We start from the raw sequence: 55,751 nt of genomic DNA on the forward strand, positions 1-55,751 counted from the left end.
CCACCGATTGTCGCGCATCGCACGCGACCGGCCCGCCAGATGGTGCAACGCGATGGCGCCGGCGGTGGCGACGTTGAGGGAATCGAAGCCCGGCGCCATCGCGATCCGCAGGGTCCGCGCCCTGGCCATGACCTCGGGCGCCAGGCCCGGCCCCTCCGTGCCGAGCAGGAGCAGGGCGCGCGGAACGTGGTCGAGGCGGTCGAGGTCGGTGCGTCCCCGCGGCGTCATGGCCAGCGGTACGAGGTGGTGCCGCTCGGCGAGGTCGAGGAGGGCATGTCCATCGGCCACGCGCGCCGAGGGCACGATCAGGGCGGCGCCCGCCGAGACCCGGATCGCCTTGCGGTAGAGCGGATCGCAGGTGGCGGCGTCGCGCAGGACCGCGTCGACGCCGAAGGCGGCGGCGTTGCGGAAGATCGCGCCGACGTTGTCGTGGTTGGTGAGCCCGAGGAGGCCGACGACGAGGGCCCCGGCCGGGGCAGGAGGGATCGATGCCTCGGGGTCGGGCGCCGGGCCGGCCACCCCCACCGCGAGCACGCCGCGGTGGATCGGAAAGCCGGCGATGGCGCTCATGACCGCGCGCGAGGCGACGTAGACCGGCGGAGGGGCGGGCAGGGCCGCGATCGCCCCCGTCAGGCCCTCGACCCGCTCGGGCAGCAGCAGGATCGAGTCGAGGGAAAAGCGGGACCGCGCCGACAGGGCGATGCGCAGGGTGACCTCGCCCTCGACGACGAAGCGCCCGGCCCGTCCGATCAGGTCGCGCTCGCGCATCGCGCCGTAGGCGGCGATGCGCGGATCGGCGGGGTCGTCGATGGCAACGACGTCGGGCACGCCCGCGTCACGCCTCCGGGGCGCGTCCCCCCATCCGGATCGCCAGCGGGTCGGCCTCCGCCTTGGTCGGCACCTTCACCAGGGCCTCGCCGTCGAGGACGACCTCGCCGGCGACGGAACAGGTGCACTTGAGGCGGGCGCGGCGGCGCTCGGGCACCAGCTCGGCCACCTCGACCTTCACCTCGACGGTGTCGCCGATGCGCACCGGCGCGCGAAAGTTCAGGGTCTGGGAGATGTAGATGGCCCCCGGACCGGGCAGGCGGGTGCCGAGCACCGCCGAGATCAGCCCGGCGGTGTAGAGGCCGTGGGCGATGCGGGTGCCGAAGGGGGTGCGCGCCGCGAAATGCTCGGAGAGGTGGATGGGGTTGCGGTCGCCGGTGATCTCGGCGAAGCCCACCACGTCGGACGAGGCGATGACCTTGAGCAGCGTCTCGGACATGCCGAGTTCGAGATCCTCGAAATAGAGGACGCGCAGTTCGGGCATCATCGTCGGGGTCTCCGTGTCGCGGTCGCCCGATACGGGCAGGGGCTCGTCGCAGGCGAGGGCTTGGTGCAGGCGAGGGCTTGGTGCCGCAGGGGCCGTCCATCGCCCTTCACACAGGCGAACACTCAAATCCAGCCCGCCGCCACCTGAAAATGCGCCCTCGACACGCGCGTGGCGGATGCGCCATGAGGCCGGGCCTTCGGAGTATCGGCCAACCCCATGCCTCGCCAGACTACCCCCGACCCGGCCCTGCGCCCGGTGGTCGCCCGCGTCGCCGGGCTCAACCTCGCCTATTTCGGCATCGAGATCGTCGTCGCCCTCGCGATCGGCTCGGTGGCCCTCATCGCCGACAGCCTCGACTTCCTGGAGGACGCGGCGATCAACCTGCTGATCTTCGCCGGCATCGGCTGGAGCCTGCGCAACCGGGCCCGCCTCGGGATGGCGCTGGCCGCCATCCTGATGCTACCGGCGATCGCCACCGCCTACGCCGCCTGGCAGAAGTTCGCGACGATGGCGCCCCCCGACCCGATCCCGCTGACGCTCACCGGACTCGGGGCGCTCGCCGTGAACCTCACCTGTGCCGCCATGCTCAGCGCCCACCGCGACGGCGGCGGCAGCCTGACGCGGGCCGCCTTCCTCTCGGCCCGCAACGACGCCTTCGCCAACCTCGCCATCATCGCGGCGGGGCTCGCCACGGCGATGACGCTCTCGCCCTGGCCCGACCTCGTGGCGGCGGCGGGCATCGCCGTCCTCAACGCCGATTCGGCCGGCGACATCGTCCGTGCCGCCCGCGCCGAATGGCGGGCCGCGCGGGCGGGCGAGGAGACGACCCGATGAGCCTGCGCCTGTTCCCGATCTCGGACCTCCACCTCGAACGGCGGCGGCCGGACCTGATTCCGCCGCCGAGCCGGCCGTTCGACGTCCTCGTCTGCGCCGGGGACATGCACGAGGGCCGGCCCGAGCGGGGGCTGGCCGCGCTGCTAGCTCTGGCCGGCGAGCGCCCGATCGTGCTGGTACCGGGCAACCACGAGCGTTACGCCCCCACCGGCGACGGCCGCACCGCCCCCGAACTCATGGCGGCGCTGGGCGCGGAGGTCGCCCGAATCAACGGGGGCGGAGGAATGCCCCGCATCCACCTCCTCCAGGACGCCGAGGCGGTCGTGATCGCGGGCGTGCGCTTCGTGGGCACTACCCTGTGGAGCGACTGGTCGCTCGCCGGCCGCTGGCTCGACCCGGCCGATCCCGAGCACCCCGGCGACCCCGTCGCCTATGCGGCCGCACGGATGACCGACCCGGTCACCGGCTCGCGCGAGTTCCGCGGCGCGATCCGCAACGGCGACGGCTCGGTGTGGTCGCCGGGCGACGCGATGGCGGCCCATGCCCGCGAGCGCGCGACCCTCATGGCCGCCCTGGCCCGGGCTCACGACGGCCCGACCGTGGTCGTCACCCACCACCCCGCCGGCACCATGGCGGCCGACGCGTTCCGCGACGCGCCGGGCGTGCCCTGGTGGCTGCCGGCCTTCTACGCCAGCCGCGTCCTCGACGACCTGCCCGATTCCGACCGGCCGGACCTGTGGATCTCGGGTCATTTCCACGCGGGCCACGACATCCGGGTCGGGCGGACCCGGTGGGTGGCGAACCCGGTGGAGGGGGGGACATATTCGGCGGAACGGGTGGTGGAAGTCGGGTAGCGGATCGGCGGACGCTTGCCGGTGGCCGGAGGATCCTCTCGACGACACGACACTGCTTCGTTCGTCCGACCGATGTTTACGGCCGGCAATTCATGTGCGTACATATAATGGACGCCGATCACCGTCGACGCTGCAAAGAGTGAGAGGAACGCCATCGAGCGCGGCCTGCCATTCGACGCGGCGGAAGCCTTCGTCTTCGAGACGGCCCTCATCCGGGAGGACACACGGTTCGCCTATCCCGAGCGCCGCCTTCAGGCGGTCGGCCAACTCGGAGACCGCATCGTCATGCTGGTCTTCACACCGACCGCCGATGGCTTCCGGGTGATCTCTCTTCGCCCCGCCCACCGTAAGGAGCGCACGCTATGGCTCGCAAGCCGGCCCCGAACGACGACGACGTCCCGGCCCTGACCGATGGCGAGTTGGCCCAGATGCGGCCGGCGTCCGAGGTGCTGACCCGCGAGGAATTCGTCGCCGTCACCGCCATCCGCAAGGCCGCGCGGGGCCGCCCCCCTGTCGCCAGTCCGAAGGTGCCGGTGACGATCCGCCTGGATGCCGACACCGTCGCAGCGTTCAAGGCGACGGGCACTGGCTGGCAGACCCGGATGAACGAGGTTTTGCGCGCGGGTAAGCCGGCCGGGACTGACGATCACGTAGCGTCTCGTGAAACCGGTTCACCGTCCCGGACGTAGGGTCGTGCGATTCACAACCCTCGGACGCCCAGGACGATCCCCATGAACAGCTTCATCGCCGTCGTCCTCGTCTGCGCCAACGGCATCCCGCAGCAGGCCTGCACCGACGACAAGGCGAGCGAGGTGCGCAAGGTGCGCGTGGCCAACGAGCTCGGCTGCACCAACGGCTGGCAGGAGATCATCGCCCGCACCGACCTCAGCGCCGAGATCGGCAAGACCGCCTACCTCAAGACCGAATGCCGGCGGGTGAAGCAGGCGGACTGATCTTCGCGACGACTCCGGCGTGGAGCTATCGGTCGTACTTCACGTAGGCGAAGCGCGGATCGGTGGGCGTGCCTTCGAGGGCGCCGCCCTCGGTGCCGGGCTGCCAGCTCACCACCTCCTCGATCTTCCTGGCCAGGGCGAAGTCCTTCTCGGTGACGCCCTTGGCGGCATGGTTGGTGAGGCGCACCTCGACCCAGGCGTAGGAGGCGGTGAGATCCGGGTGGTGCCAGGCGGCCTCGGCCAGGTGCCCGACCGTGTTGATGACCATGAGCGTGCCCTTCCAGCTCGCGGTCTTGTAGGTGCGCTTGATCCAGCCGCCCTCGTAGGTCCACTGCGGCAGCTCGGCACCGAGGCGCTGGGTGATGGTGGCGTCGTCGAGGACGTCGTCGCGGGTTCCGGCCATGATCGGGTCGCTCCTGTCGAGAGAGGGGGTGGCACGACCCTGCGCCGGGGGGCGGCCTCGGGGCAAGATCGAACGGCGACGTGAGGCTTTCGATCGCGGCACCTGCGCGCCGACGTCGCGCTCGGGCCGGGCCGCCAGGGCGACCGGGACACCCGGGCCGTGTGGACGCGGTGGCGGGGCCACTCTATCTAGACCGGCAATAAGCTGCATGACGGCGCGACCGGTCCAGCCGCGTCGGGCGATCGTGCGGCCCTGAGCGAAGAATCACCGGGGAAGGATGCGGTCATGCTGTCACGGCGCGAGTTGCTGGCGACGGCGTCGCTGTGGTCCCTCGCCGGATCCCTGGCCGGGTCGCTCGCCGTCGCGCGGCCGGCCGTGGCCGCGCCCCGGTCGGTCAGCGTCGGCAGCCTTCCGTTCGGCACCGTCTCCTGGGAGGCCGCCGTCATCAAGGCGCGCGGCCTCGACGCGGCCAACGGCTTTTCCCTCGACGTCGTCAAGCTCGCCGGCAACGACGCGGCGCGCATCGCCTTCATGGGCGGCCAGGTCGACACCATCGTCGGCGACCTCCTGTGGGCGGCGCGGCTCGGCAACGACGGCCGCCCGGTGCGGTTCATGCCCTATTCCACCACGGAGGGCTCACTGATGGTGGCGGCCGGGAGCGGGATCGCCTCGCTCAAGGATCTCGCCGGCAAGCGCCTCGGCGTCGCCGGCGGCCCCCTCGACAAGAACTGGCTGCTCCTCAAGGCGCAGGCCCGCGACGTGGCCGGCATCGACCTCGAGTCGGTGGCCAACGTCGCCTTCGGCGCGCCGCCGCTGCTGGCACTGAAGCTGGAACAGGGCGAACTCGACGCGGGCCTGCTCTACTGGACCTATTGCGCCCGCCTCGAGCCCAAGGGCTTTCGCCGGCTGATCGGAGCCGACGAGATCATGCGCGGTTTCGGCGCCACCGGGTCGATCGCCCTGATCGGCTACCTGTTCGACGCGGGCACCGTGAAGGCCAAGCCCGAGGCGATCGCCGGGTTCGCCCGGGCCTCGAAGGCCGCAAAGGCGCTGCTGGCCACCGACCCCTCCGCCTGGGAGATCGTGAGGCCGTTGATGTCGGCCGAGGACGCGCCGACCTTCGAGGCGCTCAAGCGCGACTTCCTCGCCGGCATCCCGCAGCGTGCCCTCGACACCGAGCGCTCGGACGGCGAACGCCTCTACGGCGTGCTGGCCAGGCTCGGGGGCGAGCGCCTCGTCGGAGCGGGCAAGACCCTGCCGGCCGGGCTCTATTTCGACGGCACCGCCTGAGTTGGCCGCCTCGACATGCCCGACATGATCCTGCGGCGGACCGCGGCCACGCCGCCATCACGGACCCGGCGGTAAGCTCATGGGCTTTGCCACCCGCCTCGTCTCGGTGCTCGTGCTGCTGGCCGGCTGGCAGGTCGCGGCCATGCTCGCGGACTCACGCCTGCTGCCCGCCCCCCTGACCATCCTGGCGTTCATCGTATCCGAATCGGCCACCGGCGACCTCTGGCGCAACGTCGGCCTGACCCTGGCGCGGGTGGGCGTATCCTTCCTCATCGCCATGGTGCTGGGGGTGATCCTCGGCATCGCGCTGGGGCGATTCAGGCGGCTCAACCTCGTCCTCGACACCCCCCTCCTGATCCTGCTCAACACCCCCGCCCTGGTGATCACGGTGCTGGCCTACATCTGGGTCGGGCTCAACGAGGGGGCGGCGGTGCTGGCCGTCGTCCTCAACAAGCTGCCCAACGTGGCGGTGATCCTGCGCGAGGGTGCCCGCGGCCTCGATCCGCAGCTGGAGGAGATGGCCCGGACCTACCGCTTCGACCGGCGCACCTGGATCGCGCACGTCTTGGTGCCGCAACTCCAGCCGTTCGTGGTGGCCGCGGCACGCTCGGGGCTGTCGCTGTCCTGGAAGATCGTCCTGGTGATCGAGCTGCTGGGCCGGCCCAACGGGGTCGGCTTCGCCATCAACTTCTACTTCGTGCAGAGCCTGAACGTCGCGGCGATCGTCGGCTACAGCATCGTCTTCATGAGCGTGATGATCGCCATCGACATCCTGATCCTGCAGAGGCTCGAGGCCCATGTCCGACGCTGGCGCTGACGTGCGTGCGGACTCTCGGGCGGCGGGCGAGGTCGTCCTGTCGGTCGCCATCCGCCGCAAGGTCTACGGCGGCACCGGCCCGGAGCCGGTGGAGGCGGTGCGCGACCTCGCCTTCTCGGTCGTCGCCGGCGAGATCGCCTGCCTGATCGGACCGTCGGGGGCGGGCAAGACCACGACCCTGCGCATCCTGCTCGGCCTCGACCCCGATTACGAGGGCAGCGTCGTGCCCGATCCGGCCGGGGCCGGCATCGGCATGGTGTTCCAGGAGCCGCGCCTGATGCCGTGGCGCACGGTGGAGCAGAACGTGCGGCTCGCGTTGCCGCGCCCGCAGCGTGGCCGCGACCTCGACGCCCTGTTCGACTCCCTCGGCCTCTCTCCCTGGCGCGGCCGCTACCCGCGCGCCCTCTCGCTGGGCATGGCGCGCCGGGTGGCCCTGGCACGGGCGCTGGCGCTGGCGCCGCGGATCCTGATCCTCGACGAACCCTTCGTCTCCCTCGACGACGCCTCGGCCGCGGCGCTGCGGGCGATCGTGGTGGAGAGCGTGACCCGCGCGGGCGTGAGCGTGCTGATGGTGACCCACAACGTCGCCGAGGCGATCGAGATGGCCGACCGCCTCCTGCTGCTCTCGGGCCGGCCGGCGAGCCTGGTGGCGACGATTCCCCTCGATCGCCCGCGCTCCGACCGACCGCGCAGCTGGACCGAGGAAACCCGCCGGGGCCTCGCGACTCGCTTTCCCGGCATCATCGCGGCCTGAGATCGCGCACGGGAGGCGAAAAAGTACCGCCTCAGGGCCTTCCGGCGCGGCCGGGACCGATCACGGTTTCGTCGGCGGGTTCTGCGGCGAGAAGGCGCACACACGATCAGATCGTGCGAAATCGAGACCGCGGACGCGATCGCGCGCCCTGAATCGCGTCACCCATTGACTGCCGCCATCATGCAACATGTTGCATCCAACTGCCGTCCACGGCCGTGCGGGTATCGAAACGATTGTCGAGACGCACCGCGACGGGCCCTTCGGCCCCTTGAACGGCATGGAGAGCAAAGGGAGACCCGCGAGACATGCAAGGAGCGCATGAACAAAGGGCTCGTTGCTATAAATCGCTTTATCGCCCCTCGTCTTCTTTTTGCGCTGCACCATTCGATTTTGCGGGGCGAAGACCGGGCCCGCCGAGACAAACCGTCAACCATCACTGTCCCGGCCGCACCGCTGAGCTTTGGCGAAGCGTGTTGACGCCGCCCGTTTTTTTCTTAGAGTTCATTCAAGCTTTGGTTTTGAGGGGCGCCGCAAAGGGATAGCGGGGTCCGGCCGGCAAAGACGGAAGGCAGCGAAAAGGTTCGTTGCCGGAAGGGTTTGGCGAAGCCACCGAGGCGATCGAGTCCCAGTCGCAAACAGCAGGTCGCACCGGACATGCCGCTCATGCGAGCGGATGACGGCTGTAAAGACTTGTCGGAGGAATGCATGAGAGCGGTCCATCTTCTCGCACTCGGCGCCGGCCTGATGGCTTCGGCCCCGGCTTTCGCCAACGAAGACGTCCTGAAGCGCACGGCCAACCCGGCCGAGCAGGTCCTTCAGACCGTCGACTACGCCAACACCCGCTATTCGAAGCTCGACCAGATCAACGCCGGCAACGTCAAGAACCTGCAGGTGGCCTGGACGTTCTCGACCGGCGTGCTGCGCGGTCACGAGGGTTCGCCCCTCGTCGTGGGCAACGTGATGTTCGTCCACACCCCCTTCCCGAACATCGTGTACGCCCTCGATCTCGATCAGGACGGCAAGATCCTCTGGAAGTACGAGCCCAAGCAGGACCCGAGCGTCATCCCGGTGATGTGCTGTGACACGGTCAACCGTGGCCTGGCCTACGCCGACGGCGCCATCATCCTGCACCAGGCCGACACCACCGTCGTCTCGCTCGACGCCAAGTCCGGCAAGGTGAACTGGTCCGTCGTCAACGGCGACCCCAAGAAGGGTGAGACCAACACCGCCACCGTCCTGCCCGTCAAGGACAAGATCATCGTCGGCATCTCCGGCGGCGAGTTCGGCGTGCAGTGCCACGTCACCGCCTACGACGCCAAGAGCGGCAAGAAGGTGTGGCGCGGTTACTCGGTCGGCACCGACGAGCAGCTGATCATCGATCCGGCCAAGACGACCCACCTCGGCAAGCCGGTCGGCAAGGACTCCTCCATCACCACCTGGGAAGGTGACCAGTGGAAGACCGGCGGCGGCTGCACCTGGGGCTGGTTCTCCTACGACCCCAAGCTGAACGCCATGTACTACGGCTCGGGCAACCCCTCGACCTGGAACCCCAAGCAGCGTCCCGGCGACAACAAGTGGTCCATGACCGTCTTCGCCCGTGACGTCGACACCGGCATGACCAAGTGGGTCTACCAGATGACCCCCCACGACGAGTGGGATTACGACGGCATCAACGAGATGATCCTCACCGACCAGAAGGTCGATGGTAAGGACCGTCCGCTGCTGACGCACTTCGACCGTAACGGCTTCGGCTACACCCTCGATCGCGCCACCGGCGAGCTCCTCGTCGCCGAGAAGTTCGATCCGGTCGTGAACTGGGCCTCCAAGGTCGACATGGACAAGGGCTCGAAGACCTACGGTCGTCCGCTCGTCCAAGCCAAGTACTCCACCGAGCAGAACGGTGAAGATACCAACTCCAAGGGTATCTGCCCCGCCGCTCTCGGCACCAAGGACCAGCAGCCTGCTGCGTTCTCCCCGAAGACCAACCTGTTCTACGTCCCCACCAACCACGTCTGCATGGACTACGAGCCGTTCCGGGTGACCTACACCCCGGGCCAGCCCTACGTCGGTGCCACGCTTGCCATGTACCCGGCTCCGGGCAGCCATGGCGGCATGGGTAACTTCATCGCCTGGGACAACATCAAGGGTAAGATCGCCTGGTCCAACGCCGAGCAGTTCTCGGTCTGGTCCGGTGCTCTCGCCACCGCCGGTGACATCGTGTTCTACGGTACCCTCGAGGGCTACCTGAAGGCCGTCGACGCCAAGTCGGGTAAGGAACTCTACAAGTTCAAGACCCCGTCGGGCATCATCGGTAACGTGATGACCTACCAGCACAAGGGCAAGCAGTTCGTCGGCATCCTGTCGGGTGTCGGTGGATGGGCCGGCATCGGCCTCGCCGCCGGTCTGACCGATCCGAACGCCGGCCTCGGTGCGGTGGGTGGCTACGCCGCTCTGTCGAACTACACCAACCTCGGCGGTCAGCTCACCGTGTTCGCTCTGCCGAACTAATCGGTCGCACGACAAGTTGAACCTTAGGGTGCCGGCGCGGGTTTCCGCGCCGGCACCTTTATGATTAGATCACCTCAAGAATGGTCGTGACATCCGGCATGTTGGCCGATGTGATATACAAGATGGGAGAAACGTCGTTGCACTACCTGAGCAAAGCAGCAATCCGTCCGGTCCTGGCCTTTGTCGCCCTCGCGTCCGTCGCGACACTGTCGGTCCACGCTCAAGATGCGAAGCCCGCCGATGCGGCTCTGGCGAACCAGCTCGACCCGAACGACAAATCCGGTGAGCAGGACCCGAAGCTTCTCGACAAGTATCAGGCGGTCAAGGTCGAAGACGGTAAGTACATCGATAAGGACGGCGCCCCGACCTACCACATCTCCAACGACGGCAAGAAGTTCGACTGGTACGCCTACTCGGGCTACCGCCGCTACCATGCCGAATGCCACGTCTGCCACGGCCCCGATGCCATGGGCTCGACCTATGCGCCGGCCCTGAAGGACTCGCTCAAGCGCCTGTCCTACGAGGAGTTCGTCGGTATCATCGCGGGTGGCAAGAAGAACGAGAGCGCGGGCGGCCAGAGCGTGATGCCTGCTTTCGGCGACAACAAGAACGTCATGTGCTACGCCGACGACCTCTACGTGTACCTGAAGGCCCGTGCATCCGGCGCGATGCCGCGCATCCGTCCGGGCGACAAGGAAGAGAAGCCCGAGGCTGCCCGTGCGGCCGAAAAGGAATGCCTGGGCGGCTGATGATGCGCCCGGCACTCCGGAACGCCATCGCGCTCTTGCTGGTGACGGCAGGGGCGCTTCCGGCCCGTTCACAGACGCTCCCCGACCTCGTGACGCCGGACGTGCTGCGCGTCTGCGGGGATCCGGGCAACATGCCGTTCTCGGACCGGCGCGAGAACGGTTTCGAGAACAGGATCGCCGCCATCATCGGCGACGAGCTCAAGGTCAAGGTCCGGTACTACTGGCTGACGCAGGGACCAGGGTTCGTTCGCAACACCCTCGGTACCGGTCTGTGCGACCTCATCATCGGGTCGACCTCCGGCGCCGAAGGCGTTCAGAACACCAACCCCTATTACCGTTCGGCTTATGCGCTGATCACCCGCCGGGGGGAGTATGACGGCGTCACGCGCCTCGACGACCCCAAGCTCAAGGACAAGAGCATCGGCGTGATCGCCGGAACGCCGCCGGTCTCGCGGATGGGCGAGATCGGGCTGATCGGGAAGATGCGGACCTATGCGCCCTACCAGCTCGATCCCGGCCGCAAGCACCAGACGGTGTCCGCCGAGATCGTAGCCGACCTCGCGGAGAAGAAGCTCGATGCCGCCGTCCTGTGGGGGCCTGCCGCCGGCTGGCTCGCCAAGCAGAGCGGCGTCGGGATGGACGTGGTCCCGCTCCTCAACGAGCCGGACCGCCCGCCCCTGAGCTTCCGGATCGCCATGGGCGTCCGCCTCGAGGAGAACGACTGGAAGCGCAGCCTCAACGCGGTCCTGCGCAAGCGCCGGGCCGATATCGAAGCGGTGCTGCGGGAGTTCGAGGTTCCGCTCCTGGCGGAAGAAGGCAACACCCTTCTCGAACCCTCGAAATAATCCCGGTCCGGTCGGCGACGACGAAAGGCCGGTTCCGCGAACCGGCCTTTTTTCTGTCACGCCATTTCCGGTTGATCACTTCGTAGTACAGACATGGGCTTCGCTCAGGCGCCGCGCGGGCTCGGTGATACGGTTCCCTGTACCTGAGGGCTGGCCGTGGTTTGATGCGGCTTGGGCGTCCGGCGATCTGACGGTTTCCAGGTCTGTCGGGATGAGACGTCTCGGTGATACGGTTCCCTGTACCTGAGGGCTGGCCGTGGTTTGATGCGGCTTGGGCGTCCGGCGATCTGACGGTTTCCAGGTCTGTCGGGATGAGAYGTGCTTTGCCATCGTGGCGCGACCGTCAATCGGCGCGATCCCGGACGCCCTGTGTGCGTACTCCGAACAGTCGGTTGGGCTCCGCTCCGGCGGGYGCCCGCGTACAGGACAGGATCCGCCATGCTCAGCCTCGTACCGGTGGCCGGCGTCGATGTCGGCAAGCATTTCCTCGATCTCGGGTTCCACCCCGCCGCCAAGCCGCTCCGGTGTGAGAACACCCCGGCCGGCATCGAAAGCCTGATCGACGCCTTGCGCCAGCGTGGCGTGCTGCGCGTCGCCCTGGAGGCGATCGGTCCCTATGCCCAGCCCCTGGTGATGGCGCTGGTGGAGGCCGGTTTCACGGTCGCCCTGGTCGATCCGCGCCGGGTCCGAGCGTTCCGCACGGCCGAAGGACTGATCGCCAAGACCGACCGGCTGGACGCCGCGCTCATCGCGGCCGGCGTCGATGTCGGCAAGCATTTCCTCGATCTCGGGTTCCACCCCGCCGCCAAGCCGCTCCGGTGTGAGAACACCCCGGCCGGCATCGAAAGCCTGATCGACGCCTTGCGCCAGCGCGGCGTGCTGCGCGTCGCCCTGGAAGCGATCGGCCCTTATGCCCATCCCGTCACGACGGCCCTGGCCGAGGCCGGCTTCACGGTCGCCCTGGTCGATCCGCGCCGGGTCCGAGCGTTCCGCACGGCCGAAGGACTGATCGCCAAGACCGACCGGCTGGACGCCGCGCTCATCGCGCGCTTTGCTCATCGCATGCCCGAGCATCTGCACCCTGCGCCYACGCCCGATCAGGTCCGGCTCAAGGCGCTCTCGACCCGCCGSCGCCAGATCACCGAACTGATCGCCATGGAGAAGACGCGTCTCGCCCAGGCCCTCGATCCTCCCGGCTCAAGGCGCTCTCGACCCGCCGSCGCCAGATCACCGAACTGATCGCCATGGAGAAGACGCGTCTCGCCCAGGCCCTCGATCCTCTGGTGGCCGACAGTCACCGGGCGGTCATCGAGGCCCTGGAGGGCGCCTGCGCCGCCATCGAGGCGGAACTCGATCAACGCATCGCCGACGATCAGGTCCTCGCCCGCAAACGCGCCATCCTCACCTCGATCCCCGGCATCGGCCGGCGCATCGCCACCGTGCTGATCACCGACATGCCCGAACTCGGCAGGCTCGACCGCAAGGCGGCGGCCAGCCTGGCCGGCATGGCTCCGCCAAGGTCGCCATCGTCGCCACCGGCCGACGCCTCGTCGTCCTCGCCAACGCCCTGGTCAAGGACGACAAAACCTTCGCCGAAAGCGACCTCATGGCTTGACCGACAATACAGTCGCCGCTTGATGCAAGCGGGAACTGTATCAGCCGCGTAATCGCCTTGTGGTGCCGATCGAGTCCAGACCCTCAGCGGTCCTCGTAACCGGACGGTCATCGCCCTTATGTCGGGCTGCGCGGCGCCTCGGATGCAACCGGCAATCCGGTCGGATGCTTATCGGCAGCTGACGGGAAAAATCCGCCGCCTCCGGAACACCAGCATCCAACGGCGGAAATCAATTATACGGGCGACAAATTCAATACCCGAGTGTATCTTGGCTCCTCCAGGGGGCGGTTCTGGCGTTTGATACGCCGTGGAACTATGCGAAGCCGCGTTTCGATTGCGTCACCATTTCTGTCGGGGGCCAACATGTCCGACGCGATTCATCCGGCTGCACCGCATCATTTACCGATGTTCGTGCCAGCGGCAGATGGGACCGACGTGTTCATGTCGGTCATGGCCGTTGTCCTCGTCGTCGTGGTGATGGCAGCGGGGCTTCTGTTCCTGCGCCTGCACACCTTGCCCGAACGGATGGCCCACAAGAGCCACAAGCTGCAATTCGAGATCGTCGCCGTGCTGGGGCTGCTCGCCCTCTTCACGCATATCCATCTGTTCTGGGTGATGGGCCTCCTGCTCGCCCTGATCGACATCCCGAACTTCGGAGGGACGCTCAGCCGGATGGCGGGGGCGCTCGAACGGATCGCGGGTCTCCCTCCAGGAACGGGAGCTGCGGCGGTGTCAGAGGACATCGCGTCGGTCAGTGCTGGCGACGAAGACCTCCCGCTTGTCTCACGGCCCATCCCGAGGATCGTCCCGTCACGCACAACGAGGACCTGATCCATGCTTGAGATCTTGCTGTGCTCGGTGCTGACAATCCTGCCGGACTATCTTTTCCGACGCTTCGGCCAGGGCAAGCGGTTCGGCAGGGAGATCACGCTCTACTCGGTTTGGTTCGAGTTGAGGTGGGGTATCGTTTCATGCCTGATGCTTTCCGTGGGTCTGATCACGGTGATCTTCTATTATCACCCATCCACGAAAAGCGCGACCCTGTACTACAGGACCGTTCCCATCGTCTCGGAGACGAGCGGACGTGTAGCCGAGATCTACGTCAACAGCATCAGCGGCGAGGTCAAGCAGGGCGAACCCATCTTCCGCCTGGACAGCGCAACCCAGGAGGCGGCAGCCGAGGCGGCTCGGCGCAAGATCGCTGAGGTCGAGGCGGCCATGGTGGCGGCGCGATCCGAGATTGCGGCGTCCGAAGGCAAGGCTCAGGAGGCGAGGCTCAGGAGGCGAGGAGCGGCCTGCAGCAGGCCATCGACGAACTGGAAACAAAGCAGGAGCTGAACCGGCGAGGCGCTGGGATCGTCGCGTTTCGCGAGATCGAGCGGCTCCAGAACGTCGTGAACGGCCGGCGCGGCTCGGTCGCGGCGGCGACGGCGGCCAAGCAGACGGCCGAAGCACAGGTCAGCAGCCTTCTCCCCGCCCAGAAAGCCAGTGCGGAAGCTGCTCTCGCCCAAGCCGCCGTCGAGATTGCGAAGACCACCATCCGGGCCGGTGTCGGTGGACGCGTGGAGCAGTTCACCCTGCGGGTCGGCGATATCGTCAATCCGATCATGCGACCGGCAGGCGTGCTGATCCCCGACGGTGCAGGACGTAAAGCCATTACGGCGGGGTTCGGGCAGATCGAAGCTCAGGTGATGAAGGTCGGCATGCTGGCCGAGGTCACCTGTGTCTCGAAACCCTGGACCGTCATCCCCATGGTGGTAACGAGCGTGCAGGACTTCATCGCAGCCGGACAGTTTCGTGGCGGCGAGCAACTCGTCGATGCGCAACAGGTGGTTCGCCCCGGAACGATCACGGTGTTTCTCGAGCCGCTCTACACGGGCGGGCTCGAAGGCGTGACACCGGGAAGCAGCTGCATCGCCAATGCCTATACCAGCAACCACGATCTGATCGCGTCGGGCAAGCTCGGCACCACCAGGAGCTTGGTCCTCCATGCGGTCGATGCCACCGGTATCGTGCACGCCATGATCCTGCGGATCCAGGCGCTGATGCTACCCATCCAAACCCTCGTGCTGAGCGGACATTGACGCAGGAACGGACCGAAGCCCCCGGTCGGTCACCAACTGGTCGTCTGTTCTCCATCCGACCCGACCGGATACCTCTGTCGCATCGCGTGCCGGAAAGCGGACCTTCCGACCTTCTGCAACGGGTCTGAAGCGGGCCTTCCCCTGGTTGAGGTGATAGGGTTCCGACCCCAAGGGACGGGGTTTGAAAGACGAAGAGCGGCGTTCGAAGGCCATGGCGGACGACATCGGGACGACGCCGAGGACGAAGGCCGTCATGGCAGCGACGACAACGGTCTTCATCACATGAAACGCGGCTCCTCATGCAGTCCGGACCTCGGGGTCGGGTCCGTTCATCCTGCCTGAGCCCGTTACGGGAAGCCGCTGCTCTTCGTGACGTTTCGCCTCGCACGAGGCGCGAGGGATCAAAGCATGGCGGCCTTCCGGGGGCGACCGCTCACCCGAAGGCGCCGACCTCGTGCTGGATCATCCCGCTCAGTTCCCGCACCCGCGCGAAGGAGCGGCCGATGGGCGCGAACAGGGTGGTGTGCTCGGCCTCGTAGGTGCCGACGTCGCGCGGGCCGGCGGGCTCACCGAAGTTGAGGCCCAGGGTCGGGTCGGGCGTCACGGGGAACACGTCCTCCAGGAGGGTGAGGCAGCCCTCCACGTCGAGGCGCAGGAAGCGCTCGATCAGCGCCTCGCGGGTGATGCCCGACTGCGGCCGGAAGCCGGGGATGTGGACGGCGAGGAACCAGATCCGGTGGATCAGGGCGAGGCGGATGGCGTGGAGCAGGGTCAGGCGCGGCGACATCTTGCCGAGGTCGGGGGCGGCGGTCTGCAGGCTCAGCCAGTCGCAGGTGAGGCGGCCGAACAGACGGCGCAGCTTCGGCGCCAGGTCGAGGCGGTCGAGGGCGGTGGCGATCACCACGAGTTCGTCGCGCCGCGCGTCGCGCTGCGTGCGCCGGGCCCGCTCCAGCCACACGGCCGGGTCGAGGGTGTCGATGTAGGCGCGCAGCACGTCGAGGTCGCTGACCGCGGCCGCGTGCTGAACCATGCGGAAGGCGCGCGAGAAGCGCACCGAATCGCGGCGCATGTCGCGGAACAGGTCCGGCGCCCGGCCCGCGGCGCGGCCCATGCCGTGCAGCGAATTGGCGAGGAACCCGAGCTGGTGCAGGATCGCGTTGTTGGGGATCGCCCGCATCTGGCGCGGATGCGTGATCATGGCCGGCCCGCCGCCGTCGCTCTGGCGGGCCACCGGGCGCGAGCCGGTGCGGTCGAGGAGGCTGGGGCCGAAGGTGCCCAGCAGTGCCGCGTAGCCGGTGTCGTCGACGAGGGTCTCCATGTCCTGGCGCACCACCGTGAAGAACTCGGTGGCGAAATCGGCCTCGGCGTAGATCGGGTCGTCGGTCTCGTCGGCGCCGTCGGGGGCATCGCTGAGGACGTAGTCGGCAAACGCGTCCTCGTCGGCGATGTCGAGGGCGAAGACGTGCTCGGCGATGCGCTCCACCGTGGCCTGCGCCAGCGGCGGGGTGCCGAACATCAGGTAGCCGTCCGACCCCTGGAAGCTCGATTCGAGGCGAACCCTGATGCCGTTGGCCCGGTTGCGCCGGCGCGCGTCCTCGGGGGCGAGATAGGCGAGGCGGTCGCGCAGGGAACTCGGGTGTGCGCCCCGGCCGATCGACTCGCCGTGGGTGTCGAAGATCGCGAGCTCGATGCCGGAGAGATCGTTCTGCGCCATGAGTTCGGACAGGCGAAGCCGCAGCCGCTCGATCCAGAAGCTCGCGGCGAGCTGGCCGACGTAGCGGCCGGAATCGGAGTAGCCGAACTGCACCGTCAGCCGCCCGATGCGCTTGAGGTACTGGCGCCAATGGGGATTGCGCAGGGCGTCGTCGAGGACGCGGATGCCCTGTTCCAGTGCGCTCGCCGTTTCGAACAGCGGCGTGATCTCGACCTTGTCGGCGATCCCGTAGTGGCGGGCGAGCCAGAGGGCGGCGAGCAGGGTGTAGCCGGTCTCGGTCTCGGCGATGAGGAAGCGCACCGGGTGGGTGCCGTCGACGTGCTTGAGGATCTGGGTGATCGTCATCATCAGCCGGGCGGCCGAGGCGCGCTCGGCGGCCAGCGCCCCGAAGTCCACGTCGACCGGCTGCACGTCGTTGAGCAGCGCGTGGATGGTGGCGAGGTGCGACCGGCGCTGGGCGGCGTCGGTGGGCTCGCCCTCGAGGTCGATCACCCGGCGCACGGCGTTGTGGATCTGGCTGGCGTTGAGCCGGAAGTGGGGCAGGGCGTTCGAGAGCCCGTGCGCGGCGATGCCCGAGCGCAGCACCGCGATGGCGCGCCGGTCCGCGTCGCTCTCGGCCACGGTGACGGCGCCGGCGAGCCCCGCCAGGATCGGTCCGGCATCGGTCTGGGCGCGTTCGCGCTCGATGATGAGGGCGAGGGCGAAGCGGTGGACCGCCTCCAGGGTCGGCTTGGTGCCCAGCCGCGGCGCCACCGCGAGCTGGCGGTTGACGGCGGCCAGCGCGCCCTGGGCCAGGGTCCGTACCACCTTGGTGGCCGGCACGTCGGGCAGGTCGCGCATCAGCCGGTCGAGCTGCATGCGCTTGGATTCGATGCGGTAGCGCAGGGTGTCCCACCAGCCGATGTCGGTGCGCCCGTCGGTGTCGCAGCCGACCCAGCTCGCGATGGCGAAGGGCTTGGGCACGAGTTCGGTCCAGCGGTCGGGCCAGCGCGCCCGGGCGGCGTCGAGCAGCGCGCCGTTGAAGGCGTCTAGCGCCTCGCGGCCGTGGTTGGCGGCGATGCAGGCCTGCTCGAACTCGTCGTCGAGGCTGATCCTGGCGTCGGGCCGGGTCGAGAGGGCGGCGGCCTCGGCCACCAGGGGCCTGCGCGCGCCGGCATCGGGCTCGGAGGCGGCCCTGGCGATCAGGCCGGCCACGGCCTTGGGCATGCCGAAGGTGGGATGGGCCGTGAACACCACCGCGAAAGCGGTGCGGCCCACGAGGCCGCGCAGGGTCTCGAAATCGTTCGCGCCCTTGGGGACGGCGCCGACGATCCGGGCCGGCATGCCGGCATCCGAAGCGTGGCGGTCTAGCCCGACGTAGCCGCGCAGGCGGGCGGCGCGCTCGGCCAGGGACTGCTCGCGCAGGCGGGCGAACAACCCGTCGAGGTCGGCCTCGCCGATCTCGTCCCGGTCGAGCATCCGGGTGATCGCCAGGGTCACCGCCAGGACCGGGTTGCGGAAGGGATCGTCGCTGGCCTGCTCGCGGGAATCCTCGATGAGGGCGAGGAGGTCCCGCTCCAGCGCGTCGGGGGCGTGCGGGGCGGCTGGGCTGCGGTCGAGCATGCGCATCGAGAACCTTGGAAGAGAGCGTCGTCACCACGCATAGGGTGAGCGGGGCCGGAACGCGACGGGAACCATGGAACGGCGTCGGCGACATCCGTGTGGCGACCCCGGCGACGACCCGACCCGAGGCCTGCGTGACGCAAGGACCGTTCCGCCGCGCGCCGGGCGGTCGGGTTCGGCCGCTTGCGGTTCCGTGCGTGCAACGGACGCTGTCCTGGGGTAACGCTGTGCCCGGCATGGAAACGGTTCTGATCCTCGTCGCCGTCGTGGCCCTTGCCATTTCCGGCGTGACGGTGGGGGCGATGGCGGCACGCTCTCGCCGCCCGCCCTTGCGCCTGCCGAACGAGCACAGGATCGAACAGGCCAGCGACGACGGGCTGATGGACGACATCGAAGCACCCCTGCCGAGCCCGATCGACCGGCGCAGCGGCGCCGTGCTCGACCTCGAGCCGATCGAGTCGCAGCTGCAGATCGCGGCCTCCCGGCGGGCCGAGGCGCCGCGACGCCGGGACGACGCCGAGCGATGATCGATCGGATACGGACGGCCGCCCTCGCGGTCCTCGTCGGGGGATTCGTGCTCGCTCGGCCGGCTCCGGTGCCGGCGCAGGATGGCGAGCCGGCGACACAGCCCGAGGCGCCCGGCCAGGATACGCCCGTGCCCAAGAAGCCGCGGCGCAAGCCGGCGGCGGCGAAGCCGGCTCCCGTGCCGGCCGAACCCGCGACGCCGATGGCGGCCCAGCCCATGCCGGAACCGGCGGCCCCGCCCAACCTCACGGTGCTGTGCGAAGGAAAATCCGCCCGCTACACGGCCGATACCGGCGCGGCGGTGTGGGTGACGCGCTCGGGCGTCGTCTCGGTGGACAACCCGCTGCGGCCGCTGACCCCGGACGCGACGCGGGTGCTGCAGGTGGTGGTCGGCGACCGGGCGGCGACCGCCTACGGCCCCGATCTCGCCGCCCTGCGCCGGGGCGGCACGCCGGCCTCGCTGGAGGCGCGTCTGGGCGCCGCGATCCGCTGGGACGAGGTGCTGCCGCTCCTGCCGGATGCCTTCGTCGTCGTCTCCGAGGCCGGCGAGACGGTCGCCCGCCTGCCGTTCAAGGACTGCGCCGAGGCGCCCGCCGTGAAGGCCGATCCGGTCGCGGCCAAGCCCGCGTCGAAATCCCCCCCGAAGCCGCGTCGGGCGAAGCCCGAGGGCGAGGCCACGGCACCCAAGGGCTTGCAGATCCCGCAAGGGGCGATCCCCGGCAATCCATAGGAGCGACCAAGGCCATGACGTCAACGCTCGCCGCCGCCGAGGTGATCGCCCGGCTCGGCCTCGCGCCGCATCCCGAGGGCGGCCATTACCGCGAGACGTTTCGCGATGCCGAGACCGTGGGGGGACGCGCGGTGGGCAGCGCGATCTACTACCTGCTCGATGTCGGCGAGACATCGGCCTGGCACCGGGTCGATGCCGCCGAGATCTGGTTCTGGCACGCGGGCGCGCCGATGGTGATCACGGTGAGCCCCAACGGCCATGACGCCGAGGCGCGCCACCTCGGTCCCGACCTCGCCCGCGGCCAGCATCCGCAGATCGTGGTGCCCAAGGGCCATTGGCAGACCGCGACGAGTCTCGGCGCCTGGACCCTGGTGAGCTGCACCGTCGCCCCGGCCTTCACCTTCGAGGGGTTCGAGATGGCCCCGCCGGACTGGCGCCCGACGCCGCGGGGGTGACGGCGGCCCGCGCCGCCACGACGGCGCCGGCGACGATGAGGAGGCAGGCGAGGCCCAGCGCCGGCGTCGCATCGGCATATCCGGTGGCCACGAGGATCAGCGTCGACAGGACCGGCGCGGCGTAGGAGCAGACGCCCAGAAGCCGGATGTCGCCCCGCTTCATGCCGACGTCCCACAGGTAGAAGGCTGCGCCTACGGGCCCGAGCCCGAGGGCGACGAGCGCCGCCCATTGTCCCGCACCCGCCGGCCACACCGTGCGCTCCAAGGCCAGGTGGCAGGCGAGGCTCAAGGCCGCGGTCGCGAGGCAGAACCCGGCCACCGCATCTGTGGGAACGGCCCCGAACCGGCGCGACAGCACCGAATATCCGGCCCAGACGAAGGCGCAGGCGAAGGAGGCGGCATAGCCCGGCAGGGCGCCGGCCGGAAACTGCAGGTCGCCCCGCCCGGCGAAAAGGGCGGCCACCCCCGAAAGCCCGAGGAGGGCGCCGACCACATGACCACGGCGGAGGCCCGCCTCGCCGGGCAGTCCGGCCGAGAACAGGACGATGAGGAGCGGCCACAGGTAGTTGAGCAGCCCCGCCTCGGCCGGCGGGGCCAGCCGCAGGGCGGTGAAATAGAGGGCGTGATAGCCGAACAGGCCGCCGACCCCGAGTAGCCAGACCGGCCAGGGCTGCACCAGGGCCTTCAGCCCGGACGGCCGCACGAGCCAGCTGGCGCAACCGAGGAGCCCGCCGATGGCGAAGGTCATCGCCGCGAGCTGGAACGGGGGGACATCGCCCGATGCGGCCGTGAACAGGGCCAGCAGCGACCACAGCAGGATCGCACCCGAGCCGACGAGGGTGGCGGAGGCGGAGGTCATCCGTGGCCGACTACGCCGGCGCCCCGGAACGACGGCGCGGTGTCATCGACGATGCCGATGACCGCCGCGGTGGCGCCCTCGTTCCACAGCCTTCGATGTCCTGTCATCCTGTCAGGGTGTGAGGCGGCGAGGCCGCCCCGCACTGCGCGATCACGCGATGTACTGCGCGCCGTTGATGGTCAGGGTCGAGCCGGTGATGAAGCCCGAGTCCTCGGCGGCGAGGTATTCCACCGCGCGGGCGATCTCCTCGGCTTCGCCGAGACGGCCGACCGGGATCGTGGCGATGATCTTGTTGCGGATGTCCTCCGGCACCGCCATCACCATGTCGGTGGCGATGTAGCCCGGCGCGATCACGTTGACGGTGATGCCCTTGGAGGCGCTTTCCTGGGCGAGCGCCTTGGCGAAGCCGATGACGCCGGCCTTGGCGGCCGAGTAGTTGGTCTGGCCGGCCTGGCCCTTCTGGCCGTTGATCGACGAGATCAGGATGATGCGGCCGAACCCGCGCGTGCGCATGCCCTCGATGACGGGGCGGGTGCAGGTGAACATCGAGTCGAGGTTGGTCTTGATGACCGCCTGCCACTTGTCGAAGGTCATCTTGTGGAAGGCGCCGTCGCGGGTGATGCCGGCGTTGTTGACCAGCACGTCGATGGGGCCGACCTCGGCCTCCACCTGTTTGATGCCGGCCTCGCAGGCGGCGGCGTCGCCGACGTCGAACTTGAACACCGGGATGCCGGTCTCGGCCTTGAAGGCGGCGGCCGCCTCGTCGTTGCCGCCGTAGTTGGCGGCGACCTTGTAGCCCTTGGCCTTGAGGCCGTTCGAGATCGCGGCGCCGATGCCGCGCGTTCCACCCGTGACGAGGGCGACGCGTTCCTGAGCCATGATATCCTCCGATTGTTGTTTCTTGGCAGGTTTATGAAGTTGGCAGTCTGATGAAAGCCGGTGTCGCGTGGGGCTTTAGCTGGCGAGGCAGCCGTCACGCGACCCATTTAAATTTGCGGCGCCGTCAAGAATTCCCGAACCGGCGCCGCGACTTGGCGGGTGGCCTTGGCGGGTGGCCTTGGCGGGTGGCTCAGACCCGCTCGATGCACATGGCGACACCCATGCCGCCACCGATGCAGAGGGTGGCGAGGCCCTTCTTGCCGTCGCGGCGCTTGAGCTCGTGCAGCAGGGTGACGAGGACGCGGGCGCCGGAGGCACCGATGGGGTGGCCGATGGCGATGGCGCCGCCGTTGACGTTCACTTTGTCGGTGTCCCAGCCCATGTCCTTGTTCACGGCGAGCGCCTGGGCGGCGAAGGCCTCGTTGGCCTCGATCAGGTCGAGGTCGGACGCCTTCCAGCCGGCCTTGTCCAGCGCCTTGCGGGAGGCGGGGATCGGGCCGGTGCCCATCACCTTGGGGTCGACGCCGGCGGTGGCCCAGGAGACGATGCGGGCCAGCGGCGTGATGCCCCGGCGCTCGGCTTCCGAGGCCGACATCAGCACGATGGCGGCCGCGCCGTCGTTGAGGCCAGACGCGTTGGCGGCGGTGACGGTGCCGTCCTTCGAGAAGGCCGGCTTCAGCTTGGCCATGGCCTCGACGGTGGCGCCGTCACGGATGTACTCGTCGGTGTCGACGATGGTGTCGCCCTTGCGGCCCGGCACCGTGACGGGGACGATCTCGTCCTTGAAGCGGCCTTCCTTGCGGGCGGCCTCGGCCTTGTTCTGCGAGGCCGTCGCGAACGCGTCCTGCTGCTCGCGGGTGAGCTGGAAGGCCTGGGCCACGTTCTCGGCGGTGGTGCCCATGTGGTAGCCGTTGAAGGCGTCCCACAGGCCGTCCTTGATCATGGTGTCGACGAGCTTGACGTCGCCCATCTTCTGGCCGCCGCGCAGGTACTGCGCGTGGGGGGAGAGCGACATCGACTCCTGGCCGCCGGCCACGATGACGGTGGCGTCGCCGTTGGCGATCTGCTGCATGCCGATGGCGACGGTGCGAAGCCCTGAGCCGCACACCTGGTTGAGGCCCCAGGCCGTGGCCTTCTCGGGGATGCCGGCCTTGATGGCGGCCTGGCGGGCGGGGTTCTGGCCCGCGCCGGCGGTGAGGACCTGGCCGAAGATGACCTCGTCCACGTCGTCGGGGGAGACGCCGGCCCGCTCCAGGGCCGCCTTGATCGCCACGGCGCCGAGGTCGTGGGCCGGGACCGTGTTGAAGGCCCCGCCGAACGAGCCGACGGCGGTGCGCGCCGCGCCGACGATGACGATGTCTTCTGCTGCCATGGTGCGTGTCTCCTCGATGCCTGTCGGCAATGCCTGGCCGCCGTCGAGGGCGTGCGCGCTTGTGCCGTCTCCTCGGATGAAAGGCCTCGACCTGTTGAAGTCAAGCGCCTGCACCTACCAGCAGTCGTCGTTGTCGACTCTTTTGTCGGTTCGCCACTGGTCCAGGCACGGCGGCACGTCCAGCGGGTGACGCATTCCTTCGATCGATTTTGCAACCGATCTTGGTCGAAGGCCGCTGGTATTATGAACACCTCATAGAACATCTCTGCAAAGCCATGGCTCGTTGCCACGAGGGTGTCGCCATCGCCCGTCGCGGGAGGGCCCTCATGGCTTCAGCCTCGTCTTGATCCGATAGATCAGCCCGTCGCGGACATCGCGATAGGCGTCGAGACGCTGGTCGCGCGAGGCTTCCTGCAGGATGGTCGGGTCGGGGGTCGGCCAGTATTCCACCTCGACGGCGTTGGTGCGGGTGAGCTCCAGCGCGGCGTGGTGGGCTTCGGGCGCCAGGGTGATGATGAGGTCGAAGTTCAGCCCCTCCCACTCCTCGAGCTGTTCGAGGGTGCGCGGCTTGTGGCGCGAGGCGTCGATGCCGATCTCGTCCAGCGCCGCCACCATGAACGGATCGGCCGGCTCGCCGGTGCGCACCCCGGCCGACTGCACGTAGGTCGACTTGCCGAAGTAGTGGCGGGCGATCGCCTCGGCGGCCAGCGAGCGCACCGCGTTGTAGTTGCACATGAACAGCACCGACTGCACGCGCTTCTTCTTGCCCGGGCCGCCCTCGTCCGCCATCCGCTGCCTTGCCTTGGGTCTCGATGGGGAGACCGGTCCTTGTGAGCCGACGACCCCGACGGTCGACGCGGGTGCAAAGCGCGACTGTGCGTCGCCACGCGCGTGGGCGAGGCCCTCGACCGTGTGCGGTCGAGGGCCTCGCCTTCAAGCCTTCCAGTGCAAGGCGAAGACCAGGGTGAACAGCCGGCGCGCGGTGTCGTGGTCGAGGTCGACCTTGCCTTCCAGGCGCTGGCGCAGCAGCTCGGAGGCCTCGTTGTGGAGGCCGCGCCGGCCCATGTCGATCGCCTCGATCTGGGTCGGCGAGGCGGTCTTGATGGCGTTGAAGTAGCTCTCGCAGATCATCTCGTAGTCGCGGATCACCCGCCGGAACGGGGTCAGCGACAGGAGGTGGGTCATCGCCGGGCCGCCGCTCTCGTGGCGGATCGCGAAGGAGAGCTTGTTCTCGACGAGGCCGAGGGTGAGGGCGAAGGGGCCCTCGCGTCCGGGGATCGAGAAGTGGTTGTCCTCCAGGATGTCGAAGATCGCGATGGCACGCTCGTGCTCCTGGTCGGGGTTGCCCCGCCCGATCGAATCCTCGTCGAGGGTCACCGACGCGAGGCGGTCGAGACCCTTGGTCTTGCGGTCACGGGCATCGTCGCGCTCTTGCGCCACCTTGGCTTCGTCCGACATGGCCGCCTCACAGGTTCAGACGGATGGCGACGGAGCGGGCATGGCCGTCGAGGCCCTCCGAGCGTCCGAGCGCGATGGCTGCGGGGCCCAGCGCCCGCAGGGCGGCGGCGTCGCAACGCAGGATCGTGGTGCGCTTCATGAAGTCGAGGACGCCGAGGCCCGAGGAGAACCGCGCCGAGCGGGCGGTGGGCAGCACGTGGTTGGGGCCGCCGACATAATCGCCGATCGCCTCCGGGGTGTGGCTGCCGAGGAAGATCGCGCCCGCGTTGCGGATGCGGTCCGCCAGGGCCTCGGCGTCTTGCGTCTCGATCTCCAGGTGCTCGGGGGCGAGGCGGTCGACCAGCGGCACCGCCTCGATGAGGTCGCGCACCACGAGGATGGCGCCGTAGTCGCGCCAGCTCGCCCGGGCGATCTCGGCGCGCGGCAGGGTGACGAGCGCGCGCTCCACCGCGGTCTCGACGGCATCGGCGAGGCCGGCGGAATCCGTGATCAGGATCGCCTGCGCCGCGACGTCGTGCTCGGCCTGGGCTAGCAGGTCGGCCGCGATCCAGTCCGGATTGGCGTGGGCATCGGCCAGGATCAGCACCTCGGAGGGGCCGGCGATCATGTCGATGCCGACCTGCCCGAACACCCGGCGCTTGGCGGCCGCGACCCAGGCGTTGCCGGGCCCCACGATCTTGGCCACGGGCGCGACGGTCGGGGTGCCGTAGGCCAGCGCCGCCACCGCCTGCGCGCCGCCGACCCGGTAGATCTCGTCGACGCCCGCCAGCCTGGCGGCGGCCAGCACCAGCGGGTTCATCTGCCCTTCGGGCATCGGCACCACCATGACGACGCGGGTCACCCCGGCGACGCGGGCGGGGATGGCGTTCATCAGGACGGAGGAAGGATAGCTCGCGGTGCCGCCGGGCACGTAGAGGCCGACCGATTCGAGGGCCGTCCAGCGCCAGCCCGACATCACCCCGAGTTCGTCGGTGGAGCGGTGGTCCTGCGGCACCTGGCGACGGTGGAAGCTCTCGATCCGCTCCGCCGCAAGGGCCAGGGCGTCGAGGGTCTCGGCCGGGCAGGCGGCGATCGCCGCATCGACCTCGGCGGGCGTGACGCGCAGGGAGGCGGCGGTGAACTCCTCGCCGCGCCGGTCGAAGCGGCGGGTGTAGTCGACGAGCGCGTCGTCGCCGCCGGCCACCACGCCGGCGATGATGGCCCGCACGGTGTCGTCGACCTCCTCGGAGATCTCGCGCTTGACGCTGAGCAGGCGCCGGAACTCCTCGGCGAACCCGTCCTGGGACGAATCGAGGCGGATCATGGGGTGCGTCCTTCGATGGCGGCGCGGCCGGCCTCGGCCGCCTCGTGGTCGGGGCGCCCTTCCGCCTCCCAGACCGGGCCGAGGTCCTTCATCCGCACCTCGATGCATTCGACGTCGAGCCGGATCGCGGCGCCGCCGGCAAAGACCAGGGTCACGGTGCCGGAAGGCGCCTCGCCCGGTTCGAAGGTGACGGCGAGCAGGCTCAGGGTCGCGTCCGAATCCGCGCCCGGTACGATCCCGCGGCCGCGCACGCCCAACACCCGCTCGAAATGCACCCCCGTCAGCCGCCGGCGCGGCGCCTCGCCGGGCGCCGCCGACCAGTCGAACCGGCGCGCCACCAGCACGAAGCGATGCGCGCCCGCCAGATAGGCGAGGTCGCCCGAGCGCAGGATCGCATCCTGGAGGTGGGCCGAGACGACCGCGAGGTCCTCGGTGTCGAGGGCAGCGAGCTTGAGAAGCTCCATGGCGGGGGTGTCGCGCTCTTGCAAAAGTCGATGGGATTTTCGGGACGACGCGGGTGTACGGGACGAGGGGCCGCGCCGATGACGGCCATGGTAGGTAGCGAGGCCACCCGCCCACGGCAACCGTCATGGTTCGCCGGGGCGCGGGGGCCCGACCCCATGTGATGCCGCCCGGCGGCCTCATCACGCGTTCATCTCGCCCGCGCTACCACCGTGACCGTCGACATACGGCGGCGAGACCCGCCGACGAGATCCGGAGACGACGACGGTGAAGCGCATCCTCCTGGTGGCCACGACGGCCCTGACCCTCGCCGGCGGCGTGAGCGCCCAGGCCCAGTACGGCGGGGGCTACGACGACGACCGGCCACGCCGCTACGAGGAGCGGCGCTCCGACGAGGACCGCTACGAGCGCCGCCGTCCGCGCTACGACGAGGATCGCTACGAGCGGCGCCGGTCGCGCTACGACGACGACCGGTTCGACCGGGCGCCGCGCGGCGGCGGCATCTGCGTCACCGCCCGCGGCAATTGCATGACGCGGCCGGCGCCGATCAATGCGCCCTGCGGCTGCGAGGTCCCGGGGTTCGGGTTCAAGCGCGGCGCCATCGGCGGCTGAGGCCGACGCGGTCCGGCGGCGAGGAGCTGCCCCGATCCCGCATCATCCCATTTCCGGGTGATCACTTCGTGATGCGGAAATGGGCTTCGCTCAGGCGCCGCGCGGGCTCGGTGATACGGTTCCCGCTTGATTCAAGCGTAAACCGCCTCACCCGATCCCGCGGATCGCCTCGGCGACCTCGCCGGCATATTCCTCGTGGGCGCTGAGCGCCCCCGGGACCGTCTCGCGGCTGACCCGGCCGGTGGCGATGAGGGCGTCCATCTCCGCGCCCGAGCGGCGCGGCGCCCGCTCGGGCCGCAGCACCAGCACCGGCGGCAGGCCGGGCCCCTCGAACAGCGACAGGAAGGCCTCGCGGCTCGCGCAGGGGTCGAGGCCGCCGGTGACGAAGGCGGCGGTGCCGAAGCGGGCGCCGATCTGCCGGGTGATGGCGTGCTTGTCGGCGATGACGCCGGGGGTGACGTGGTCCGGGTCGGCGTAGACGTGGGCGCGCATCATCCGCCCGATCACCGGCCGGCTGATGTTGATGCGGTAGATCGCGTCGCCGACGAGGGGCACCTCGACGAGGCGGCGCAGGGCCTTGAACAGGCCGCGCCGCTCCTGGCCCATGGCGGTGGGCAGCGGCCCGCGCCAGGTCGGTCCGACCAGGACGATGCGCTTGAACAGGCCGGGATGCCGGCGGGCCGCCGCCATGAGGTAGGGGCCGGCATGACCCGCCGCCACGGCGAGCGCGTAGGGGCCGGGCTTGGCCACGAACAACGCGTCGAGGAAGGCGTGCATCGTGCCCGGGTTCATGGGCAGCGGTACGCGGGCCTGGTTGCCGAACCCCGGCCAGTCGGGGATCAGGCAGCGGTAGTCGTGCCCGAGGTCGCGCGCCAGCGGCCACATCTCGGAGCGGGCCGAGATCGACGACAGGGCGGGCAGGAGCAGGGCGTCGGGGCCGCTGCCGACCACGTCGCAGGGCATCGACAGGGTGCGCCCGTCGATGGTCAGGCTGAAGCTGCGGGCGGAACGTGCCGGCTCGATCATGACCCCTCGGATGGCTCAGGCACCGGTCCGCGACGCGGCATGCGGTTGGCGGGATGAAGGACGAAGCGATCGTCGACAGTGTCGGCGGACAGTCGCCAGGTCGGTCACGACGATTCCGTCGAGAGGGATCGCAGGCCCGTCCGCGATCCCCGGACAGTCCCGCGCCGAGGCGCGGGGCGGCCGGCGTCCCGTCAGGTCCGCAGGAGTTCGTTGATCGCGGTCTTGGCGCGAGTGCCCGCATCGACGCGCTTGACGATCACCGCGCAGTATAGCCCGGGGCCGGCCGAGCCGTCGGGGAGCTTCTTGCCGGGCATGGTGCCCGAGACCACCACCGAATAGGGCGGCACCCGGCCGTAGAAGACCTCGCCGGTGGTGCGGTCGACGATCTTCGTCGAGGCGCCGATGTAGACGCCCATGGACAGCACGCTGCCCTCGCCGACGACGACGCCCTCGACCACCTCGGAGCGGGCGCCGATGAAACAGTTGTCCTCGATGATGGTGGGGCTCGCCTGCATCGGCTCCAGAACGCCGCCGATGCCGACGCCGCCCGAGAGGTGGACGTGCTTGCCGATCTGCGCGCAGGAGCCGACACTGGCCCAGGTGTCGACCATGGTGCCCTCGTCCACATAGGCGCCGAGGTTGACGAAGGAGGGCATCAGCACGACGCCGGACGCGATGTAGGCGCCGCGCCGGGCGATCGCCCCGGGCACCGCCCGCAGGCCGGCCTCGCGGAACTGCTTCTTCTTCCAGCCCTCGAACTTGGAGGGCACCTTGTCCCACCAGTTGGCGCCGTCGGGGCCGCCGTGGATGATCTCCATGTCGTTGAGGCGGAACGACAGCAGCACCGCCTTCTTGAGCCACTGGTTGACGTGCCATTCCTCGCCGGCCTTCTCGGCCACCCGCGCCTTGCCGGAATCGAGGAGTTCGAGGGCCGTCTCCACGGCGTCGCGCACGGCACCCTTGGTGCCCGCGTCGATCCCGGCCCGGTCCTCCCAGGCGGTCTCGATGGTGGCGGCGAGGTCGGCGTGGGCGCTGGGGGCGGACATGTCGGGATTTTCCGGGTGGCGGCAGACGAGCCCGTGCTTACAAAAGCCGGTCGGCCCTGTCACCCGCCGCAGGACGCGTCTCAGGGTAGGGGCCGCGTCTCAAGCCCCCTCGAACCGTGGCCGCACCCCGTCGAGGTCCCGCGTGAAGGCGACGAGATCCTCGGTGAAGTCGGCCTCGATGGCGGCGGCCGCCTCGGGAAACTCCTGGAGCACCCGGCGCATCAGCGTCGGCGTGATGCGCAGGACCTCCGAGGGCACGCTCGCCCGCGCCTCGCTTGGCCGCTCGCCGCGCAGGAACAGGGAAAGGCGCCCGATCAGCGCCGAGGGGCCGGCCACCACCGGCTCGCCGCCGGCCCGGCGGGGCGCCACCGCGATGGCACCGGCCAGCACCACGAAGCCGCCGTCGGCGCGCTCGTCGCGGGCGTAGAGAACGTCGCCCGCGGCCAGGCTGCGCCGTTCGGCCGCAAAGCACAGCAGCCGCAGGGCATCCCGGCCCATGAACCGGAACAGCGGGGCGGCGGACAGGATCGCGATGTCGTCGTCGAGTCCCACCGTCACGCGGTCCCTTCACCGTCTCGCCCGCAGGCCGATCTCGCCGCCCCGCCCATTCCGCACCGCGATGGGGACCGCCACGCGCGAAGGTCCGGGACCGTGTGCAAACGTCAAGGCAACAGTTTGTAGCCGCCGGATTCCGTCACGAGGATCGCGGCCAGGGCCGGGTTGGGTTCGATCTTCTGGCGCAGGCGGTAGATATGCGTCTCCAGCGTATGGGTCGTGACCTGCGCGTTGTAACCCCAGACCTCGGCGAGCAGCGTCTCGCGGCCCACGACCTCGCGGCCCGCCCTGTAGAGAAAACGCAGGATCGCGGTCTCCTTCTCGGTGAGCTTGAGCTTGGAGCCGCGGTCGCCCACCAGGAGCTTGGCGCCGGGGCGGAAGGTGTAGGGGCCGATCTGGAAGACCGCATCCTCGCTCGCCTCGTGGCTGCGCAGGTGGGCGCGGATGCGCGCGAGCAGCACGGCGAACTTGAACGGCTTGGTGACGTAGTCGTTGGCCCCCGCCTCGAGCCCCTCGACGGTATCCTCCTCCGAGACTTGGGCGGTGAGCATGATCACCGGCCCGCGATAGCCGTTGCGCCGCATCGCCCGGACCGCTTCGCGTCCGTCCATGTCCGGCAGCCGCACGTCCATCACCGCAAGATCGATCCGGTCCGAGGCGACCCTGGCGATGGCGCCCGCCCCGTCGGCCTCGGGCAGCACCACGAATTCCTCGGACAGGTCGAGCTGCTCGGTGAGCGTCTCCCGCAGCGAGGCGTCGTCGTCGCAGACCAGGAGGCGATAGGCGTTCGGCATCGGCTGCAACACTCTTCCACACGCGACAGGCGAAGATCCGCGCACGGAACGGGGCGCGAGGACGGGTCGATCGAAAATGGCCGGGCCGAACGGCCGCGACGACGACAACGAGCCGGGGTCGGACATCCTGGCCGGGCGTGTCACCCCGCTCGAGGGAGATGCCCTGCCCAAGGTAGATGCCCTGCCCAAGGGTGCCGCCCCGCCTCACGGACCCCTCGACGCATCCCACCCTAGCGCGTTTCGCCCAGCAGGAAATCATCCCGGATGCGTCGAGCGCAGCGGTTGCCCACAGCCTTCGTTGTCTTCCATACGTGAACGGCCGGGTGCAAGTTTCAACCGCCCGGCCGCCCCGCAATCCGGCCCCGATGGCACTCCGACGCGTCATGTCCCCTCCTGTCCGGTCGATCCCGCACCCGAAGGCCGTCCGCGCCGTCGCCCTCGCCGCGATCCGGGTGCGTCCGCTCGTCGGCGACCGCCGCCGCGGCCACCTGCTGGTGGGCCCCTCGGTCATTCCCTGCGCCCTGGGCCGGAGCGGGATCGGCACCGTCAAGCGCGAAGGCGACGGCGCCTCGCCGCGCGGGCGGTTCCGCCTGCGTGCGGCCGCGTACCGGCCCGACCGTCTCACGGTGCGTCCGGCCACCCTGCTGCCGATCCGCGCGACGCGCCCGCACGACGGCTGGTGCGATGCTCCGTCCCACCGCCGCTACAACCGGCCATTGACGCTGCCCTGTCCGGGGGTGAGCGCCGAGGAGATGTGGCGCGGCGACGGGCTCTACGACCTCGTCGTCGACATCGACTACAACCGCGGGCCGATCCGCCCCGGCCGCGGCTCGGCGATCTTCATGCACGTGGCCCGGCCGGGCTATCCGCCCACCGAGGGCTGCGTCGCCCTGGCCCGGGCCGACCTCCTGCGCCTGTTGCGCCGGCTCGGACCGAAGACCCGGCTGCGCATCGGCTGAGGCCTACCGGGCGCTCGCGGGCCTCGCCCGGTCGAGGGTCATGATGGCGGCGGCGGCGAACAGGCACAGGGCTCCGGCCGTGAAGAAGGCCGGCAGGTAGCTCGCCAGGACGTCGCGCGACAGGCCGGCGCCGTAGGCGGCGCCGGCCGCCCCGAGCTGGTGCCCGCAGAAGATCCACCCGAACACGAGGTTGGCCTTCTCGCGCCCGAACCGGGCCGCGGTGAGCCGCACGGTGGGGGGCACCGTGGCGATCCAGTCGAGGCCGTAGAGGACCGCGAACAGCGACAGGCCGATCAGCGTGAAATCCGAGAACGGCAGGCACATCAGGGCGATGCCGCGCAGGCCGTAGTACCAGAACAGGAGCCAGCGGTTGTCGTAGCGGTCCGACAGCCAGCCCGAGGCGACGGTGCCGATGAAATCGAAGGCGCCCATGGCCGCCAGCACCCCGGCACCCTGGATCGGGCTGATGCCGTAGTCGGCGCACAGGGGGATGAAGTGGGTCTGGATGAGGCCGTTGGTGCTGGCCCCGCAGATGAAGAAGGTCGCGAACAGCACCCAGAACACCCGCGTGCGCGCCGCCTCGCGCAGGGCGGCGATGGCCCCGCCGGCATCGACGGGGGCGAGCGCCGCCCCGGCCGCTGCCGCCTCGCCGTAGGGTGCCAGACCGAGGTCCTCGGGCCGGTCGCGCATCAGGAGCAGGACGGCCAGACCCGTGAGCACCAGCAGGCTGCAGACGAGGAGGAGGGCGGCGCGCCAGCCCCAGTGTTCGGTGAGGGCGGCGAGCACCGGCAGCACCACGAGTTGGCCGGTGGCCGAACTGGCGGTGAGGAGGCCGACCATGAGGCCGCGCCGCGCCGTGAACCAGCGCGTCGCCACGGTGGCGCCGAGCACCAGGGCGGTGAGCCCGGTGCCGACGCCCACCGCCACCCCCCACAGGAGCACCAGCTGCCAGACCTGGCTCATCCCCAGCGACAGCAGCATCCCGCCGGCGATGAGGAGGAGGGCGCACAACACGATCCGGCGCGGCCCGTAGCGGTTCATCAGGACGGCGGCGAACGGCCCCATCAGCCCGAACAGGACGAGGCGGATCGCCAGGGCCGCCGAGATCGTGGCGGTGTCCCAGCCGAACTCGCGCTGCAGCGGCAGGATCAGCACCCCCGGCGCGCCGACGGCGCCCGCGGTCACCAGCATCGTGAGGAAGGTGACCGCGGCCACCACCCATCCGTAGTGCACGCCGCGCCGGGCCAGCGTCGCGGCGAGCGCGGTGGAGGGGGACGCAGCGGTCATCGATATCGCGCCTCGCGGCCGGGCTTGAGCGCAAGGGGCGTAAGCGCCGAACCGGACCGGCGCAAGCGGACCCGCCACGATCCCAGCGTGCAGGAGCGGCCGGCCGCCGTCAGCGCGCCCAGACGCCGAGGCGCTCGGTGCGGGCCCTGTCCTCGGCCGCCACGAGGTCGGGGGTGGCCTCGGGCGAGGCGCGGCCGCCGCCGTTGAACAGGACGACCTCGGAGAGGTCGCGTCCGTCCACCGCGCAGAGGTGCGCTTCGCTGCCCGCCACGGGCCGGCAGGTGACCGAACGCTTGCCGAGGTAGCGGGTCAGCTCCTCGGTCTGGCCGCCGCGCACGAAGGCGACGCCGAACAGCCGCACCACCCGGCCGCCGATCTTCAGGGTGGCGGTATCGACGACCTCCGCCGGGCCGGTGATCTCGCCGGCCTGGGGCACCACGTCGGCCTGCATCGGCGCGTCGTCGGGGGCGGGCTCGTCGTCGGGCGGGGCGGCCTGGGGGCGGGCCGAAGCGGAGGGCGGCTGCGAGGCCGGCGGCGTCTGCGCGGCGGCGGGCGGAGCCTCGGCGGTGGGCGTCTGCACGGACGGCGTCGCCGCCGGGGCCGGGGAAGGCCGGTCGCCGTCCCCCCGAAGCAGGACGACGAGGAGGCCGGCACAGGCGACGGCGGCAAGCGCCATGACCGAGGAGGGGCGGCGCAGGCTTCCGCCGGGCCCGACCGCATCGCCGAGGCCGTCGCGCAGGCCGTACCAGGTTCGGCGGCCGCGATCGGCCGCGCGGACGGAGAGGTCGCCCGCGCCCCGGCGCCGGCTGCGATCCGCCAACGGCAAGGATACCGGGGGCACGGCCGGGGCGGGCGCCGACATCGCCGAAGGCGAGACCTCCGTGGAGGCCGCCATCGCCGTAGCCACCGACGGCGGCTCGGCCGATGCCGCTTCCGGACCCATCCGGGCGGGGCGTTCGCGGGACAGGCGCGTCCTGGCCGCGGCACGCATCGTCAGGAGACGGGTCCGGGCGGCCGTGGCGAGCGCCCGGCCGCGTTCCGTCATGGCGGCGAGCCTGGCCGGGGACGGCGCGAGCGAGGACAGCATCGATGGGCCGGGCGCCTTCGCCGCCACGGCGGGTTCGACGGCGGCCGGCGCAGGTTCGGGCTCGGGCGGCAGGAACAGGTCGGGGTGGCGCGAGCGCATCGCCGCCAGGGCCTCGTCGACACTGCCGTCGTGCGCGTCCGAACCATCCGCCGGCACGGGGGCGTGGGCGAGTTGCGCCTCCACCAGCAGCGCGAGGGTATGGCGGGCGATGGGGTGGGGGCGGGCATCACCGACCGCCGCCGCGATCCGCGCGCGAAGCGCGGCCCTGTCGGCGTCCCAAGCGGCATCCCGCTCCGGCAGGAGCGGGTCGGTGGGACGGGTGTCGGCCGGATCGTTGGCGTCGAGGGACATGAGCCCCGTCTTAGGCGCCGGCTTTGGTTCGCGCGTCAACCAGCGACGCGGAGGCCGCCCGGCGCAGGACGCGGCCCGATTCCGATACGATCACCGGACGGTCGTCGGCGAAGCTGATCTCCAGCACCAGTTCGCCGACCCCCTGCGTGCGGGTGCCGCGGGCGGGATTGCGGGCGCTGTAATCGTAGGTGGCCTGGACGATGCACACCTTCATGGCCGCGTTGCAGGAGGTGCGGATCGCACCGGGCTGGGCGGCATAGCGCCGCTCGGGCCAGCGGCTGGCGAACCGGCGCTTGTCGGCGATCACGGCGGTGAGGGAGACGGTCCGTCCGAACCGACGCACCTGCGGGGCGTAGAAGCGCGGCGCCTCCGCCAGACTCGCCTCGTTGGAGGCCGAGACGCTGTCGAGGTAATCCAGGGTCAGGCGCTGGGCCTTGCCCGCCCACGCGGGAAAGCGCGGGTCGTCGACGCCCGGGCCCGGGGCGGCTGCCGCCGCGGGCGGAGTGAACACGAGACGGTCCTGGCCGGGGCGCACCGGGCGCCGCGCCTCGCGGCGGGGCCTCGCCGGCGATTCCGTGACGGCCGCCGGGCTCGGCTCGGCCGTTCGCGCCGCGGCCCGCGGCTCGGCACTCGGCTGGGGGGCGGGCGGAGCGACGGGTGTCGGTGCCTCGGCGGCGGGTTGGCCCTGTACCTTGGTCGGCGGGTCGACCCATCCGGTCTGCGCGACGGCCGGCGCCACGGCAAGGCCCCCGGCGACCAGGACGGCGGAGGCGAACATCAGACGGTCGCGCATGGGATCAACACCGGATACGTCGGGGGCCAGGGTCGGGTCGGCCGTCCGCCGGACATCGATGCGGCGGCCCGCTCCTCACCACTAAACGGGACATCGGCGCGAAATGGTTCCATGACCGCGTCGCGAAAGGCGGTTCTCCCCGCTTTGCCCGGTATCGAACGGCCGATGAACGTCGATCCGGTCCCGCGCTCGCCTTCGAGGCTCGACGGCCTTGTCATGGCCGAGCTAACACCCACCTGTGGTGGCGTTGGGTCCGGGCCCCTCTGGCGGTGGACGTGTCGACCGTGATGTCGGACCCCTTCTCTGCCGTGGTGCCGCCGTCGGGGTGGTGCGACCGCACCGGGGGGATGGTGTTGCGCGTGATTCGATATGACCGGGCCCGACCGCTCGCCCCGTCCGGCCGACCTATGCCGGCGGCCCGACGCACGCCTTTCCGATCGGAGACGCCGTCGTGGTGAACGCCCCCTCGCCGGGGCGCCGCGCCCTTCTCCTCGTCAATCCCAACGCCCGCAACGGCTCCGCTCCCCTCGACGCGATTCGCGCGGCGTTGGTGGAGGGCGGCATCACGCCGTTCGAGCCGCCCGGCGAGGGCGATTGCACAGCCCTGATCAAGCGCCACGCCAGGGAGTGCGATCTCGTGATCCTGGGCGGCGGCGACGGCACGATGAATGCGGCGGCCCCCGCCCTCGTCGAGACCCGGCTGCCGATGGGCATCCTGCCGCTCGGCACCGCCAACGATCTGGCGCGCTCCCTGAACCTGCCCACCGACCCGGTCGCCGCCGCGCAGCTCATCACCACCGAGGAGGCGCGCCCGGCCGATCTCGGCTGGGTCAACGGCCACTACTTCTTCAACGTCGCCAGCATCGGCTTCTCGGCGGAACTCGCCGGGGACCTCACCGCGGAATCGAAGAAGACCTGGGGCACCCTCGGCTACGCCATCGCCGCCATCCGGGTGTTGCGCCGGGTCCGGCCCTTCACGGTGATCCTCGAGCACGACGGGATCCGGGAAAAGGTCACCACCATCCAGGTCTCGGTGGGCAACGGTCGCCACTACGGCGGCGGGATGACCGTGGAGGAGACCGCGCGGGTCGACGACGGCAAGCTCGATTTCTACAGCCTGGAGGTCGCGCACTGGTGGCGGCTCCTGGCGTTGCTGCCGGCCCTGCGCAAGGGCACCCAGGGGCGGGCCGCCGACGTGCGGGCCTTCTCCACCACGGAGATCGTGGTGCGCACCCGGCGCCCGCGCCAGGTCAACACCGACGGCGAGCTCACCACCGTGACGCCGGCCCATTTCAAGGTCGTGCCCGGCATCCTGCGCATCTTCGCCCCCGATCCCGCGACCCTGCCGCCGATGATCGCCGGCGTGCCCATTCCCTTCCCCTTCGGTACGAAAGCCTGACGCCGTGGACAGCCTGATTCAACTCGCCTCAGACCCCACCGCCTGGGCCGCCCTCGCCACCCTGGTGGTGATGGAGATCGTGCTCGGGATCGACAACCTGATCTTCATCTCGATCCTCACCAACAAGCTGCCGGAGGAGCATCAGACCAAGGCACGCCGCATCGGCATCGGCCTCGCGCTGGTGCTGCGGCTCGGCCTGCTCGGCTCGGTCGCCTACATCGTCCAGCTCACCGCGCCGGTGTTCGAGGTGTTCGGCAAGGGCTTCTCCTGGCGCGACCTCATCCTCATCGCCGGCGGCCTGTTCCTGCTGTGGAAGGCGACCCAGGAGATCCACCAGTCGGTCGACCCCGAGCCCGAGGACAAGACCGGGGGCAAGATGCAGATCGGGTTCGCCGCCGCCATCGGGCAGATCCTGGTCCTCGACCTCGTGTTCTCCATCGACAGCATCATCACGGCGGTGGGCATGACCGAGCACGTGCCGATCATGGTCATCGCCGTGCTCGCCGCGGTCACCGTGATGCTGCTGGCCGCCGATCCGCTGTCGCGCTTCATCGCGGCCAACCCCACCGTGGTGATGCTGGCGCTGGGCTTCCTCATCATGATCGGCATGACGCTGATCGCGGAAGGGTTCGGGGCGCATGTGCCCAAGGGCTACATCTACACCGCCATGGCGTTCTCGGCGGGCGTGGAGACCCTCAACATCATCGTCCGGCGCCGTCGCCGGGCCAAGGGCATCGCCGGCCAGAACGACCACGCCTGAGGGTGGCGCTCACTCGGTCGCGGCGGCGGGTTCTCCCACCGCCGCCGCGATCGGGGTGTGCCTGTGGATAACCCGTTCGTCACCCATCTCCGCCGTGGACTCTCGCAGGGCGCGCCGCCGCCGCTTCCGACTCGGTCAGACGCTTGTGGATAACCCGCCGCATCCCCACTTCCGGTGCAGGCGGGCGTCGGCCTTGACGCTCGGAAACGGTTAAGATTATTTTAGAACAAATGGCGAACAAGAGAGCTCTGTCCTGGTCGGCCGCCCTGCGCGACCTGCGGGACGATAGGTCGCGGAGCATGGACGTGCGCGAAGAACGCCTGAGATCGACGGCCGGGTTGCGCGGGACGCCGGCGCTGACGCTCAGCGCCTGGCGCGGGCATTCGGGCCGCCGCTACGTGGTCGGCGTCCACGACCTCGTCGAGCCCGATCTGGCGGAGATGGGCGAGGCGGTGGTGATGGCGGTGCGCCGGGACGCGGCCGGGGTCGCCGAACTGGTGGCCCTCTCCACCGCCGGCGAGACGCCGCGCGAGCGCCTCCAGAACTGGGTGGCCCGCGCCCGCAACAGCGGCGCCACGGAGATGCACGTCCATCGCCTGGCCGAGGACGAGAGCGAGCGCCGCGCCATCGTCGCCGACCTCGACGGCCCCGCCACCACCGGCACGCAGGCCTGAGCCGCGGCGCCGGCCCATCGTCGCGCTTGCATCCGGGGTCCGGGCTCGTCCAAGACGGGCCGTCGCTTCCGGGCCCGCGACCGGCCCGGGAGCTGGAAGCCTGGGAACGGACACGATGGCGTCGAACGTCGACCAAGCACGACCGGACGCGGCGGCAGGGCCGGCGGAGCCCAGGCGCAGCCGCATCGGCCTGTTCCTGCCGTTCGTCCTGCTCGGGCTCGTGGTGGTGCTGTGGTCGGTGGCCTGGTTCTGGATCCGGGGACGCGCTGCCGACGAGATGGACGCCTGGCTGGCGCGGGAGGCGGCCGCTGGCCGGACCTGGACCTGTGCCGACCGCTCGATCACCGGCTACCCCTTCCGCCTCGAATTGCGCTGCGGCTCCCTGGCCTTCGCACGGGCCGACGGACGCTTCACCCTGGGACCGCTGACCGCGGTGGTGCAGGTCTACCAGCCGCGCCACGGCCTCCTGCAGGTGTCGGGCCCGTTCCACGTGGAACAGGGCGACCTCGTGGCCGACGCCACCTGGAAGGATCTGGAGGCGAGTTTCCATGGCGCTTCCGACGGCTTCACCCGCGCCTCCCTCGTGGTGGACGACGTCAAGGGCACCATCGCCGCCGAAGGTCAGCCGCCGACGGCTTTCGCGGGCGACCACCTCGAGGCCCATGCCCGGCCGACCCCCGTGCGCTTTGCCAGCGAGGGCGCGGTCGACGTCAGCCTGCGCCTGACGCGGGCGGTGGTGCCCCCGCTCGACGCGCTCCTGGCCAGCACCGATCCCCTCGACCTCGCCCTCGACGCCACCATCGACCGGGCGGCGGTCCTGCGCACCGGCCAGGTCGCGCGCGAACTCGAGACCTGGCGCCAGGCCGGCGGGCGCCTCGACATCGCCCTCCTGTCCCTGGCCAAGGGCGAGCGCCGGCTCCAGGCGAGCGGCAAGATCGGCCTCGACGCGGACCACCGCCCGGCCGGCGACTTCGACGTGCGCGCCGCCGGGCTCGAGGCCCTGGTGGCCCAGGCGATGGGGCCGCGGATCGGCGCCGAGCGCGGCGCCATGGTCGGGCGCCTGCTCGGGCAGCTCCTGAGCGGGGGGCGCCGCGCGCCCGATGCGGCCGCACCTCCCGGCGATGCGGCCCTGAAGCCGCTGCCGCCCCTGCGCCTGGCCGACGGCCGCCTCATGCTCGGCCCCTTCCCGATCCCGAACGTCACGGTTCCTGCATTGTATTGAGGTCGGCCGATCCGATCGGCGTCGAGACAGGCCACGATGCCCGATCCCCTCCTTCCGGCGCCGTCCGCGACCGCCAAGGCCTATCCACTGCTCACGCTGACGGCGATGCTGTGGGCGGGCAACGCGGTGATGAGCAAGTGGGCGGTGGGCGAGGTCTCTCCCCAGGTCCTCACCTGCCTGCGCTGGACCGTGGTCTGCGCCGTGCTGGTCGCCATCGCCGGTCCGGACGTCCGGCGCGACTGGCGCCGCCTGAGGCCGCGCTGGCTCAGCATCCTCCTGATGGGGGCGGGCGGCTACACCGCCTTCAACAGCCTGTTCTATGCGGCCGGCGCCTACACCACGACCCTCAACATCGCCCTGTTCCAGGGGGCACTGCCGGTGCTCGTCGTGCTCACCAACTACGTCGTCAACCGCACCACGGTCACCGGCTTCCAGGGGCTCGGCGTGGCGGTGACGCTGATGGGCGCGGCGGTGGCGGCCACCCACGGCGACTGGACGGTGTTCACCACCATGGCGCTCAACCGCGGCGACATGCTGATGCTGATCGCCTGCCTCCTCTACGCCGGCTACACCGTCGCCCTGCCCAATCGCCCGGCGGTCTCGGGCCTCGCCTTCTTCACGGCCATGGCGGTGGCCGCCTTCCTGACCTCGCTGCCGCTGCTGGCGGTGGAATGGGCCGCCGGCCATGCGGTCTGGCCCAGTGCCAAGGGGTGGGCGATCGTCGTCTTCGTGGCGCTGGGGCCGTCGCTGGGCTCCCAGCTCGCCTTCATGCGCGGGGTCGAACTGATCGGCCCCAACCGGGCGGGCGTGTTCGTGAACCTGGTGCCGGTGTTCGGGGCCCTGCTCGCGGTGGTGCTGGTGGGCGAGCCGTTCCGCTGGCACGACGGGCTGGCGCTTGCCCTCGTGCTCGGCGGCATCTACATCGCCGAACGCTTCGGGCGCCGGCCCGCCGCGTGATACGTGTTTCCGCTTGGATCAAGCGGGAGCCGTATCACCGAGCCCGCGCGGCGCCCGAGCGAAGCCAAAATCCGCATTGCGAAGCCATCGAACGGATTGTGTGAGCGCTCAGGCTTCGCGCCACAGCCGCAGCCGGGCGCGGTCGGGTCCCACCGCTTCGCGTTCGAGGCCATAGTGCTCGGCCAGCCGCGCCAGGGCGATGCGGGCCACCACCTTGGCCGAGCGCGCCGGCCAGCGCCGTTCCGCCTCGATCCGCTCCAGGCCCTTGAGGAACCCGCACAGGTCGATCAGCAGCCCTGACAGGTCGCTGCCCACCGCGTCAAGGGCGGCCCGGACCCGCTGGCGTCCGGCCAGTATCGTGTCGGAGGCCGCGGACGGGTCGCGCGGTCCCGAACCGTCGACCTTCACGCCGCTCCAGTCGGAGCCCATCCGCGGCATCAGCGACGCCGTCGTGAGGTCGCGCCGCAGCCGCTCCCCGGCCTCGAAGCAGGCCGCGTCGATGAGGGGGCGGCCGTCGCGGTCGCGCCGCCGCGCCATCCAGGCGAGCGGGCTTTCGGAGGCGTCGCGCCAGGGTCGCTCGGGCCCTGCGCCGGGCTCCTGTACGAGGTCGAGGTGCTGGGCGAGATAGGGATGGGCCGCGCCCGCGGCCTCGCGCCGCAGCCGTGCTCGGCCCGCCGGGCTGATCGTCAGGCGCGCCCGCCGCCCGCCGCCCTGCTCGGCAAGGTCCGCCGCGAGCAGGGCCGCGCCCGCCCCGGCCGGGAACCGCCCCGCCCCGAGGGAGATCCCCGTTCCGCCGCTACGCACGATCAGGCCGGTCTCGTCGACCGGGTCCTCCAGCGCATAAGCGCCCTCCGCGGCGAGGGCCGCCAGGAGCCGCGCGGCATGGCGGTCGAGGCGCGTCTCCGGGCGAGTTTTGGGGACGACGGAGGCGAGGCCATGATTGGCCTTGCGAGCTTTGTTCATGATATGTTCCCTACGAAGATGGCCGGAAACGACCCCCGCACAACCAACGGTAAAGGAAAAATATCCTAGCACAAGTCTTGACAGCCAAAGGGCAGTCTTCCAACGGCCTCTTCCAAGGGCCGGTCTTCAGTGCCGTGCGAACGTCCGCTACGCTCGTCCGAGATCGACACGGGGTTTTCCCCACGAAAAAGGCCGCTCCGACGACATCGGAACGGCCTTCGTAGGCAGTCGATGCCCCACCCCACGGGCGGGAAGTGGCGGGCCGGCAGGCGGCCCGCCGGCCGATCACATGCGGCGCATGTCCCGGCGCATCATCCGACGCTTCATCATGCGGCGCTCCATCATCCGACGCTTCATCATGCGCCGCTCCATCATCCGGCGCTCCATGCGCATCATCTGAACGTTGGTGACGGCGTCGGGAGCGGTGACGCCCATCGGAGCGCCGGGGGCAGCGGAGGCGGAGGTGGCGAGGCCAGCGGCGCCGAGCGAGGCGAGCACGGCGAAGGCGAAGGTCAGTTTCCTCATGAAGGGCGTCCTTTTTTCTGTGTCCCGAGCGCGGCACCCGGTTCGTTCTCCCGGCGCGGCGCGCCGGAGAAGATCGTCGCACACCGGGGCGCGCGGCAGGCCCCCGTTCGGGCCTGCCGCTGACAACACGCGAGTCAGAGTTTCGTTTCCTCGAAGGCCCTGACCCAATCAGCGCAGATGCCCGAGCGGACGATGTCGTCGAGGGTGAACTCCACGATCGGGATGCGCATCATCCGGCTTTTCACGAGATGGATGACGGTGCGCAGGCCCGAGGTCTCGCGCAGATCGGTCTGCGAGACGTCGCCGTTGATGATGACCTGGCAATCGTCGCCGATGCGGGTCAGGAACATCTTGATCTCGGCGGTGGTGGTGTTCTGCGCCTCGTCGAGGATCACGAGGCAGTTCTTGAAGGTGCGCCCGCGCATCACCTCGAAGGGCACCACCTCGATGTCGCCGGTCTTGCAGGCGATCTCGAAGGCCGCCGTGCCCATCCGCTCCTTGATGGTCTCGGTCAGCGGCGCGACCCAGGGGGCGATCTTCTCCTCGAGGGTGCCGGGGAAGAACCCGAGCGAGCGTCCCGAGGGCACGTTGGGCCGGGTGATGATGACCTTGGAGATCCGCCGTTGGCGAAGCTGGTCGGCGGCGCGGGTGCCGGCGATGTAGGTCTTGCCGGTCCCGGCGGGCCCCAGGACGATCACCTGGGGGTGGGTCGCCAGGGCATCGAGGTATTCGGCTTGCCGGTCCGTCAGGGGTTGGATGGGACTGAGGATCCGCTCCTCGTCGAAACGCGTTCGGTGCAGTCGGGCCGGATGCTCGTCAACCAATTCAAGTCGTGCGCGCCGTCTCTTCATCGAACAACACTCCAACCGGACGTGCCAATCTGGACTTGCCAACGCTTCGCTACGCTACTGTCGTGACTCCCGCCGATATCCTCCGGTCCACAGATCAAACTCTCCGATGCCGGGGAGTTCCCCGCACCGACGAGGCCGCTGTGGACGGCCGGCCGATCCCGCCCGGCCGATCCCGCGACGTGTCGCGCGGGTGTTGCCGTGCACGCACCATGCCGCGCTGCACGCGACAGGGCCATGACGACAGCTTTTCGTTAACGGAACCGTAAGATCGCACGAGGTGCTGGACCCGCTCGGGGTACGATCCATCGCGATCCCTCGATTGTCCACGCCGCAGATGGGCGGGACGGCCGGCCCCTCGGGGCCGGTGAGACGCCTCATCCGGGCTGGATGAAACTGTCGAGCACCATTTTCCGGCCGGCCTTGTCGAAGTCAACGGTGAGCTTGTTGCCGTCGACGGCCGCGACCTCGCCGGGGCCGAACTTCATGTGGAAGACGCGCATGCCGGTGGCGAAGGCCGAGGGCGCGCCGGTGGACGATGCCACGAGTTCGCCCTCGATCTGGCGCGGGGCGCCGCGCTGGCTCGACCCGCGGCCGAACTCCTGGCGGCGCGCGGTGGCATCCGCGGTCCTGGCGGTGTTCTCCTGCGCCCGTTGCCAGCCCGGCGTAGAGTACGACGAGCCGAACGGCGTCGGGTTGCGGTCGAACCGGGAGGCGCCGGCCGCGAAATGGGCGGGCGCATCGACCACGTCGACGGCGTCCGGCGGCAGTTCGTCGATGAAGCGGCTCGGCACCGTCGAGGACCACAGGCCGTGGATGCGCCGGTTGACGGCGAACGACAGTTTCGCGCGCCTGCGGGCGCGGGTGAGACCGACATGGGCGAGGCGGCGCTCCTCCTCCAGCCCGGCCCGGCCGCTCTCGTCGAGCGCCCGCTGGTTGGGAAACAGCCCGTCCTCCCAGCCCGGCAGGAACACCGTGTCGAATTCGAGCCCCTTGGCGGCGTGCAGGGTCATCAGGGAGACGCGATCGGCCCCCTCCTGCTCGCTGGCCTCCATCACCAGGGAGACGTGTTCGAGGAAGGCGCCGAGATCCGGGAACTCCTCCATGGAGCGCACGAACTCCTTGAGGTTCTCGAGGCGCCCGGCGGCGTCGGCCGAGCGGTCCTTCTGCCACATCTCGGTATAGCCGGATTCCTCGAGGATGGTCTGGGCCACCTCCGATTGCGGCCGGCCCTCGATCATCCGCGCCCACCGCGAAAAGCTCTCCACCAGGGCGCGCAGGGTCGAGCGGGCCTTTGGCTTGAGCTCGTCGGTCTCGACGAGGCCGCGCGCCGCCATCAGCAGCGGTACCTTCCGGGCCCGCGAGGTGGCGTGCAGCACCTGCAGCGTCGCATCGCCCAAACCGCGCTTGGGGGTGTTGAAGATGCGCTCGAAGGCGAGGTCGTCGGCCGGATTCACGGTGACGCGCAGGTAGGCCAGCGCGTCGCGGATCTCGGCGCGCTCGTAGAAGCGCGGGCCGCCGACGACCCGGTAGGGCAGGCCGAGCTGGACGAAGCGGTCCTCGATCTCGCGCATCTGCGCCGAGATCCGCACCAGCACCGCGATCTCGGACAGCGGGTGGTTCCTGGCCTGCAGGCCCTCGATCGCCTCGCCGAGCTGGCGGGCCTCCTCCTCCGAATCCCAGGCGCCCGAGACCGTGACCTTCTCGCCGGCCACGTCCTCCGTGCGCAGGGTCTTGCCGAGACGGCCCTCGTTCTTGGCGATGAGCCCCGAGGCGGCCGAGAGGATGTGGCCGGTGGAGCGGTAGTTGCGTTCCAGCCGCACCACGGTGGCGCCGGGGAAGTCGTGCTCGAACCGCAGGATGTTGTCGACCTCGGCCCCGCGCCAGCCGTAGATCGACTGGTCGTCGTCGCCGACGCAGGCGACGTTGCGGTGGCCCAGCGCCAGCAGCCGCAGCCACAGGTACTGGGCGACGTTGGTGTCCTGGTACTCGTCCACGAGGATGTAGCGGAAGCGCTGCTGGTAGGTCTCGAGCACGTCCGGGTTCTCGCGCCAGAGCTTGAGGCACAACAGCAGCAGGTCGCCGAAATCCGCCGCGTTGAGGGTGGCGAGCCGGGCCTGGTAGGCGGTGTAGAGGGCGCCGCCCTTGCCGAAGGCGAAGGCCTGCGCCTCTCCCGGCGGCACCTGCTCGGGCGAGAGGCCCCGGTTCTTCCAGCCGTCGATGGTGGAGGACAGGGCGCGGGCCGGCCAGCGCTTCTCGTCGATACCCTGGTCGGCGATGACCTGCTTCATCAGGCGCAGCTGGTCGTCCATCCCCAGGATGGTGAAGTCGGACTTCAGGCCGACGAGCTCGGCGTGGCGGCGCAGGATCTTGGTGCCGATGGCGTGGAAGGTGCCGAGCCAGGGCATGCCCTCGCCCGCCGGGCCGATCAGCGCGCCGATGCGCAGCTTCATCTCGCGGGCGGCCTTGTTGGTGAAGGTCACCGACAGGATGTCGTAGGGCCGCGCCCGGCCGGTGGCGACGAGGTGGGCGATGCGGGTGGTGAGCACCCGCGTCTTGCCCGTGCCGGCGCCGGCCAGCACCAGCACCGGCCCTTCGGTGGTCTCCACGGCCCGGCGCTGCTCGGGGTTGAGCCCCTCGAGATAGGGCTCTCCCTGCGGCCGCAGGGACGCCATGGCACGCGCGGCGATGGAAGAACCGGTTTGCGAGGTCGGAGCGGGCGCGGGCGCCGCGCCGGGATGCTGTGTCATGCCCGCTTCCCTGGACCAAAACGCGAACGGCGTCGAGGGCGCGGCGCCCGCGCCCGGCGTCCAGGCTGCGACCACGCGGGGGTACTCTTCGCGCCTGCGTGGAACTTGGATTCCCGCCCCCGCGTCGACACATCGAGCCCAGTCGCCGCCTCATCCGAGCCTCGAGTCAGTCAGGACCGACCCATGCGCCTATCCCTCGCCACCGCCCTGTTCCTCGCCGCCGCCAGCCCGGCGCTCGCCCAGTTGTCGGGCAACCCCGACAGCCTGAACGCCACGAACGAGCGGCTCTCCAACCAGAGCCAGATCCGCGGCATCCAGCAGCAGCAGCAGTTCGAGAACAACCAGATGCGCATGCAGATCCAGCGCAACGACGCCTTCCGCGCGGCACCCGCGCCGACGATCGTCGTTCCGCCCCGGCGCTGAGGCCCGGCACTGAAGCGCGCCCCCGGCCCGTGTGCTATGCGCAGGCCCGGGGACGCGAGATGTGGCGCCGCGCCGTGGATGCGGCCGGGTGCGATCCATCGTCGAGCCCCGTGAACCGGCCCGGCGACGCGGGCGACACGGGAACAGAGACTGGTGCGTGACATCCTGACCGCGGTCGCGGGCGCCGTCATCGTCATCCTGGTGGCGGCCCTGGCGATCCCGCCGTTCTTCCCCTGGGAGGAGTACCGCACCCTGGTCGACCGGGCGATCTCGCGGTCCGTCGGTCTTCCCGCCCGCAGCGAGGGGCGGATCGGGGTGCGGTTCCTGCCCTCGCCGCGGCTGCGCCTCGACCGGCTCTCGCTGGGCGACGCCCGGGACACCGACAGGCCGTCCGTCGACCTCGGCTTCGTCAAGGCCGAGATCGGGCTGACGCCGCTCCTCTCCGGCGAGATCCGCTTCACCGAGACCCGTATCGGCCGGGCAGAATTGCGCCTGCCGGTGACCGACGGCGACAGCGTGATGCTGCCGGCAGCCCCCCTCACCGGCGAGGACGGGCTCGCCGTCGACGACCTCGCCATCCGCCAACTGGTGGTCACCACCATCGCCACCAGGACCGGCCGGACCGGCCAGATCCGTGCCGAGGACGTCCGCCTCGACGCGCCGCGGCTCACCGGCCCGTGGCGGGTCGCGGGCTCGCGCGGCGGCGTGCCGTTCCGCCTGTCCACCGGCCAACCCGATGCCGAGGGCCGCATCGCGGTCAAGCTCTCGGGTGGCGGCGACACCCACCCGCGCGTCGAACTCGACGCGCGCTTGGGTCTCGTCCCGGTGCCGGACGCGCCCGCCGGCCCGATGCGGGCGATGGTGCCGGAGGCGGAGGGGACCTGGCGCGTCGTCGTCGGGCCGCCGACCCAGGCGGCCGGTCCCTACCTGCCGTTCTCCCTGTCGGGGCGCTTCGCCTCGCGCGGCCCCGTCGCCACGCTGGAAGGGGTGACCGCCGAGATCGACCCGGGCGGCAAGACCCTGCGCCTCGCCGGCGACGGGCGGCTCGACCTGCGCGAGGGCCGCGCCGCGCTGAGGCTGGAGGCGCGCCGCCTCGACCTCGATTCCTTCCTCATCTCCACCGAGGGACAGGCCCTGATCGGGCGCGGCATGCCTGCCGCCGCCGGCAACCTGCCGGTGCTGGCCGACCTCGACGTCTCCGTCGAGAGCCTGGCGCTCGGCCTCGACGACTGGTCGGACCTCGACCTAGGCCTCACCCTCGATCGCGACGGCGGCCTCGTCCTGCGGCGCTTCCGGACCAAGGCGCCGGGCGGCGCCCGGCTCACCGTCACCGGCAGCCTCGACACCCAGCCCCGCCTGCGCTTCACCGGCACCGCCGGGCTCGACGTGGCGGCCTCCGACGGATTCGGGCGCTACCTGCGCAAGCTCGGCCTCGAGGGGCCGGCGGTGGCGGTGATGGACGGCCGGCCGATCCAAGCCTCCTCCGACCTCTCCGCCGACTTCTCGGCCGAAGCCCCGACCCTGTCGCTGCGCAACCTGCGCCTCGGCCTCGGCGAGGCGCGGATCACCGGCAACGCCCGCTACACGCGAGGGGAGGCCGGCACCCGGGGCCGCTTCGACGCCCAGCTCGCGGCCAAAGGGGTCGACATCGCGACGCTGCCCTCCTTCGCGCAGGCGGTGTCGGGCCTGCGCGGCCACGACATCGGCCTGACGCTGCAGGCCGGCGACGTCCGCTACGGCCCGCGCCAGGGCGCCGGCGGCAGCATCGCGGCCAGCATCCGGTCTGACGGTCCGGCGCTGTCCATCGACACCCTGGAGGTGACGGATCTCGCCGGCGCCAACGCCAGGCTCTCGGGCCGCATCGCCCCCGACGGCTCGGGGCGGATCGCCGGCCATGTCGACGCGCCGGTGGCCGCCCCCCTCCTCGCCCTCCTCGACCGGGCCTGGGTGGCGGAGGCGCGGCTGCTGCCGGCCTTCCTGCGCCGGGGCGCCCTCGACCTCGACCTCAGCCTGGAACGGGAGGCGGGGGCCGCCGACACCCTCAGGGCCGCCGCCAAGGGCAAGGCCGCCGGCAGCGACCTCGACCTCACCGTGATCAGCCGGTCGGGCCGCATCGTCAGCCTCGACGCGACGCTGGCCACCGCCGAGGCGGCCCGCTGGCTCGGGCGGGGCGAGGCTCCCACCCGCCAGCCGGCGCGCCTCACCCTGACCGGCCGTCGCGGTTCCCTGCCCGGCGAGCCGAGCCCGTTGAGCGTCACCCTCGACGGGGCCGTCGCCGGCCTCACCCTGGCGACCAAGACACCGATCCTGGTGGAGCCCGGCCTGCTGCCCCCGGACGCGGGCGAGATCGCCATCGCGACCGCCGACCTCGGCCCGGTCCTCGACCTCGCCTTCGGCAAGGGTGCGACCGTGCCCGGCCCGCTGCCGGCGGACCTCGTGCTGGGCCTGTCGCGGGCCGGCGACGAGGCGCGGTTCGCGGTGAGCGGGCGCATCGCCGGCCATCCCGTCACCGCCAGCCTGCTGCGGGCGCCCGAGGGCGACCTCGGCGGTAGCCTCGGGCTGCGGCGGCTGTCCCTGCCCTGGCTCGTCGGCGTCCTGGCCCTTCCCCCCGATCCGCGCGCGGCCCCGAGCGCCGACGCGACCCTGTCGGGGGCGCGGTTCATGCCCGCGCCCGAGCGGCCGCCCCTCACCCTGGCCCTGCGGGCCGACACCCTCGACCTCGGACGCGGCTTCACCATGACGGGGGCGGCCCTCAACCTGCGGCTCGCCGACGGGGCGCTCAGCCTCGACGACATCACCGGCACCCTGGCCGGCGGCGTGTTCACCGGCTCGGCCACCGTCGCCCGCCAGGGTGGGGCGGCGTCCGTTTCCGGCGAGGGTCGCATCGACGGGGCCGATCTCAAGGGGCTCGCCGGACCCGGGGCGGTGGCGGCCACGATCTCGGCGTCGCTGCGCTTCGGCGCCTCGGGGGAGAGCTTCGTCGGCCTCGCCAACAACCTCGGCGGCAGCGGCAGCCTGACTCTCTCCGGGGTGAGCCTGCCCGAGGGCGATCCGCGCGGGATCGGCCGCGCCCTCGCCCGCGCCCTGGAGGACGACGACCCCCTGCGCGAGGGCCGCCTCAAGGGGTGGATGGCCGAGGCCCTGGCCGCCGGCCCGTTCGCGGCCAGGGGGCCGGCACGGGTGCCCGCCACCCTGGTCGGCGGCGCCTTGCGGGCGACGCCCCTGTCCCTCGATCTCGACGGCGGGCGCTGGGACGGCAAGATCGATCTCGACCTGCGCAGCGGCCGCTTCGAGGCCCGCGGCACCCTCACCGGCACCGACGCGCCCCGCGGCTGGACCGCCGGCCCGCCGGCGATCCAGTTCGGTTATGCCGGCAGCCTCGCCAAGCCGGAGCGCATCGTCGATCCCGGTCCCCTCACCACCGGGCTCGCCGCGGTGGTGCTGCAGAGGGAACTGGAGAGCATCGAACTGTTCGAGGCCGACCAGAGCGAGCGCCAGCGCCGCCGCGCCCGCATCGAGATGGACCGCGCCAGGGCGGAGGCGATCAAGGCGGCGGCCGAGCGCATGGCGGCCGAGCGCACGGCAGCGGACAAGATGGCGGCGGACAAGGCGGCCACCGAGCGTGCCGCCGCGGAGAAGGCCGCGGCCGAAAGGCTCGCGGCGGAACGGGCGGCGAAGGCCGCGGCCGACCGGGCCGCCGCCGAGGCGCGCACCCGGGAGCCGCCGACCCCTCCGGTCCCCGCCGAGCCGTGAGCCCGGCGCGGGGCCGGACCTACGCCTCGCCCGCGGCCTTGCCCACCGCGAGCAGCGCGAAGGCGTAGTTGAGCCCGACCTCCTCCAGACGGTCGAAGCGGCCGGCCGCACCGCCGTGCCCGGCCTCCATGTTGATGCGCAGCATCACCGGGCCGCCCCCGGTCATGGTGGCGCGCAGCCGCGCGACCCATTTGGCCGGCTCCCAATAGGTCACGCGCGGATCGGTGAGGCCGCCCAGCGCCAGGATCGCCGGATAGGTCTTGGCCGCCACGTTCTCGTAGGGCGAGTAGCCGAGGATGGTGCGGAAGGCGGCCTCGCTCTCGGCCGGGTTGCCCCACTCGGGCCATTCCGGCGGGGTCAGGGGCAGCTCGCCGTCGAGCATGGTGTTGAGCACGTCCACGAAGGGCACGTCGGCGACGATCCCCGCGAAGAGCTCTGGCGCGAGGTTGGCCACCGCCCCCATCAGCATGCCCCCCGCGCTGCCGCCGTGGGCGACGATGCGCCCTTCCGTCGTGTAGCCGGCGTCGATCAGGGCGCGGCCGCAGGCGACGAAATCCGAGAAGGTGTTGGGTTTCTTGTCCCGCTTGCCGTCCATGTACCAGCGCCAGCCCTTCTCGGTGCCGCCGCGGACGTGCGCGATGGCGTAGACGAAGCCGCGGTCGACGAGGCTGAGCAGGTTGGTGCGGAACGAGGCCGGCATCAGCGTGCCGTAGGAGCCGTAGCCGTAGAGGAGCAGCGGCGCCGATCCGTCGAGGACGAGGTCGCGCCGGTGCAGGAGCGAGATCGGCACGGTCTCGCCGTCCGGCGCCGTGGCGAACAGGCGGCGGGTGGCGTAGTCCTCCGGCTTGTGCCCGCTCGGCACCGTCTGGCGCTTGCGCAGCTGCCGGGCGCGGGTGACGCAATCGTAGTCGTAGGTCTCGGCCGGGGTCGTCATCGACGAGTAGGTGAAGCGGATCACCGCCGTCTCGAACTCGTGGCCCGGCTGCAGGCCGAGGGAATAGGCCTCCTCCGCGAAGGCGACGGTGTGCTCGGTGCCCGAGAAATCGCGCACGACGATGCGCGGGCGCGCGTTCTCGATCTCGAGTCGCACGAGGTGCCCGGCGATGAGGTGCTGGTGGCGGATCATGATGCCCGGCCGGTGCGGGATCACGTCGACCCAGTTCTCGCGGCCCGGCGTCGCGATCGGGCAGCTGGCGATCTTGAAGTCCTCGGCCCCGTCGGCGTTGGTGAGCAGGAAGAGGTAGGAGCCCCAGTGCTCCACCGAGTAGATCAGGAGCGGCACCCGCGCCTGCACCACGCTGAGCGCCGGGTCGGCGGCATGGCGGTCGAGGATGTGGACCTCCGCCGTCTCGTGGTCGCTGGCGGTCACCGTGAGGTAGGTGCCGGACTGGGTCTTGTCGATGTGGACGAAGAAGCCGGAATCGCGCTCCTCGTAGATCGTCGCGTCGTCGTTCTGGTCGGTGCCGAGGCGGTGGCGCATGACCCGGGCCGGGCGATGGTTGTCGTCCACCGCCGTGTAGTAGAAGGCCTTCCCGTCGGCGGCCCAGATCACCTCGCCGGAGGTGGCCTCGACCCGGTCGGGCAGGTCCTGCCCGGTGGCCAGATCGCGCACCTTGATCACGTAGAGCTCCGAGCCCTTGGTGTCGGCGCTCCAGGCCATCAGCGCGTGGTCGTCGGAATGGACCGCCGCCGAGAGCTCGAAGAAGCTCAGGCCCGCGCCCTCTGCGTCGCCGTCGATCAGGATCGTCTCGCCCGGCTCGGGGCCGCCGTCGGCCGCCGTCTCGGCGCCCGAGCCGGGCAGCACGATCACCGTGCGCGGCCGGCGGCAGACCAGGGGGTGCTGCCCGCCTTCGCGGTGGCGGGTGTAATAGGCGTGCGGCCCGTCGGGCGCGGGCACGCCGCTGTCGTCCTCGCGGATGCGGGCGCGCATCTCGGCCACCAGTGCCTTGCGCAGGGGCTCGATGCCCGCGAGCGTCGCCTCGGTGAAGGCGTTCTCGGCGGTGAGATGGGCGTGGATGTCGGCGGGCAGGGTCGCGGGATCCTTGAGCACCGCGCGCCAGTTGTCGGCCTTCAGCCAGGCGTAGTCGTCGACGACCTCGACCCCGTGGACCTCGTAGCGATGCGGACGCCGTTCCGCGACCGGCGCCGCTTGCGGAACCGGGATGGTGTGACGGTCGGAAGCCATCGGACGTGTCCTTAGCGTTCGGAAAAAAGGGGCGGGACGCGTGTGCCGCGCTCCCATGGGAGGGATGTGCCGCGCGGAGGCGGCGGGGGCAAGGCCGTGCGTCGGACGCAGGGCCAGCAACATTCCAGATACACTAATCGACCGCCGCCGCGATGCTCGCCTGTGCCCGCGCAAGACATCCACAACTACAAAGGGCGTTTTTGCCACCCCTGGCGGTGGCGGGGCACTAGGAAATCCATGCGAATTGGGATCTTCGTCTTAGGAAGTCATCGGCCTGTATCTGAGGCATGCCACCCTGTCTTGCGAGGCATGGCTGAATATCCTAGAGGATGTGGGTGGCAGACAGGATCGCCATGTGTGGTCGACGACTTGCGGTCGAACAGGTCGTCGATGAGTTTTCGGCCCGCGACACCCGGAACGGGTCGGAGCGACCGGTGATTCGGCAGTCGACTTCCTGCCCGAACACCTGCGCGCCGCCCCTGTTTCTGCATCGCGTCAAAGGAACTGTTGTCCCCATGAATGATACCGACACCTCGACCGATTACGTGGAACTCACGGTCGACATCGTCTCCGCCTACGTGAGCAACAACCCGGTTCCCCCGGGCGACCTCGCCCATCTCATCGGTCGCACCCACGCCGCCCTGCTGCAGATCGCCAACGGCGTCGTCGAGACGCAGGCCGCCGCTGCTCCCCAGGCCCCCGCGGTTCCGGTGAAGAAGTCGATCACCGCCGACCATATCGTCTGCCTCGAGGACGGCCGCATCTTCAAGTCGCTCAAGCGGCACCTGCGGGCCAAGTACGACATGAGCCCCGAGCAGTACCGCGCCAAGTGGGGTCTGCCGGCCGACTACCCGATGGTGGCCCCCAATTACGCCAAGGCCCGCTCGGACCTCGCCAAGGCGATCGGCCTCGGCCAGACCCGGAACGGCAACTACGACGAAGCGGCCTGACCGGCCTATATGCGCGCCGGACCGGGGAGCGATCCGGTCCGGTGCCGAGCCTGGTTTCGCGACCGGGTCGTTCAGGTGCCCGGCGCGACCGGGACGTTGTCGATGAGGCGGGTGCGGCCGAGGTAGGCCGCCGCCAGCACCCGCGCCGGGCGGACGACCCGCTCCACCGGCGCCAGGGTGTCGGCGTCGCAGACCGCCAGGTACTGCACCGGGGCGAACCCGGCCGCCTCGAGGTCGGCTATTCCCTCGGCGACCGGCCCGGTGGCCGGCTCGCCCGCCGACAGGGCGCCCGCGATCCGCGACAGGACGGCGTTGAGGCGGGGCGCCACCGCCCGCTCCTGCGGGGTCAGGTAGCGGTTGCGCGAGGACAAGGCGAGGCCGTCGGCCTCGCGCAGGGTCGGCACGCCGCGGATCTCCACCGGTACGTCGAGGTCGCGCATGGCGCGGGTGATGACGCGCAACTGCTGGTAGTCCTTCTCGCCGAACAGGGCGACGTCGGGCCCGACCTGGTTGACGAGCTTGGCCACCACCGTCGCGACACCCGTGAAGTGGCCGGGCCGGAACGCCCCGCACAGCCCCTCCGTGAGATCGGCCACCTCGATCCGCGTGGAGAAGCCCGGCGGATACATGGTCTCGACGCCGGGCAGATAGGCCGCGTCGACGCCGGCCCCCGCGAGGAGGGCGAGGTCAGCCTCGACATCGCGCGGATACCGCGAAAAGTCCTCGGTCGGGCCGAACTGGGTGGGGTTCACGAAAATGCTGGCGACCACCCGGTCGCCGATGGTCCTGGCGTGCGCCATCAGCGCCAGGTGGCCGGCGTGGAGCGCCCCCATCGTCGGCACCAGCACGATCCGCTCGCCGCGCGCGCGCCATCCGGCGGTGGCGGTCCGCAACGGCGCGACGGCGTCGAGGCGCAGGGGAACGGGCGGTTGGGACACGGCGGGACGCTCCGGTGACGGCGCAAACGCCACACCTAGGGCCAGGGCCGGACCGGCGCCAGATGGCGAAGGCCCGGGGTCTTTCCGGTTCTCGGGTATCCGACCGATCGGTCGTTGCCGGCTTTCGGAGACAGCCGATGCCACCACAAGAGCCCGACGCGAGGCCTCATCCCATTTCCGGTTGATAACGTCGTGATGCGGACATGGGCTTCGCTCAGGCGCCGCGCGGGCTCGGTGATTCGGCTCCCGCTTGATCCAAGCGGAAACCCTATCAGCGGCAGTAGGGCAGGATTGAGCGGCCGAAGGGGTCGTCGGTGCCGAGGGCGGGCACGAAGCCGTAGTAGCTCGGCTTGCCCAGGCCGTAGGTGGAGCCGACGTAGCTCGGATCGTCGGGCGCGTCGGTGGGGATGGGCACGCGGCGCGGACGGCAGCCCCTGGCGATCCGGCGCCGTTCCGGGACCACCGCGACGCTGCTGTCGCTGCCCTCGCGCGGGAAATAGCGCGGCAGCGGCGGGAGGTCGCTCTCGCCCGGGTCCGCGTAGGCCGGCGGAACGCCGTACCCGAACCGGCGGTCGACCGGATCGGCGGCCCCGGCGGGGGCCGGCAGCCAGGCGATCCCGAACAGGGCGCCTGCGGTCGCCGTCAGCCTTGCGCGTCTGCCCACGTCCGTCCCCTCGATCCGCACCCGCCTGCGGGCGTGCAGGCTGCGCCGTCGTGGTGAACGCCCGGTTAACCCGCCCGGTCTCGGGTCGAGCGGCCGTCGAGGGCGGCCAGGCGCGCCTCGGCGGGGGCACGTCCGGCATCGACCCGCACCGGGCGGGCCAGCCGATCGGCGAGCCCGCGCAGGTCGAGGGTCGCGCCATCGCCCCGGCCGTAGAGCGCGTCGTCGAGGGCGGTCAGGCCCGGCGCGATGGCGGGGTCCGCCCGCCACTTCTGCGCGAGGGCGGGATCGGCCTGACGCCCCGTCTCGATCGCGGCGCGGAAGGCGGCGGCATCGCCGGCGGCGGCCGCCTTCCGGAGGGCGCGCCGGGCGGTGCGGTCGAGGCGCAGGGTCCGGCTGCTGCTGCGTCCGCCGAAGCCGACGAGGGCGAGTCCGGCACCGAAGGCGAGGAGGCCCGCCGCGCCGATCAGCACCGGCGAGACCGGGGCCGCCGCCCTGGCGTCCTCCTCGCGGTCGGGCAGGCCGCCGCCGATCTGCCGGGCCGGGATCTCGGCCTCGCGCATGATCCGCGCCACGGTGTCGAACCACGGGATCACGATGGCGTCGAGGGGGATGATCTCCGGCACGCCGGGGCGCACGTCCCACTGGTAGGTCGCGCGGGCGATGGGGCCGCTCGGGGTGATGACGGTCTCGCGGGTGACCGGCCCGGCGAAGGTGAGGATGCCGCGGGTGCGCATCACCGGGCGGGGCGGCAGCCCTTCCGCGATCATGCCCTGCGCCTCGATGGTGACGATGCGCCTCGCCGACTCCCCGAGCTTGATCGTCTCCGGGTCCGGGCTCCAGGAATCGGTGATGGTGACGTCCTTGGCCGGGAGCCACCACGGCTCCTTCACGTCGGGGCCGCCGGTGGGCTTCGTCCATTGCGCCACCGGCAGGGCGATCGGGGCCGAGCGCACGTCCACCACCTTGCGCACGCCCTCGTCGTTGATCGTCAGGCGGTGGATGAACGGCTCGATGGTGAAGTCGCCCGCATGGTGCGGGAACACCGCCACCACGCGCTCGAAGGCGATGGCGGTGGGGCCGTCGGGCAGGCGGGTCTTGGTCCAGGTGTCGCGGCCGAGCTGCGTCCAGCTGAAGTTGGCCAGCGACGGCTGGACCACCTCCTCGAGCAGGATCGGCTGCCGGTAGACCCCGCGGATGCGCAGGAGCACCATCTCGCGCGAGAACGGCGCGGCGTTGCCGTTGCGCTCGGGCGTGACCGTGAAGGTGAGATCGCCCGGAGCGACCTCGGCGCGCGCGGGGGCGGCGAGGAGGAACAGAGCCGACAAGGCGGCGACGACAGTGGCGAGGGTACGTCCCTCCCCCTTGCGGGCAGGGATCGTGGGGGGAGGTGGTGCCACCGGCCTGCGCAGCGGGTCGCCCAGCCACCCCCACCTCCAACGCCTCCCCACGAGGCGGAGGAGGGCCGCGTTCCGCCACAAGTCGCTCACCATGGGTTGCTCCCCGCCGGCACCGCCGTGCCGGCCTCGACGCGGGCGGCCTGTTCGGCCTTGAGGCGCAGCTTGAGATAGCGGCCGGGATCGTCCGGCAGGGTCTGCAGCCAGAGGCGGTCGGGCCGGATCTCGTGGGCCTCGAAGCTTTTCGTCACCCGCCGCACCTCCTTCTCCGGGGCGGCGGCCACCATGGCCGAGCCCGCACCGGTGCGCCCGCGCCCGGCCGCGTCGCTGGCCGAACCGCGGGCCTCGCCCTTGCCGGACTCGATCGAGGCCTGCTCGGCCTTGCCGCGGCGCGCGACCTTGCTGTTGCCGGGCGTCGAGGACGTGGTGCCGCCCTCCTTGTTGCCGGCCAGCCCC

The 55,751-nt window shown here is 70.8% G+C and carries 52 protein-coding genes and 3 pseudogenes (2 of these 55 cut by a window edge); 28 read left to right on the forward strand and 27 right to left on the reverse strand.

Features of this window, described 5'->3' with window-relative positions:
- On the reverse strand, positions 1-828 hold the 5' portion of the coding sequence (locus ASG59_RS16950) for an RNA methyltransferase (protein WP_056410255.1). It extends 24 nt beyond the left edge of the window; the window shows 828 of its 852 coding nt (coding positions 1-828); it begins with the start codon at positions 826-828; its stop codon lies off the left edge, out of view.
- Between the two features lie 7 nt (positions 829-835).
- On the reverse strand, positions 836-1,315 hold the full coding sequence (croR, locus tag ASG59_RS16955) for a 3-hydroxybutyryl-CoA dehydratase (RefSeq protein WP_055889117.1): 480 nt from the start codon (positions 1,313-1,315) through the stop codon (positions 836-838).
- Positions 1,316-1,531: 216 nt separating this feature from the next.
- Between croR and ASG59_RS16960 the strand changes: the two genes are divergently transcribed.
- The 5 genes from ASG59_RS16960 to ASG59_RS16975 all read left to right on the forward strand — a co-directional run bounded on the left by ASG59_RS16960 (position 1,532) and on the right by ASG59_RS16975 (position 3,956).
- Positions 1,532-2,149 (forward strand): cation transporter, encoded by a 618-nt coding sequence (locus ASG59_RS16960; protein WP_055889120.1) that lies wholly within the window; start codon positions 1,532-1,534, stop codon positions 2,147-2,149.
- Positions 2,146-3,003, forward strand: coding sequence for a metallophosphoesterase (locus tag ASG59_RS16965; RefSeq protein WP_056410490.1), 858 nt, complete (start codon positions 2,146-2,148; stop codon positions 3,001-3,003). Before ASG59_RS16960 ends, ASG59_RS16965 begins: the two co-directional genes overlap by 4 nt.
- Before the next feature lie 117 nt (positions 3,004-3,120).
- Positions 3,121-3,411, forward strand: a complete 291-nt coding sequence (locus ASG59_RS20110; protein ID WP_082528819.1) for a BrnT family toxin — start codon at positions 3,121-3,123, stop codon at positions 3,409-3,411.
- The gene (locus ASG59_RS16970) at positions 3,366-3,692 is read left to right on the forward strand and encodes a BrnA antitoxin family protein (protein ID WP_056410257.1); all 327 of its coding nucleotides are present in this window, start codon (positions 3,366-3,368) and stop codon (positions 3,690-3,692) included. Before ASG59_RS20110 ends, ASG59_RS16970 begins: the two co-directional genes overlap by 46 nt.
- 42 nt (positions 3,693-3,734) lie before the next feature.
- Positions 3,735-3,956 carry a hypothetical protein gene (locus tag ASG59_RS16975; RefSeq protein WP_055889132.1) on the forward strand — a complete coding sequence of 74 codons (222 nt, stop codon included), beginning with the start codon at positions 3,735-3,737 and terminating at the stop codon, positions 3,954-3,956.
- A gap of 25 nt (positions 3,957-3,981) precedes the next feature.
- Here ASG59_RS16975 and ASG59_RS16980 read toward each other — a convergent pair whose 3' ends face one another.
- Positions 3,982-4,359 (reverse strand): 4a-hydroxytetrahydrobiopterin dehydratase, encoded by a 378-nt coding sequence (locus ASG59_RS16980; RefSeq protein ID WP_055889136.1) that lies wholly within the window; start codon positions 4,357-4,359, stop codon positions 3,982-3,984.
- A gap of 285 nt (positions 4,360-4,644) precedes the next feature.
- On the opposite strand from ASG59_RS16980, the gene ASG59_RS16985 reads away from it, so the two are divergent.
- The 10 genes and pseudogenes from ASG59_RS16985 (at position 4,645) to ASG59_RS17030 (ending at position 15,021) form a co-directional block, all read left to right on the forward strand.
- On the forward strand, positions 4,645-5,649 hold the full coding sequence (locus ASG59_RS16985) for an ABC transporter substrate-binding protein (protein WP_056285388.1): 1,005 nt from the start codon (positions 4,645-4,647) through the stop codon (positions 5,647-5,649).
- Between the two features lie 79 nt (positions 5,650-5,728).
- Entirely contained in the window at positions 5,729-6,466 is a 738-nt protein-coding gene (locus ASG59_RS16990; protein ID WP_055889142.1) for an ABC transporter permease subunit, read from the forward strand.
- The gene (locus ASG59_RS16995) at positions 6,447-7,220 is read left to right on the forward strand and encodes an ATP-binding cassette domain-containing protein (RefSeq protein WP_056410259.1); all 774 of its coding nucleotides are present in this window, start codon (positions 6,447-6,449) and stop codon (positions 7,218-7,220) included. Before ASG59_RS16990 ends, ASG59_RS16995 begins: the two co-directional genes overlap by 20 nt.
- Before the next feature lie 705 nt (positions 7,221-7,925).
- The gene (xoxF5, locus tag ASG59_RS17000; RefSeq protein WP_055889148.1) at positions 7,926-9,728 is read left to right on the forward strand and encodes a lanthanide-dependent methanol dehydrogenase XoxF5; all 1,803 of its coding nucleotides are present in this window, start codon (positions 7,926-7,928) and stop codon (positions 9,726-9,728) included.
- A gap of 122 nt (positions 9,729-9,850) precedes the next feature.
- Complete coding sequence (locus ASG59_RS17005; RefSeq protein WP_056285755.1) at positions 9,851-10,477, forward strand: c-type cytochrome, methanol metabolism-related; 627 nt, start codon at positions 9,851-9,853, stop codon at positions 10,475-10,477.
- Positions 10,477-11,322, forward strand: coding sequence for a rare earth element methanol dehydrogenase accessory protein XoxJ (gene xoxJ / locus ASG59_RS17010; RefSeq protein ID WP_056410261.1), 846 nt, complete (start codon positions 10,477-10,479; stop codon positions 11,320-11,322). Before ASG59_RS17005 ends, xoxJ begins: the two co-directional genes overlap by 1 nt.
- 438 nt (positions 11,323-11,760) lie before the next feature.
- Positions 11,761-12,075, forward strand: a pseudogene (locus tag ASG59_RS20825) (transposase); the annotation flags it as partial.
- Positions 12,055-12,931, forward strand: a pseudogene (locus ASG59_RS20990) (IS110 family transposase); the annotation flags it as partial. The pseudogenes ASG59_RS20825 and ASG59_RS20990, both read left to right, overlap by 21 nt.
- Before the next feature lie 369 nt (positions 12,932-13,300).
- Positions 13,301-13,768, forward strand: a complete 468-nt coding sequence (locus ASG59_RS17025) for a hypothetical protein (protein ID WP_056410268.1) — start codon at positions 13,301-13,303, stop codon at positions 13,766-13,768.
- Positions 13,769-13,771: 3 nt separating this feature from the next.
- Positions 13,772-15,021 (forward strand): annotated as a pseudogene (locus ASG59_RS17030) (HlyD family secretion protein).
- Positions 15,022-15,454: 433 nt separating this feature from the next.
- On the opposite strand, the gene ASG59_RS17035 reads toward ASG59_RS17030, so the two are convergent.
- The gene (locus ASG59_RS17035; protein ID WP_056410270.1) at positions 15,455-18,343 is read right to left on the reverse strand and encodes a phosphoenolpyruvate carboxylase; all 2,889 of its coding nucleotides are present in this window, start codon (positions 18,341-18,343) and stop codon (positions 15,455-15,457) included.
- Positions 18,344-18,471: 128 nt separating this feature from the next.
- Here ASG59_RS17035 and ASG59_RS17040 point away from each other — a divergent pair, with 128 nt between their 5' ends.
- The 3 genes from ASG59_RS17040 to ASG59_RS17050 are packed head-to-tail and all read left to right on the forward strand — an operon-like array spanning position 18,472 to position 20,047.
- Positions 18,472-18,864, forward strand: coding sequence for a hypothetical protein (locus ASG59_RS17040; RefSeq protein ID WP_156648443.1), 393 nt, complete (start codon positions 18,472-18,474; stop codon positions 18,862-18,864).
- Positions 18,861-19,592, forward strand: a complete 732-nt coding sequence (locus tag ASG59_RS17045; protein ID WP_244475741.1) for a hypothetical protein — start codon at positions 18,861-18,863, stop codon at positions 19,590-19,592. The genes ASG59_RS17040 and ASG59_RS17045 overlap by 4 nt, the downstream gene beginning before the upstream one ends.
- Positions 19,593-19,606: 14 nt before the next feature.
- Positions 19,607-20,047 carry a cupin domain-containing protein gene (locus ASG59_RS17050; protein ID WP_056410272.1) on the forward strand — a complete coding sequence of 147 codons (441 nt, stop codon included), beginning with the start codon at positions 19,607-19,609 and terminating at the stop codon, positions 20,045-20,047.
- Here ASG59_RS17050 and ASG59_RS17055 read toward each other — a convergent pair.
- The 7 genes from ASG59_RS17055 to ASG59_RS17085 form a co-directional block, all read right to left on the reverse strand.
- Positions 19,989-20,906 (reverse strand): EamA family transporter, encoded by a 918-nt coding sequence (locus ASG59_RS17055; protein WP_056410273.1) that lies wholly within the window; start codon positions 20,904-20,906, stop codon positions 19,989-19,991. The genes ASG59_RS17050 and ASG59_RS17055 overlap by 59 nt on opposite strands.
- Positions 20,907-21,056: 150 nt before the next feature.
- Positions 21,057-21,785, reverse strand: a complete 729-nt coding sequence (gene phbB / locus ASG59_RS17060; protein ID WP_055886917.1) for an acetoacetyl-CoA reductase — start codon at positions 21,783-21,785, stop codon at positions 21,057-21,059.
- A gap of 190 nt (positions 21,786-21,975) precedes the next feature.
- Complete coding sequence (locus tag ASG59_RS17065) at positions 21,976-23,157, reverse strand: acetyl-CoA C-acetyltransferase (RefSeq protein ID WP_055886914.1); 1,182 nt, start codon at positions 23,155-23,157, stop codon at positions 21,976-21,978.
- Positions 23,158-23,481: 324 nt separating this feature from the next.
- Positions 23,482-23,946 (reverse strand): low molecular weight phosphatase family protein, encoded by a 465-nt coding sequence (locus ASG59_RS17070; RefSeq protein ID WP_055886911.1) that lies wholly within the window; start codon positions 23,944-23,946, stop codon positions 23,482-23,484.
- A 144-nt stretch (positions 23,947-24,090) separates the two neighbouring features.
- Positions 24,091-24,615, reverse strand: coding sequence for a UPF0262 family protein (locus ASG59_RS17075; protein WP_244472342.1), 525 nt, complete (start codon positions 24,613-24,615; stop codon positions 24,091-24,093).
- 7 nt (positions 24,616-24,622) lie between these two features.
- On the reverse strand, positions 24,623-25,918 hold the full coding sequence (hisD, locus tag ASG59_RS17080; RefSeq protein ID WP_056410276.1) for a histidinol dehydrogenase: 1,296 nt from the start codon (positions 25,916-25,918) through the stop codon (positions 24,623-24,625).
- A complete protein-coding gene (locus tag ASG59_RS17085) occupies positions 25,915-26,382 on the reverse strand; it encodes a DUF2948 family protein (protein ID WP_055886906.1) in 468 nt (155 codons plus the stop codon). Before ASG59_RS17085 ends, hisD begins: the two co-directional genes overlap by 4 nt.
- Before the next feature lie 265 nt (positions 26,383-26,647).
- Here ASG59_RS17085 and ASG59_RS17090 point away from each other — a divergent pair, with 265 nt between their 5' ends.
- On the forward strand, positions 26,648-26,992 hold the full coding sequence (locus tag ASG59_RS17090; protein ID WP_200945977.1) for a hypothetical protein: 345 nt from the start codon (positions 26,648-26,650) through the stop codon (positions 26,990-26,992).
- Positions 26,993-27,139: 147 nt separating this feature from the next.
- Here the strand turns inward: ASG59_RS17090 and ASG59_RS17095 are convergent, their stop codons facing one another.
- The 4 genes from ASG59_RS17095 to ASG59_RS17110 form a co-directional block, all read right to left on the reverse strand.
- Positions 27,140-28,018, reverse strand: a complete 879-nt coding sequence (locus ASG59_RS17095) for an alpha/beta hydrolase (protein ID WP_056283318.1) — start codon at positions 28,016-28,018, stop codon at positions 27,140-27,142.
- Between the two features lie 191 nt (positions 28,019-28,209).
- Entirely contained in the window at positions 28,210-29,064 is an 855-nt protein-coding gene (gene dapD, locus ASG59_RS17100) for a 2,3,4,5-tetrahydropyridine-2,6-dicarboxylate N-succinyltransferase (protein ID WP_055886902.1), read from the reverse strand.
- Between the two features lie 99 nt (positions 29,065-29,163).
- A complete protein-coding gene (locus tag ASG59_RS17105; RefSeq protein ID WP_056410496.1) occupies positions 29,164-29,616 on the reverse strand; it encodes a cyclic nucleotide-binding domain-containing protein in 453 nt (150 codons plus the stop codon).
- A gap of 110 nt (positions 29,617-29,726) precedes the next feature.
- Positions 29,727-30,413, reverse strand: coding sequence for a response regulator transcription factor (locus ASG59_RS17110; protein WP_055886899.1), 687 nt, complete (start codon positions 30,411-30,413; stop codon positions 29,727-29,729).
- A gap of 383 nt (positions 30,414-30,796) precedes the next feature.
- On the opposite strand from ASG59_RS17110, the gene ASG59_RS17115 reads away from it, so the two are divergent.
- The gene (locus ASG59_RS17115) at positions 30,797-31,372 is read left to right on the forward strand and encodes a L,D-transpeptidase family protein (protein WP_056410279.1); all 576 of its coding nucleotides are present in this window, start codon (positions 30,797-30,799) and stop codon (positions 31,370-31,372) included.
- A gap of 3 nt (positions 31,373-31,375) precedes the next feature.
- Here ASG59_RS17115 and ASG59_RS17120 read toward each other — a convergent pair whose 3' ends face one another.
- From ASG59_RS17120 to ASG59_RS17130, 3 genes are all read right to left on the reverse strand, one after another.
- Positions 31,376-32,659, reverse strand: coding sequence for an MFS transporter (locus ASG59_RS17120; RefSeq protein WP_056410281.1), 1,284 nt, complete (start codon positions 32,657-32,659; stop codon positions 31,376-31,378).
- Positions 32,660-32,768: 109 nt separating this feature from the next.
- Positions 32,769-34,097, reverse strand: coding sequence for a hypothetical protein (locus ASG59_RS17125; RefSeq protein WP_056410283.1), 1,329 nt, complete (start codon positions 34,095-34,097; stop codon positions 32,769-32,771).
- 10 nt (positions 34,098-34,107) lie between these two features.
- A complete protein-coding gene (locus ASG59_RS17130; protein ID WP_056410285.1) occupies positions 34,108-34,890 on the reverse strand; it encodes a hypothetical protein in 783 nt (260 codons plus the stop codon).
- A 451-nt stretch (positions 34,891-35,341) separates the two neighbouring features.
- Between ASG59_RS17130 and ASG59_RS17135 the strand changes: the two genes are divergently transcribed.
- The 5 genes from ASG59_RS17135 (at position 35,342) to ASG59_RS17155 (ending at position 39,902) form a co-directional block, all read left to right on the forward strand.
- The gene (locus tag ASG59_RS17135) at positions 35,342-36,289 is read left to right on the forward strand and encodes a lipid kinase (protein ID WP_156399282.1); all 948 of its coding nucleotides are present in this window, start codon (positions 35,342-35,344) and stop codon (positions 36,287-36,289) included.
- Positions 36,290-36,293: 4 nt separating this feature from the next.
- Positions 36,294-37,049: a TerC family protein gene (locus ASG59_RS17140; RefSeq protein ID WP_056410287.1), complete on the forward strand. Its 756-nt coding sequence runs from the start codon at positions 36,294-36,296 to the stop codon at positions 37,047-37,049.
- Positions 37,050-37,279: 230 nt separating this feature from the next.
- Positions 37,280-37,723, forward strand: a complete 444-nt coding sequence (locus ASG59_RS17145) for a hypothetical protein (RefSeq protein ID WP_055886882.1) — start codon at positions 37,280-37,282, stop codon at positions 37,721-37,723.
- Positions 37,724-37,838: 115 nt separating this feature from the next.
- Positions 37,839-38,945, forward strand: coding sequence for a DUF2125 domain-containing protein (locus ASG59_RS17150; protein WP_056410289.1), 1,107 nt, complete (start codon positions 37,839-37,841; stop codon positions 38,943-38,945).
- 36 nt (positions 38,946-38,981) lie between these two features.
- Positions 38,982-39,902, forward strand: coding sequence for a DMT family transporter (locus ASG59_RS17155; protein WP_055886876.1), 921 nt, complete (start codon positions 38,982-38,984; stop codon positions 39,900-39,902).
- A gap of 108 nt (positions 39,903-40,010) precedes the next feature.
- Here ASG59_RS17155 and ASG59_RS17160 read toward each other — a convergent pair whose 3' ends face one another.
- The 4 genes from ASG59_RS17160 to ASG59_RS17175 all read right to left on the reverse strand — a co-directional run bounded on the left by ASG59_RS17160 (position 40,011) and on the right by ASG59_RS17175 (position 44,988).
- A complete protein-coding gene (locus tag ASG59_RS17160) occupies positions 40,011-40,865 on the reverse strand; it encodes a DUF6456 domain-containing protein (RefSeq protein ID WP_244475742.1) in 855 nt (284 codons plus the stop codon).
- A 285-nt stretch (positions 40,866-41,150) separates the two neighbouring features.
- Complete coding sequence (locus tag ASG59_RS17165; RefSeq protein WP_055886873.1) at positions 41,151-41,390, reverse strand: hypothetical protein; 240 nt, start codon at positions 41,388-41,390, stop codon at positions 41,151-41,153.
- A 134-nt stretch (positions 41,391-41,524) separates the two neighbouring features.
- Positions 41,525-42,241 (reverse strand): PhoH family protein, encoded by a 717-nt coding sequence (locus ASG59_RS17170; protein WP_055886870.1) that lies wholly within the window; start codon positions 42,239-42,241, stop codon positions 41,525-41,527.
- Positions 42,242-42,615: 374 nt separating this feature from the next.
- Positions 42,616-44,988: a UvrD-helicase domain-containing protein gene (locus ASG59_RS17175; RefSeq protein WP_056410290.1), complete on the reverse strand. Its 2,373-nt coding sequence runs from the start codon at positions 44,986-44,988 to the stop codon at positions 42,616-42,618.
- A 183-nt stretch (positions 44,989-45,171) separates the two neighbouring features.
- On the opposite strand from ASG59_RS17175, the gene ASG59_RS17180 reads away from it, so the two are divergent.
- Both ASG59_RS17180 and ASG59_RS17185 read left to right on the forward strand, forming a co-directional pair.
- Positions 45,172-45,411: a hypothetical protein gene (locus ASG59_RS17180; protein WP_055886864.1), complete on the forward strand. Its 240-nt coding sequence runs from the start codon at positions 45,172-45,174 to the stop codon at positions 45,409-45,411.
- Positions 45,412-45,564: 153 nt separating this feature from the next.
- Entirely contained in the window at positions 45,565-49,164 is a 3,600-nt protein-coding gene (locus ASG59_RS17185) for an AsmA family protein (protein ID WP_056410293.1), read from the forward strand.
- A 19-nt stretch (positions 49,165-49,183) separates the two neighbouring features.
- Here the strand turns inward: ASG59_RS17185 and ASG59_RS17190 are convergent, their stop codons facing one another.
- Positions 49,184-51,349 (reverse strand): S9 family peptidase, encoded by a 2,166-nt coding sequence (locus tag ASG59_RS17190; protein ID WP_056410294.1) that lies wholly within the window; start codon positions 51,347-51,349, stop codon positions 49,184-49,186.
- Positions 51,350-51,864: 515 nt separating this feature from the next.
- Here ASG59_RS17190 and ASG59_RS17195 point away from each other — a divergent pair.
- Positions 51,865-52,299 (forward strand): MucR family transcriptional regulator, encoded by a 435-nt coding sequence (locus ASG59_RS17195; RefSeq protein ID WP_055886856.1) that lies wholly within the window; start codon positions 51,865-51,867, stop codon positions 52,297-52,299.
- A 71-nt stretch (positions 52,300-52,370) separates the two neighbouring features.
- On the opposite strand, the gene panC is transcribed toward ASG59_RS17195, so the two are convergent.
- The 4 genes from panC to ASG59_RS17215 all read right to left on the reverse strand — a co-directional run.
- Positions 52,371-53,216 (reverse strand): pantoate--beta-alanine ligase, encoded by an 846-nt coding sequence (gene panC, locus ASG59_RS17200; RefSeq protein WP_056410507.1) that lies wholly within the window; start codon positions 53,214-53,216, stop codon positions 52,371-52,373.
- A 292-nt stretch (positions 53,217-53,508) separates the two neighbouring features.
- Positions 53,509-53,901 carry a hypothetical protein gene (locus ASG59_RS17205; protein ID WP_244475743.1) on the reverse strand — a complete coding sequence of 131 codons (393 nt, stop codon included), beginning with the start codon at positions 53,899-53,901 and terminating at the stop codon, positions 53,509-53,511.
- Between the two features lie 65 nt (positions 53,902-53,966).
- Complete coding sequence (locus ASG59_RS17210; RefSeq protein ID WP_244475752.1) at positions 53,967-55,226, reverse strand: hypothetical protein; 1,260 nt, start codon at positions 55,224-55,226, stop codon at positions 53,967-53,969.
- 158 nt (positions 55,227-55,384) lie between these two features.
- On the reverse strand, positions 55,385-55,751 hold the final stretch of the coding sequence (locus ASG59_RS17215; RefSeq protein WP_082494468.1) for a tetratricopeptide repeat protein. The gene runs 551 nt beyond the window's last position; only the last 367 of its 918 coding nucleotides appear in the window; its start codon lies off the right edge, out of view; the stop codon is at positions 55,385-55,387.

This window comes from Methylobacterium sp. Leaf466, from assembly GCF_001425565.1.
Taxonomy (GTDB): Bacteria; Pseudomonadota; Alphaproteobacteria; order Rhizobiales; family Beijerinckiaceae; genus Methylobacterium.

Excerpts from the sequence above, each read along its gene's own strand:
- xoxJ (WP_056410261.1), top strand. The coding sequence starts at position 10,477 with ATGATGCGCCCGGCACTCCGGAACGCCATCGCGCTCTTGCTGGTGACG.
- ASG59_RS17050 (WP_056410272.1), top strand. The coding sequence starts at position 19,607 with ATGACGTCAACGCTCGCCGCCGCCGAGGTGATCGCCCGGCTCGGCCTC.
- ASG59_RS17065 (WP_055886914.1), bottom strand. The coding sequence starts at position 23,157 with ATGGCAGCAGAAGACATCGTCATCGTCGGCGCGGCGCGCACCGCCGTC.
- ASG59_RS17045 (WP_244475741.1), top strand. The coding sequence starts at position 18,861 with ATGATCGATCGGATACGGACGGCCGCCCTCGCGGTCCTCGTCGGGGGA.
- ASG59_RS17195 (WP_055886856.1), top strand. The coding sequence starts at position 51,865 with ATGAATGATACCGACACCTCGACCGATTACGTGGAACTCACGGTCGAC.
- ASG59_RS16965 (WP_056410490.1), top strand. The coding sequence starts at position 2,146 with ATGAGCCTGCGCCTGTTCCCGATCTCGGACCTCCACCTCGAACGGCGG.
- ASG59_RS17160 (WP_244475742.1), bottom strand. The coding sequence starts at position 40,865 with ATGAACAAAGCTCGCAAGGCCAATCATGGCCTCGCCTCCGTCGTCCCC.
- ASG59_RS16980 (WP_055889136.1), bottom strand. The coding sequence starts at position 4,359 with ATGGCCGGAACCCGCGACGACGTCCTCGACGACGCCACCATCACCCAG.
- ASG59_RS17070 (WP_055886911.1), bottom strand. The coding sequence starts at position 23,946 with ATGGCGGACGAGGGCGGCCCGGGCAAGAAGAAGCGCGTGCAGTCGGTG.
- xoxF5 (WP_055889148.1), top strand. The coding sequence starts at position 7,926 with ATGAGAGCGGTCCATCTTCTCGCACTCGGCGCCGGCCTGATGGCTTCG.
- ASG59_RS17175 (WP_056410290.1), bottom strand. The coding sequence starts at position 44,988 with ATGACACAGCATCCCGGCGCGGCGCCCGCGCCCGCTCCGACCTCGCAA.
- ASG59_RS16975 (WP_055889132.1), top strand. The coding sequence starts at position 3,735 with ATGAACAGCTTCATCGCCGTCGTCCTCGTCTGCGCCAACGGCATCCCG.
- ASG59_RS16960 (WP_055889120.1), top strand. The coding sequence starts at position 1,532 with ATGCCTCGCCAGACTACCCCCGACCCGGCCCTGCGCCCGGTGGTCGCC.
- dapD (WP_055886902.1), bottom strand. The coding sequence starts at position 29,064 with ATGTCCGCCCCCAGCGCCCACGCCGACCTCGCCGCCACCATCGAGACC.
- ASG59_RS16985 (WP_056285388.1), top strand. The coding sequence starts at position 4,645 with ATGCTGTCACGGCGCGAGTTGCTGGCGACGGCGTCGCTGTGGTCCCTC.
- phbB (WP_055886917.1), bottom strand. The coding sequence starts at position 21,785 with ATGGCTCAGGAACGCGTCGCCCTCGTCACGGGTGGAACGCGCGGCATC.
- ASG59_RS17145 (WP_055886882.1), top strand. The coding sequence starts at position 37,280 with ATGGCGAACAAGAGAGCTCTGTCCTGGTCGGCCGCCCTGCGCGACCTG.
- ASG59_RS17130 (WP_056410285.1), bottom strand. The coding sequence starts at position 34,890 with ATGCGCGACCGTCTGATGTTCGCCTCCGCCGTCCTGGTCGCCGGGGGC.
- ASG59_RS17180 (WP_055886864.1), top strand. The coding sequence starts at position 45,172 with ATGCGCCTATCCCTCGCCACCGCCCTGTTCCTCGCCGCCGCCAGCCCG.
- ASG59_RS17055 (WP_056410273.1), bottom strand. The coding sequence starts at position 20,906 with ATGACCTCCGCCTCCGCCACCCTCGTCGGCTCGGGTGCGATCCTGCTG.
- ASG59_RS17170 (WP_055886870.1), bottom strand. The coding sequence starts at position 42,241 with ATGAAGAGACGGCGCGCACGACTTGAATTGGTTGACGAGCATCCGGCC.
- ASG59_RS17025 (WP_056410268.1), top strand. The coding sequence starts at position 13,301 with ATGTCCGACGCGATTCATCCGGCTGCACCGCATCATTTACCGATGTTC.
- ASG59_RS17110 (WP_055886899.1), bottom strand. The coding sequence starts at position 30,413 with ATGCCGAACGCCTATCGCCTCCTGGTCTGCGACGACGACGCCTCGCTG.
- ASG59_RS16995 (WP_056410259.1), top strand. The coding sequence starts at position 6,447 with ATGTCCGACGCTGGCGCTGACGTGCGTGCGGACTCTCGGGCGGCGGGC.
- ASG59_RS17165 (WP_055886873.1), bottom strand. The coding sequence starts at position 41,390 with ATGAGGAAACTGACCTTCGCCTTCGCCGTGCTCGCCTCGCTCGGCGCC.
- ASG59_RS17005 (WP_056285755.1), top strand. The coding sequence starts at position 9,851 with ATGGGAGAAACGTCGTTGCACTACCTGAGCAAAGCAGCAATCCGTCCG.
- ASG59_RS17075 (WP_244472342.1), bottom strand. The coding sequence starts at position 24,615 with ATGTCGGACGAAGCCAAGGTGGCGCAAGAGCGCGACGATGCCCGTGAC.
- ASG59_RS16970 (WP_056410257.1), top strand. The coding sequence starts at position 3,366 with ATGGCTCGCAAGCCGGCCCCGAACGACGACGACGTCCCGGCCCTGACC.
- croR (WP_055889117.1), bottom strand. The coding sequence starts at position 1,315 with ATGATGCCCGAACTGCGCGTCCTCTATTTCGAGGATCTCGAACTCGGC.
- ASG59_RS17155 (WP_055886876.1), top strand. The coding sequence starts at position 38,982 with ATGCCCGATCCCCTCCTTCCGGCGCCGTCCGCGACCGCCAAGGCCTAT.
- hisD (WP_056410276.1), bottom strand. The coding sequence starts at position 25,918 with ATGATCCGCCTCGATTCGTCCCAGGACGGGTTCGCCGAGGAGTTCCGG.
- ASG59_RS17035 (WP_056410270.1), bottom strand. The coding sequence starts at position 18,343 with ATGCGCATGCTCGACCGCAGCCCAGCCGCCCCGCACGCCCCCGACGCG.
- ASG59_RS17125 (WP_056410283.1), bottom strand. The coding sequence starts at position 34,097 with ATGTCCCTCGACGCCAACGATCCGGCCGACACCCGTCCCACCGACCCG.
- ASG59_RS17190 (WP_056410294.1), bottom strand. The coding sequence starts at position 51,349 with ATGGCTTCCGACCGTCACACCATCCCGGTTCCGCAAGCGGCGCCGGTC.
- ASG59_RS17095 (WP_056283318.1), bottom strand. The coding sequence starts at position 28,018 with ATGATCGAGCCGGCACGTTCCGCCCGCAGCTTCAGCCTGACCATCGAC.
- ASG59_RS17120 (WP_056410281.1), bottom strand. The coding sequence starts at position 32,659 with ATGACCGCTGCGTCCCCCTCCACCGCGCTCGCCGCGACGCTGGCCCGG.
- ASG59_RS17085 (WP_055886906.1), bottom strand. The coding sequence starts at position 26,382 with ATGGAGCTTCTCAAGCTCGCTGCCCTCGACACCGAGGACCTCGCGGTC.
- ASG59_RS17150 (WP_056410289.1), top strand. The coding sequence starts at position 37,839 with ATGGCGTCGAACGTCGACCAAGCACGACCGGACGCGGCGGCAGGGCCG.
- ASG59_RS16990 (WP_055889142.1), top strand. The coding sequence starts at position 5,729 with ATGGGCTTTGCCACCCGCCTCGTCTCGGTGCTCGTGCTGCTGGCCGGC.
- ASG59_RS17115 (WP_056410279.1), top strand. The coding sequence starts at position 30,797 with ATGTCCCCTCCTGTCCGGTCGATCCCGCACCCGAAGGCCGTCCGCGCC.